Source organism: Longimicrobiaceae bacterium, from assembly GCA_036375715.1.
GTDB lineage: Bacteria > Gemmatimonadota > Gemmatimonadetes > Longimicrobiales > Longimicrobiaceae > DASVBS01.
Map to the genome: position 1 here is coordinate 1 of DASVBS010000064.1, position 57,420 is coordinate 57,420.

54 protein-coding genes (1 of these 54 only partly in view) are annotated in these 57,420 nt (G+C 67.7%); 16 read left to right on the forward strand and 38 right to left on the reverse strand.

The annotated features are described in order from the left end of the window. From ald to infB, 8 genes are all read right to left on the reverse strand, one after another. Window positions 1-1,019, reverse strand: a 1,019-nt coding sequence (ald, locus tag VF167_13080) for an alanine dehydrogenase (protein ID HEX6926347.1), incomplete at its 3' end; no start/stop codon positions are given. Between the two features lie 226 nt (window positions 1,020-1,245). Further along, a complete protein-coding gene (locus VF167_13085; protein HEX6926348.1) occupies window positions 1,246-3,342 on the reverse strand; it encodes a polyribonucleotide nucleotidyltransferase in 2,097 nt (698 codons plus the stop codon). Between the two features lie 136 nt (window positions 3,343-3,478). Then, window positions 3,479-3,742 (reverse strand): 30S ribosomal protein S15, encoded by a 264-nt coding sequence (gene rpsO, locus VF167_13090; protein ID HEX6926349.1) that lies wholly within the window; start codon window positions 3,740-3,742, stop codon window positions 3,479-3,481. Between the two features lie 106 nt (window positions 3,743-3,848). Beyond that, window positions 3,849-4,811, reverse strand: a complete 963-nt coding sequence (locus tag VF167_13095) for a bifunctional riboflavin kinase/FAD synthetase (GenBank protein ID HEX6926350.1) — start codon at window positions 4,809-4,811, stop codon at window positions 3,849-3,851. Next, window positions 4,808-5,686: a tRNA pseudouridine(55) synthase TruB gene (truB, locus tag VF167_13100; protein HEX6926351.1), complete on the reverse strand. Its 879-nt coding sequence runs from the start codon at window positions 5,684-5,686 to the stop codon at window positions 4,808-4,810. Before truB ends, VF167_13095 begins: the two co-directional genes overlap by 4 nt. Further along, the gene (gene rbfA, locus VF167_13105; protein HEX6926352.1) at window positions 5,683-6,072 is read right to left on the reverse strand and encodes a 30S ribosome-binding factor RbfA; all 390 of its coding nucleotides are present in this window, start codon (window positions 6,070-6,072) and stop codon (window positions 5,683-5,685) included. The genes truB and rbfA overlap by 4 nt, the downstream gene beginning before the upstream one ends. Window positions 6,073-6,206: 134 nt before the next feature. Then, window positions 6,207-6,488, reverse strand: a complete 282-nt coding sequence (locus VF167_13110; protein ID HEX6926353.1) for a DUF503 domain-containing protein — start codon at window positions 6,486-6,488, stop codon at window positions 6,207-6,209. Between the two features lie 13 nt (window positions 6,489-6,501). Next, the gene (gene infB / locus VF167_13115) at window positions 6,502-9,219 is read right to left on the reverse strand and encodes a translation initiation factor IF-2 (protein HEX6926354.1); all 2,718 of its coding nucleotides are present in this window, start codon (window positions 9,217-9,219) and stop codon (window positions 6,502-6,504) included. 187 nt (window positions 9,220-9,406) lie between these two features. On the opposite strand from infB, the gene VF167_13120 reads away from it, so the two are divergent. After that, complete coding sequence (locus VF167_13120) at window positions 9,407-9,619, forward strand: hypothetical protein (GenBank protein HEX6926355.1); 213 nt, start codon at window positions 9,407-9,409, stop codon at window positions 9,617-9,619. A gap of 15 nt (window positions 9,620-9,634) precedes the next feature. Here VF167_13120 and nusA read toward each other — a convergent pair whose 3' ends face one another. The 5 genes from nusA to murA form a co-directional block, all read right to left on the reverse strand. Further along, entirely contained in the window at window positions 9,635-11,002 is a 1,368-nt protein-coding gene (gene nusA, locus VF167_13125; protein HEX6926356.1) for a transcription termination factor NusA, read from the reverse strand. A 43-nt stretch (window positions 11,003-11,045) separates the two neighbouring features. Continuing rightward, window positions 11,046-11,552 (reverse strand): ribosome maturation factor RimP, encoded by a 507-nt coding sequence (rimP, locus tag VF167_13130; protein HEX6926357.1) that lies wholly within the window; start codon window positions 11,550-11,552, stop codon window positions 11,046-11,048. 215 nt (window positions 11,553-11,767) lie between these two features. Then, on the reverse strand, window positions 11,768-12,544 hold the full coding sequence (locus VF167_13135) for a polyphenol oxidase family protein (protein HEX6926358.1): 777 nt from the start codon (window positions 12,542-12,544) through the stop codon (window positions 11,768-11,770). Next, window positions 12,541-12,873, reverse strand: a complete 333-nt coding sequence (locus tag VF167_13140) for a hypothetical protein (GenBank protein ID HEX6926359.1) — start codon at window positions 12,871-12,873, stop codon at window positions 12,541-12,543. The genes VF167_13135 and VF167_13140 overlap by 4 nt, the downstream gene beginning before the upstream one ends. A gap of 208 nt (window positions 12,874-13,081) precedes the next feature. Then, window positions 13,082-14,377 carry a UDP-N-acetylglucosamine 1-carboxyvinyltransferase gene (murA, locus tag VF167_13145; protein HEX6926360.1) on the reverse strand — a complete coding sequence of 432 codons (1,296 nt, stop codon included), beginning with the start codon at window positions 14,375-14,377 and terminating at the stop codon, window positions 13,082-13,084. 223 nt (window positions 14,378-14,600) lie between these two features. On the opposite strand from murA, the gene VF167_13150 reads away from it, so the two are divergent. From VF167_13150 to VF167_13160, 3 genes are all read left to right on the forward strand, one after another. Then, a complete protein-coding gene (locus VF167_13150) occupies window positions 14,601-14,987 on the forward strand; it encodes a P-II family nitrogen regulator (GenBank protein ID HEX6926361.1) in 387 nt (128 codons plus the stop codon). A 101-nt stretch (window positions 14,988-15,088) separates the two neighbouring features. Further along, the gene (locus VF167_13155; GenBank protein HEX6926362.1) at window positions 15,089-15,460 is read left to right on the forward strand and encodes a hypothetical protein; all 372 of its coding nucleotides are present in this window, start codon (window positions 15,089-15,091) and stop codon (window positions 15,458-15,460) included. Between the two features lie 4 nt (window positions 15,461-15,464). Further along, window positions 15,465-16,409: a zinc dependent phospholipase C family protein gene (locus VF167_13160; GenBank protein HEX6926363.1), complete on the forward strand. Its 945-nt coding sequence runs from the start codon at window positions 15,465-15,467 to the stop codon at window positions 16,407-16,409. 15 nt (window positions 16,410-16,424) lie between these two features. Here the strand turns inward: VF167_13160 and VF167_13165 are convergent, their stop codons facing one another. From VF167_13165 to VF167_13180, 4 genes are read right to left on the reverse strand one after another with little or no spacing between them, the layout of a single operon-like run. Next, window positions 16,425-18,716 carry a UvrD-helicase domain-containing protein gene (locus VF167_13165; GenBank protein ID HEX6926364.1) on the reverse strand — a complete coding sequence of 764 codons (2,292 nt, stop codon included), beginning with the start codon at window positions 18,714-18,716 and terminating at the stop codon, window positions 16,425-16,427. A 7-nt stretch (window positions 18,717-18,723) separates the two neighbouring features. Continuing rightward, the gene (locus tag VF167_13170) at window positions 18,724-19,959 is read right to left on the reverse strand and encodes a HAMP domain-containing sensor histidine kinase (GenBank protein HEX6926365.1); all 1,236 of its coding nucleotides are present in this window, start codon (window positions 19,957-19,959) and stop codon (window positions 18,724-18,726) included. Between the two features lie 9 nt (window positions 19,960-19,968). Then, window positions 19,969-21,255: a serine--tRNA ligase gene (serS, locus tag VF167_13175; protein HEX6926366.1), complete on the reverse strand. Its 1,287-nt coding sequence runs from the start codon at window positions 21,253-21,255 to the stop codon at window positions 19,969-19,971. Next, complete coding sequence (locus VF167_13180) at window positions 21,255-21,833, reverse strand: hypothetical protein (GenBank protein HEX6926367.1); 579 nt, start codon at window positions 21,831-21,833, stop codon at window positions 21,255-21,257. The genes serS and VF167_13180 overlap by 1 nt, the downstream gene beginning before the upstream one ends. A gap of 162 nt (window positions 21,834-21,995) precedes the next feature. Here VF167_13180 and VF167_13185 point away from each other — a divergent pair, with 162 nt between their 5' ends. Genes VF167_13185 through VF167_13205 form a run of 5 tightly spaced genes read left to right on the forward strand, consistent with a single transcriptional unit; the run spans window position 21,996 to window position 25,933 of the window. Next, window positions 21,996-22,352, forward strand: a complete 357-nt coding sequence (locus VF167_13185; protein ID HEX6926368.1) for a roadblock/LC7 domain-containing protein — start codon at window positions 21,996-21,998, stop codon at window positions 22,350-22,352. 24 nt (window positions 22,353-22,376) lie between these two features. Further along, the gene (locus VF167_13190) at window positions 22,377-22,781 is read left to right on the forward strand and encodes a response regulator (protein HEX6926369.1); all 405 of its coding nucleotides are present in this window, start codon (window positions 22,377-22,379) and stop codon (window positions 22,779-22,781) included. Continuing rightward, window positions 22,753-23,847, forward strand: coding sequence for a sugar phosphate nucleotidyltransferase (locus tag VF167_13195; GenBank protein ID HEX6926370.1), 1,095 nt, complete (start codon window positions 22,753-22,755; stop codon window positions 23,845-23,847). Before VF167_13190 ends, VF167_13195 begins: the two co-directional genes overlap by 29 nt. Window positions 23,848-23,852: 5 nt before the next feature. Next, window positions 23,853-25,115, forward strand: coding sequence for a putative sugar nucleotidyl transferase (locus tag VF167_13200; protein HEX6926371.1), 1,263 nt, complete (start codon window positions 23,853-23,855; stop codon window positions 25,113-25,115). After that, window positions 25,112-25,933: an MBL fold metallo-hydrolase gene (locus VF167_13205; GenBank protein ID HEX6926372.1), complete on the forward strand. Its 822-nt coding sequence runs from the start codon at window positions 25,112-25,114 to the stop codon at window positions 25,931-25,933. Before VF167_13200 ends, VF167_13205 begins: the two co-directional genes overlap by 4 nt. A 60-nt stretch (window positions 25,934-25,993) precedes the next feature. Here VF167_13205 and VF167_13210 read toward each other — a convergent pair whose 3' ends face one another. The 18 genes from VF167_13210 to VF167_13295 all read right to left on the reverse strand — a co-directional run bounded on the left by VF167_13210 (window position 25,994) and on the right by VF167_13295 (window position 42,876). Next, entirely contained in the window at window positions 25,994-26,377 is a 384-nt protein-coding gene (locus VF167_13210; protein ID HEX6926373.1) for a TraR/DksA C4-type zinc finger protein, read from the reverse strand. Window positions 26,378-26,501: 124 nt separating this feature from the next. Next, window positions 26,502-27,848 carry an RIP metalloprotease RseP gene (rseP, locus tag VF167_13215; GenBank protein ID HEX6926374.1) on the reverse strand — a complete coding sequence of 449 codons (1,347 nt, stop codon included), beginning with the start codon at window positions 27,846-27,848 and terminating at the stop codon, window positions 26,502-26,504. After that, a complete protein-coding gene (gene dxr, locus VF167_13220; protein HEX6926375.1) occupies window positions 27,842-28,993 on the reverse strand; it encodes a 1-deoxy-D-xylulose-5-phosphate reductoisomerase in 1,152 nt (383 codons plus the stop codon). Before dxr ends, rseP begins: the two co-directional genes overlap by 7 nt. Next, window positions 28,990-29,847 (reverse strand): phosphatidate cytidylyltransferase, encoded by an 858-nt coding sequence (locus tag VF167_13225; GenBank protein HEX6926376.1) that lies wholly within the window; start codon window positions 29,845-29,847, stop codon window positions 28,990-28,992. Before VF167_13225 ends, dxr begins: the two co-directional genes overlap by 4 nt. A gap of 10 nt (window positions 29,848-29,857) precedes the next feature. Further along, window positions 29,858-30,601, reverse strand: a complete 744-nt coding sequence (locus VF167_13230) for an isoprenyl transferase (GenBank protein ID HEX6926377.1) — start codon at window positions 30,599-30,601, stop codon at window positions 29,858-29,860. A 2-nt stretch (window positions 30,602-30,603) separates the two neighbouring features. Continuing rightward, entirely contained in the window at window positions 30,604-31,155 is a 552-nt protein-coding gene (frr, locus tag VF167_13235; protein HEX6926378.1) for a ribosome recycling factor, read from the reverse strand. Between the two features lie 14 nt (window positions 31,156-31,169). Further along, window positions 31,170-31,901 carry a UMP kinase gene (pyrH, locus tag VF167_13240; protein ID HEX6926379.1) on the reverse strand — a complete coding sequence of 244 codons (732 nt, stop codon included), beginning with the start codon at window positions 31,899-31,901 and terminating at the stop codon, window positions 31,170-31,172. Continuing rightward, window positions 31,901-32,494 (reverse strand): translation elongation factor Ts, encoded by a 594-nt coding sequence (tsf, locus tag VF167_13245; GenBank protein HEX6926380.1) that lies wholly within the window; start codon window positions 32,492-32,494, stop codon window positions 31,901-31,903. The genes pyrH and tsf overlap by 1 nt, the downstream gene beginning before the upstream one ends. Window positions 32,495-32,638: 144 nt before the next feature. Continuing rightward, window positions 32,639-33,514, reverse strand: coding sequence for a 30S ribosomal protein S2 (rpsB, locus tag VF167_13250; GenBank protein HEX6926381.1), 876 nt, complete (start codon window positions 33,512-33,514; stop codon window positions 32,639-32,641). A gap of 223 nt (window positions 33,515-33,737) precedes the next feature. Further along, window positions 33,738-34,163, reverse strand: coding sequence for a 30S ribosomal protein S9 (rpsI, locus tag VF167_13255; protein ID HEX6926382.1), 426 nt, complete (start codon window positions 34,161-34,163; stop codon window positions 33,738-33,740). Between the two features lie 177 nt (window positions 34,164-34,340). Then, window positions 34,341-34,769, reverse strand: coding sequence for a 50S ribosomal protein L13 (rplM, locus tag VF167_13260; GenBank protein ID HEX6926383.1), 429 nt, complete (start codon window positions 34,767-34,769; stop codon window positions 34,341-34,343). A gap of 424 nt (window positions 34,770-35,193) precedes the next feature. Continuing rightward, window positions 35,194-36,036 (reverse strand): RNA polymerase sigma factor RpoD/SigA, encoded by an 843-nt coding sequence (locus VF167_13265; GenBank protein HEX6926384.1) that lies wholly within the window; start codon window positions 36,034-36,036, stop codon window positions 35,194-35,196. A 206-nt stretch (window positions 36,037-36,242) separates the two neighbouring features. Next, window positions 36,243-37,079 (reverse strand): signal peptidase I, encoded by an 837-nt coding sequence (lepB, locus tag VF167_13270; protein ID HEX6926385.1) that lies wholly within the window; start codon window positions 37,077-37,079, stop codon window positions 36,243-36,245. A 211-nt stretch (window positions 37,080-37,290) separates the two neighbouring features. After that, the gene (locus VF167_13275) at window positions 37,291-38,826 is read right to left on the reverse strand and encodes an aldehyde dehydrogenase family protein (GenBank protein ID HEX6926386.1); all 1,536 of its coding nucleotides are present in this window, start codon (window positions 38,824-38,826) and stop codon (window positions 37,291-37,293) included. A gap of 152 nt (window positions 38,827-38,978) precedes the next feature. Continuing rightward, window positions 38,979-40,340 carry a sigma-54 dependent transcriptional regulator gene (locus tag VF167_13280; GenBank protein HEX6926387.1) on the reverse strand — a complete coding sequence of 454 codons (1,362 nt, stop codon included), beginning with the start codon at window positions 40,338-40,340 and terminating at the stop codon, window positions 38,979-38,981. Window positions 40,341-40,346: 6 nt separating this feature from the next. Continuing rightward, the gene (locus VF167_13285) at window positions 40,347-40,943 is read right to left on the reverse strand and encodes a hypothetical protein (protein ID HEX6926388.1); all 597 of its coding nucleotides are present in this window, start codon (window positions 40,941-40,943) and stop codon (window positions 40,347-40,349) included. A 13-nt stretch (window positions 40,944-40,956) separates the two neighbouring features. Further along, window positions 40,957-42,114, reverse strand: coding sequence for an aminotransferase class V-fold PLP-dependent enzyme (locus tag VF167_13290; GenBank protein ID HEX6926389.1), 1,158 nt, complete (start codon window positions 42,112-42,114; stop codon window positions 40,957-40,959). Window positions 42,115-42,213: 99 nt separating this feature from the next. Beyond that, entirely contained in the window at window positions 42,214-42,876 is a 663-nt protein-coding gene (locus tag VF167_13295) for a signal peptidase II (protein HEX6926390.1), read from the reverse strand. Between the two features lie 411 nt (window positions 42,877-43,287). Between VF167_13295 and VF167_13300 the strand changes: the two genes are divergently transcribed. From VF167_13300 to VF167_13310, 3 genes are read left to right on the forward strand one after another with little or no spacing between them, the layout of a single operon-like run. Next, window positions 43,288-44,646: a tetratricopeptide repeat protein gene (locus tag VF167_13300; GenBank protein HEX6926391.1), complete on the forward strand. Its 1,359-nt coding sequence runs from the start codon at window positions 43,288-43,290 to the stop codon at window positions 44,644-44,646. After that, window positions 44,646-45,860: a hypothetical protein gene (locus VF167_13305; protein ID HEX6926392.1), complete on the forward strand. Its 1,215-nt coding sequence runs from the start codon at window positions 44,646-44,648 to the stop codon at window positions 45,858-45,860. The genes VF167_13300 and VF167_13305 overlap by 1 nt, the downstream gene beginning before the upstream one ends. Beyond that, the gene (locus VF167_13310; protein ID HEX6926393.1) at window positions 45,857-47,752 is read left to right on the forward strand and encodes an Ig-like domain-containing protein; all 1,896 of its coding nucleotides are present in this window, start codon (window positions 45,857-45,859) and stop codon (window positions 47,750-47,752) included. The genes VF167_13305 and VF167_13310 overlap by 4 nt, the downstream gene beginning before the upstream one ends. Before the next feature lie 16 nt (window positions 47,753-47,768). Here the strand turns inward: VF167_13310 and VF167_13315 are convergent, their stop codons facing one another. The 3 genes from VF167_13315 to VF167_13325 form a co-directional block, all read right to left on the reverse strand. Further along, window positions 47,769-49,304, reverse strand: coding sequence for a YifB family Mg chelatase-like AAA ATPase (locus tag VF167_13315; protein HEX6926394.1), 1,536 nt, complete (start codon window positions 49,302-49,304; stop codon window positions 47,769-47,771). 174 nt (window positions 49,305-49,478) lie between these two features. Continuing rightward, window positions 49,479-50,354: a hypothetical protein gene (locus VF167_13320; protein ID HEX6926395.1), complete on the reverse strand. Its 876-nt coding sequence runs from the start codon at window positions 50,352-50,354 to the stop codon at window positions 49,479-49,481. A gap of 215 nt (window positions 50,355-50,569) precedes the next feature. Further along, complete coding sequence (locus VF167_13325) at window positions 50,570-54,814, reverse strand: ATP-binding protein (GenBank protein ID HEX6926396.1); 4,245 nt, start codon at window positions 54,812-54,814, stop codon at window positions 50,570-50,572. On the opposite strand from VF167_13325, the gene VF167_13330 reads away from it, so the two are divergent. The 4 genes from VF167_13330 to VF167_13345 all read left to right on the forward strand — a co-directional run. Beyond that, the gene (locus VF167_13330) at window positions 54,813-55,547 is read left to right on the forward strand and encodes a creatininase family protein (GenBank protein ID HEX6926397.1); all 735 of its coding nucleotides are present in this window, start codon (window positions 54,813-54,815) and stop codon (window positions 55,545-55,547) included. The two genes, VF167_13325 and VF167_13330, sit on opposite strands and share 2 nt — an antisense overlap. A gap of 57 nt (window positions 55,548-55,604) precedes the next feature. Next, window positions 55,605-56,306 (forward strand): hypothetical protein, encoded by a 702-nt coding sequence (locus tag VF167_13335; protein ID HEX6926398.1) that lies wholly within the window; start codon window positions 55,605-55,607, stop codon window positions 56,304-56,306. Further along, window positions 56,303-57,010, forward strand: coding sequence for a hypothetical protein (locus VF167_13340; GenBank protein HEX6926399.1), 708 nt, complete (start codon window positions 56,303-56,305; stop codon window positions 57,008-57,010). The genes VF167_13335 and VF167_13340 overlap by 4 nt, the downstream gene beginning before the upstream one ends. 171 nt (window positions 57,011-57,181) lie before the next feature. Further along, window positions 57,182-57,420 carry the 5' end (the start) of a TolC family protein gene (locus tag VF167_13345; protein ID HEX6926400.1) on the forward strand. Its footprint extends 1,279 nt past the window's final position, so the window shows 239 of its 1,518 coding nt (coding positions 1-239); its start codon is at window positions 57,182-57,184; its stop codon lies beyond the right edge, outside the window.

Sequence of the window (57,420 nt, forward strand, 5' to 3'; positions counted from 1 at the left end):
AGGAGGGCGCGGTCGCGGCGGCAGGCCTCCTCCCAGCCGATGCGCGCGAGCTGGGCGGCGTAGGGGAAGGTCGCGTTGGTCAGTGCCAGGGTGGAGGTGCGGGGCACTCCGCCCGGCATGTTGGCCACGCCGTAGTGAATCACCCCATCCACCTCGTAGATGGGATCCTCGTGCGTCGTCGGGCGGATGGTCTCCACGCAGCCGCCCTGGTCGACCGCCACGTCGACGATGACCGCACCCTTCTTCATCAGCTTCAGGTCCTCGGCGCGGACCAGCTTGGGCGCCTTCGCGCCGGGCAGGAGCACTGCGCCGATCAGCAGATCGGCGTGGGCGAGCTGCTCGAGGAGGTTGTGGCGGTTTGAGTAGATGAGATCGACGTTGGAGGGCATGACATCGGCGAGATACCTCAGGCGCTCGAGCGAGATGTCCAGCAGGCGCACGTGCGCGCCGAAGCCGGCCGCGATGCGGGCCGCGTTCGCCCCCACCACGCCTCCGCCCAGGATCACCACGTCGGCCGGCGGCACCCCGGGGACCCCGCCGAGGAGCAGCCCCCGCCCCCCGTGGAACCGCTCGAGGTACTTCGCCCCTGCCTGCACCGCCATCCGCCCGGCCACCTCGCTCATTGGCGTGAGCAGCGGGAGGTCGCCGGAATCGAGCTGGACCGTTTCGTAGGCGATCGCCACCGCGCCGGAATCCATGATGGCGCGGGTGAGGCGCTCGTCCGCGGCGAAGTGGAAGTAGGTGAAGATCAGCTGCCCCGGGCGGATGAAGGGCCATTCCTCGGGGGTGGGCTCCTTCACCTTCAGGATCATCTCCGACCGCGTCCAGACCTCCTCGGCGCTGTCCACGATCTCCGCGCCCGCGGCCCGGTACTGCTCGTCGTCGAAGCCGCTTCCCACACCGGCGCCGCGCTCGAGCAGCACCTCGCTCCCCCGCTGCACCAACACCTCGGCCCCGGCCGGCACCAGCGCCACCCGGTTCTCCGCGACCTTGACCTCTTTGGGAACGCCGATCTTCATGCTCGGGCGCGTGGTGGAAGAGAGGTTCTGGGAAATTACGAATTACGAATTACGAATTACGATTCCGGACCGCGTTTCCCAATATCCTGTAGGGGCGCCCCTGCGGAGCCAACTCAAAATCAGGACGTTCCAGTAATTCGTAATTCATAATTCGTAATTCGTGCAAAAAGCGGGCGGACCTACTCGGCCCACCCGCCCTTTTCATACCGCCTGCCGCCGCCCGGCCTCAGACCTCCGCGGCCATCTCCGCGAGCGCGGCCTTGCGGGAGAGGCGCAGCCGGCCCTTCTCGTCGATGGACAGCAGCTTGACGTGGGTGATGTCTCCCTTCTTGACGACATCCTCCGTCTTCTCCGTCCGACCCTCCTGGAGCTCCGAGATGTGGACCAGCCCCTCGGTTCCCGGCAGGATCTCCACGAAGGCGCCGAAGCTGGTGGTGCTCTTCACCACTCCCTCGTAGATCCGACCGACCTCCGGCTCCTCGGTGATCGCGGCGATCATCTTCCGCGCCCGCTCGCCGCCCTCGCCGCCCGGCGAGGAGATCGTCACCGTGCCGTCGTCCTCCACGTTGATGGTCGCGCCGGTGGCCTCCTGAATCCCGCGGATGGTCTTGCCCTTCGGACCGATCACCTCGCCGATCTTGGCGGGATTGATCTTGATGGTGATGATGCGAGGGGCGTACTTCGAGAGCTCCTGGCGCGCCTCCTTGATCGCCTTCTCCATCTCGTCGAGGATGTGCATGCGCGCGCGGTGGGCCCGCTCGAGCGCCTCACGCATGATCTCGACGGTGAGCCCTTCGATCTTGATGTCCATCTGGATCGAAGTGACTCCTTCGCGCGTGCCCGCCACCTTGAAGTCCATATCCCCGAGCGCATCCTCCAGCCCGAGGATGTCGGTGAGCACCGCCACCCGATCTCCCTCCTTGATGAGGCCCATCGCCACGCCGGCGCAGGCGGCCCGGATCGGCACCCCCGCGTCCATCAGGGCGAGGCTGCCCGAGCAGACGGTGGCCATGGAGGAGGAGCCATTCGACTCCAGGATGTCGGAGACCACCCGGATGGTGTACGGGAAGTCCTCGTAGGCGGGCAGAACGGCCGCCAGCGCACGCTCCGCCAGCGCGCCGTGCCCGATCTCCCGCCGGCTGGTTCCCCGCACCGGCTTCGCCTCCCCCGTCGAGAAGGGAGGGAAGTTGTAGTGGAGCATGAAGCTCTTCGTCTGCTCCGTGGGGTAGTCGATCGACTCCAGCCGCTGCTCGTCCTGCGGGGTACCGAGCGTCACCACACCGAGCGACTGCGTCTGCCCGCGGGTGAAGAGCGCCGAGCCGTGCGCGCGCGGTAGGATACCGAGCTCGATGGAGATCGGCCGCACCTCGTCCAGCCCACGACCGTCGGCGCGGATACCCTGGGAGAGGATCATCTCCCGCATCTCGCGCTTCTCGATCTCCTTCATCAGCGGCGCGACGGCGACCTCCTGTTCCGGCACCTCGAGCGCGACCTGCGCCGCGACCTCGGTGCGGATCACCTCCAGCAGCGCGTTCCGCTGCGCCTTGTCGCCCACCTGCATCGCGTCCTTCACGCGCGGCGAGGCGAGCCGCGTCACCAGCTCCCGCAGCGTCTCGTCGGCGGCTACCGGCGACCACTCCATCTCCGGCGGACGCTCCACCTGCTCGATCAGCTCGCGCTGAATGCGGACGAGCTCCCGAATCCCCTCGTGCGCCACCAGCAACCCTTCGGCGATCTCCTCCTCCGGCACCTCCAGCGCGCCACCCTCCACCATGGTGATGGCCTTCTCGGTGCCCGCCACCACGATGTCCACGTCGGAGTAGTCGAGCTGCTGAAAGGTCGGGTTCAGCACCCACTGCCCCTGGATCCGGCCCACGCGCACCGCGGCGACCGGCTCATTGAAGGGGATGCGGCTCAGGTTCAGCGCCACCGAAGCACCGGTCAGCGCGATCACGTCCGCATCGTTCTCCTGGTCGGCAGAGATCACGTACGCAAAGATCTGCGTCTCGTGCAGGAAGCCGTCCGGGAAGAGCGGCCGCAGCGGCCGATCGATCAGGCGCGCGGACAGGATCTCCTTGTCCGAAGGCCGCCCCTCGCGCTTGATGTAGCCGCCGGGGATCTTCCCCGCGGCATACGTCTTCTCGCGATACTCCACCGTGAGGGGGAAGAAGGGAAGGTGCGTCGGCGTGTCCTGCGCCGTCGCGGTGCAGAGCACCATCGTCTCCCCGAACTGCACCACGCACGACCCGTCCGCCTGCCGCGCCATCTTCCCCGTCTCGATGATCAGGGGCCGTCCTGCGAATTGCCGCTCGATCTTTGCCATTTCTCGTCCGCTTTTCCGCTTTGCAGGGTGGGGGATTCAGGATGTCTGCCGGGCGCGTCCCCCGAACACGGCCGCATACGTAAAAATGAAAAAATCGCCGCACAGCCCGTGCCGTGCGGCGACGTTTTCTGTCCGTCTAGTGCCGTAGCCCGAGCTCCGCAATCAGCGCACGATACTGCTCGAGGTCCGTCCTCTTCAGATACTCAAGAAGGCGCCGTCGCTGCCCCACCATCTTCAGCAGCCCTCGCCGCGAATGATGATCCTTGTGATGGGTACGGAAATGATCGGTCAGGTAGTTGATCCGCTCGGTCAACAGGGCGATCTGCACCCGGGCCGAACCCCGATCCTTCTCGTGTAGCTGGTACTTCTTGATAATGGCTTCGCGGTCGATCTGCGCCATTCAATGCCTCCTCAAGAGTCTACGCTGCTTGCGAAGCAGACTACAGCCCCGGAATTGTGTTCCCGGTTGGACTGATGATAGCCGATAAGTATAGCTCTGGCACGGATCAGGCACAAGCGCTCTGAGAGCCTGCCCCGCTCAGCAGGGCGCGGCCCGCCTCGGCGTCGCGGTGCATCTGGTCGACCAGCGCCTCGACCGAGTCGAACGCCACGATCTCCCGCAGCCAGCCGCAGAACTCGACACGCAGATCGTGCCCGTAGAGGTCTCCGGACCAGTCGAGCAGGTGGATCTCGACGCTCGGACCGAGTCCGGCAAAGGTCGGTCGCGGACCGAGGTGAATGAGCCCCGGAAGCCGGATCTCGCCCACGCTGCCGTAACCGGCGTAGATCCCCCCGCGCGGGAGCATCTTGTCCGCGCCCGCCACGCGTACGTTGGCGGTCGGAAAGCCGAGCCGGCGGCCCTGGTGCGCGCCTGCCTCGACGATGCCGTGCAGCGAATACGGCCGGGCCAGGAGCCGGCCCGCCTCCGCCACGCGCCCCTCCGATAAGAGCCCTCTCACCCGTGAGGACGAGACGGGCTCCCCGTCGACCACTACCGCGTCGACCACATCCACCTCGAAACCGAGCTCCCCGCCGATCTCGCGCATGGTGTCCGGCGAGCCCTCCCGACCCCTGCCGAAGCCGTGGTCGTAGCCCATCACCAGCTCGCGCATTCCCACCAGCTCCAGGAGCACGTCCGTGGCGAAGCGTCGGGCGGAGTACGCCCGCAGCGTGGGCGTGAAGGGCAGCACGCAGAGGTAGTCGATGCCGGTTTGCTCGAGGAGGGGGATCTTCTCCTCGAGTGTGGTCAGCAGCGGCGGCGCCTGTTCCGGACGGATCACCTTGAGCGGATGCGGGTCGAAGGTGACCAGAACGCTGTTGCGCCCGCTGGACCGGGATCGCTGGACGATTTCCGCCAGGACCTTGCGATGCCCGAGGTGCACCCCGTCGAAGGTCCCCACCGTGACCACTGCACCCGCCGGCCCGAGCTCCAGGGGAGGACCTTCGAGCCGCATCTCCACCACTTTCACGCGAACACCTTTCTCGGACGGATCTTCGCTCCGCTCCGCTCTGCCACCGCGACCAGCTCACGCTGGCCGGAGAGTAGCACCAGGGGGCCGGTGGACGGAACCGATTCGGGCGCTGCCACCGCGCGACCATGCAGCACGGCGCTCGTCTCCACTTCGTTCAGGGTCACCGCCGGCAGATGGGAGAGCGCTTCGGCGGGAGCGAGCAGTGCCGCGCGAACGGCCTGCTCGTCACCGAGCGCTTCCATTGCCAGGGCAGAACCCACCTCGAAGCGACCCACACGCGTGCGTCGTAGCGCGGTCAGATGCGCACCCACGCCCAGCGCTTCGCCGAGATCACGGGCGATCGCGCGAATGTATGTACCACTGCCACAATCGATCTCCAGGTCCAGCTCCGGCAGCTCGAAACGAGTAATGCGAATCGAGTGGATCGTCACCGACACAGGTGTACGCTCCACCACTTCACCCCTCCGCGCAGCTGCATACATTCGTTCGCCGGCCACCTTTTTGGCAGAGTACGCCGGCGGGGTCTGCAGGATCGTGCCGGTCTGCGCCTCCAGGGCTTCCCTCACCTGTCCTTCGGTGAGCTCGCGCCAACCTTCACTGACGCTCACCGGTTCGCCAGTGTGATCGTCCGTGTCGGTCGCGATCCCCAGGCGGACGGTGGCCGCGTAGCTCTTGTCCAGGGAGGTGAGGTACTCGGCGATACGGGTCGCCGGGCCGAGACAGAGTAGGAGCAACCCGGACGCGAACGGGTCGAGCGTTCCCGTGTGCCCGATCCTGCGCAGCTTCAGCGCGCGACGGGCAGTGGCCACCACGTCGTGCGACGTCGGGCCACTCGGCTTGTCGACCGGTAGAACCCCGTTCAGGCCACTCATTCCTCGGTCGAATCGGTGGCCTCGGTGTCGTCGCCTTCGTCGGCCGGCAGCGCCTCGCGCAGGAGCTGCTCGATTCGCGTGGCCTCCTCGAGCACCCGATCGTACTCGAAGTGAAGCTCCGGGACGCGGCGAATGTGGAGCCGTCGGCCGAGCTGCGTGCGCATGAACGCCGCCGCACTGTTCAATCCCTGCCGCACCTCCTCGCGCGCCTCCTCACCACCCAGGGTGGTGAAGTACACGCGGGCATGATCGAGCTCCGGTGAGGTCTCCACGGCCGTGATCGTGGCGAGTCCCACCCGGGGATCTCGAACCTCGGAGCGGAGCATCAGCGCGATCTCCTCCCGCAGGAGCTCGTTGATTCGATCCGTTCTGCGATAACGGGGCATGGTCTCGATTCAATCGCTGTCAGCCGCGCGCGGTTGCCGCAAATCGCAATCCCGGACGCGCGAACGAACCGTCGCGCGCCCGGGATCTTCGTTGCCACCGACGCACCTCCGCCAGCGGGCCGGGGGGCGGCGGCTCAATAGTAGGTCGTGTACGAATCGACGATCCTCGCCCGATACTCGCTCTCCACCAACCGATCGGCGGAGATCAGGACCGAATTGGCGTGCGGCTGGTCGGTTGCCACGACACAGGCGCACAGCTCACAACGCTGTATCTCGTCCTGCCGAGCCGTCTCCGCCACCGAGAGGTTGAACTCGTTGTGAAGCCTCTGCTTCAGGCTCTTCACCACGGACCTCTTCTCCTTCAGCGAAGAGCAGCCCGGCAGCACCAGCTGCCAGACTGCCAGGCCGATGATCATCTTGGTCGTGCGACTACTCGCTCACTCCGGTCAGCGAGCGGGCGACTTCCTCCACGCGATAGCACTCGATGATGTCACCGACCTTGAGGTCGTTGAAGTTGGCGATGTTGAGGCCGCACTCGAAGCCCTCGCGCACTTCGCGCACATCGTCCTTGAACCGCTTCAGGCTACCCAGCTCGCCCTCGTAGACCTGCACCCCGTCGCGAATCACACGGACCCGCCCGCGACGCTGGATCTCGCCCTGCGTGACCATGCAGCCGGCGACTGTGCCGACGCGTGGCACCTTGAAGAGCTGGCGCACCTCGGCCGTACCGAGCATCACCTCGCGCTCCTCCGGCGAGAGCATGCCCTCCATGGCCGCCCGCACCTCTTCGACCGCCTCGTAAATGATGTTGTACAGGCGGATGTCGACCCCTTCGCGCTCGGCCACCGCCCGCGCCTCGGCGGAGGGTCGCACGTGGAAGCCGATGACGATGGCGCCCGCAGTGGAGGCGAGGAGCACGTCGGACTCGTTGATCGCTCCCACGCCACGGTGGATCACCTCCACCCGCACCTCCGGGGTCGAGAGCTGCTCCAGCGAGTCCGAAAGGGCCTGCACGGACCCGTCCACGTCGCCCTTGATCACCAGGCTGAGCTGCTGCGTCTCGCCCTCGGCGAGGAGCTTCGAGATGTCGGTCAGCTTGACGCCGCGGCTCTTGATCCGCATCCGCTTCTCGCGCTCGAGGCGCTGCCGCGTCTGCGCGATCTCGGTCGCCCGCTCGGCATCCATGGCGAGCAGCTGGTCACCCGCCGCCGGCACCCCGGAGAGACCCAGCACCTGTACCGGCGTGGCCGGGCCCGCCTCGGTGACGGGGTTTCCACGCTCGTCCAGCATGGCACGGACGCGTCCGGCGTAGAGCCCGACCACCACGTGATCGCCGACGCGCAGCGTGCCGTTGGTGACCAGGATGGTGGCCACCGGCCCCTTCCCCACGTCGAGCTGCGCCTCGATGACGACACCGTGCGCCTCCCGGTTGGGATTGGCCTTCAGCTCCAGCACCTCCGCCTGCAGCAGCACCTTCTCCAGCAGGTCGTCCATGCCGATTCCGCGCTTCGCGGAGACCTCGGCCGACATCACGTCGCCACCGAACTCCTCGAGCACCACGCCGTGCTGCAGCAGGTCCTGCTTCACGCGCAGCGGGTTGGCGTCCGGAAGGTCGATCTTGTTGACCGCGACCACGATCGGCACGCCGGCGTTCTTGGCGTGGCTGATCGCCTCGATCGTCTGCGGCATCACCGAGTCGTCCGCGGCCACGACCAGGATCACCAGGTCGGTTACCTCCGCGCCGCGCGCACGCATGGCGGTGAAGGCCGCGTGCCCCGGCGTGTCGAGGAAAGTGATGGAACGGCCGTCATCCAGCTCGACGTGGTAGGCGCCGATGTGCTGGGTGATGCCGCCAGCCTCGCCCGCGATGACGTTGGTCTTGCGGATGTAGTCGAGCAGCGAGGTCTTGCCGTGGTCGACGTGGCCCATGACGGTGACCACCGGCGGCCGCGGCTGGAGATCTTCGGGGCGATCCTCCTCGCTCACCTCCTCCATCTCGGCGCCGTACTCTTCCTCGCGCACCGCCTTGTACCCGAACTCGTCGAGCAGCAGCTCGATCTGGTCGAAGTCGAGCCGCTGGTTGATGGTCACCATCAAGCCCAGGTTCTTGAAGGCGGAGGAGATGATCTGCGTGGGCGTCACGTCGATCAGCTCCGCGAGCTCGGCGACGGTCAGGAACTCGTTGACCCGTACCGTGGTCGCTTCCTCCTGACGGATCCGCTCCTGCTCCTCCTCGCGTCGCTCCTGCGCCGAGGGACCATGATCGCGACCCTTGCGCCGCCGGCGGCCGCCGGCGCCCTCCATCGCGGCCATGGTCTTCCGGAACATCTCGTCGACCGCCTCCTGGTCCACGCCACGGCGCTTCTTCCGATCCTTCTTGCGGCGCTTGCGACCGTCTGCCTCCGCGGCGGCAGGCCGCGCCCCGTGGCGAGCCGGCACCGGGGGTGCGGCAGCTCGCCGCACCGGGGTCGGCGGGCCGGCCACATCGGCGGCGCGAGCCGGACGCGGCGGGGTTTCGGCGCGAGCAGCAGGACGTGCGGCCTCCTCGCGTGACGGAGGAGGAGGCGCAGTGCGACGCTCCGGCGCGGGTGGCGGCGGCGCCGCGCGCTGTGCGGGCGCGGCGGGGGTTGGGGTGGCCGAAGCCGCGGGACGCTCCGGCTGCGCCGACGGCGGCGCCGCGGGGCGGGGCCCGGCCTCGGACACTGGCGCAGGCGTCGGGGCCTTCGGCTCGGCCGGTGCGGGCTTCTCCGCGGCAGGCTCAGCCTCGGCGACGACCGGCTTAGCTCGCTCCTCTGCAGCCTTTTCGGCCGCTTCCGCCGCGATGGCCTCGGCCGCATCGGCGGTCGGGGAGGCGGTGCTATCCGCGCTCGCCTCCACGGGTGCGCTGGCAGGCTCCTCTCGCTCCACGCGACGGCGGCGGCGCCGGCGCGCACCGGCGCCCGCGTCTTCGAGGGCGTGCTCGATCGCCTCCTCGGCGCTCTTGTGCCCGAGACGACGCTCGCGCTCCAGGACCGTCCGCAGCCTCGCGACGTGCTCTTCGGCGAGCATCGTCATGTGACTCCGAACGGGAATGTCCATCTCCCGCAGGAGGTGCACCAAGGCCTCGGAGGAAACGTTGAACTCCTGGGCCACTTCGTACACTCGCATCCGCCTTACATCCTCCTTGATCGAACCTGCAGAGATAGACGACTCACGATCCTGCCCGCGGGCCTGAGCTCGTAAGCGCCGAGACCAACTCACCGAGACGGCGCGCCAGATTTCTGTCGGTAACCCCCAGAGCGGAAACCGGGCCCCGACCTACGGCGGAGCCCAGTTCTACCCGCGAGAACAGAGTGTGAGAAGGCACCGCGCGGGCCTGGAGCAGCGGCAGAAGCTTCCGCCGCTGGCCGGGTGCCACATCCTCGGCGAGAATGACTCGGTGGACCCGCTCTTCGCGCACCGCCTGCCGGACTGCCTCCGTTCCCGTCACGAGCGCGCCTGCCCGGGCACAGAGGCCCAGTACTTCCAGCACGCGCCGGGCCGGCAGCCCCCCGGCGGGGGCGGCTAGAGTCATATACAGCGGTCAGGCTCGGAAGTTCTCCGCGTTCTCCTGAGCTGTCAACCCTCCTTCGGGGCTCTCGGCTTCGGCCTCCTCCTCCACCGTGAGTTCCTCGATCAGCGCCAGCACCTCCTCCGCCTCCTCCGGTCCGATGGCCGGAACTCGAAGCAGATCCTCGCGCTCCAGGTCGATCACGTCGAAGAAAGTAGTATAGCCGGCGGCTTCCAGGGCCGCCAGTGTGGCCGGCCGGAGGTTGAGCTCGCGAAGCGGGAAGTCCGCGCTCTCGTACTCGTCGCCCCCCTCGCCCTCGCCTCCACCGAAGAGCGCGGCGTGCGCGCCCCGCTCCAGCCACTCACGCGACCCGAAGAGGTTGATCTCCCAACCGATCAGCTGCGAAGCCAAACGGACGTTCTGGCCATTGCGCCCGATCGCCAGCGAGAGCTGATCCTCGTCCACGATCGCGGTGATCACGCGCGCGTCGTAGTCCGAGATCACCTTGGCCACCCGCGCCGGCGCAAGGGCGCGCTTGGCGAACACCTCGGGGTCCGGGTGCCAGGGCACGATGTCGATGCGCTCGCCGCCGAGCTCCTGCACCACGGCCCGCACGCGGGAGCCCTTGAGACCCACGCACGCGCCCACCGGGTCGATCGACTCGTCGCGCGACGACACCGCCAGCTTCGTGCGGCCGCCGACCTCGCGCGCCACCGCGCGGATCTCGACGATCCCCTGCTGGATTTCCGGAACCTCCAGCTTGAAGAGCGCGGCCACGAAGAGCGGGTCGGCGCGGGACAGGATGATGCGCGGTCCCTTGGGCGTCTCCTCGACCTTCTTCAGCACCGCCCGGATGGACTCACCCTGGCGGAAACGCTCGCGCGGGTTCTGCTCCTTCCAGGGGATGATCGCGTCCGCCTCGCGGGTCCGGTTCAGCATCACCACCACCTTGCCCCGCTCCACTTGCTGAACCTCGCCGGACAGGAGCTCGCCCACTCGGCCGGCGTACTCCTCCATGATCTTCTGACGCTCGCCCTCGCGGACGCGCTGCAGCATTCGCTGCTTGGCCGCCATCACGGCGTTGCGCCCGAAGTCGGCAAACTCGACCGGCACCTCCTGCACGTCCCCGATCTCGAACTCCGGATCGTCCCACCGCGCCTCCTCGAGGGAGACCTCGCGGGAGGGATCCTCGACCTCAGCCACCACCTCCTTCAGCACGGTGATGTCGATCCGTCCGGTCTCCTCGTCGATCTCGATCTCGGCTTCGACGTTGGGGCCGAACCGGCGTGCGAGGGCAGCGAGGATCCCGTCCTTGATCAGGTCGTGGAGCTCCTCGCGCGAAATGTTCTTGTTGAGCGCGAGCTCCCGGAAAGCCGCGAGTATCTGGCTAGCGTTGTTCATGACTGTCGATCCTCGTGTGAATCCGGGGACTTCGCCGCGGCCCTCAGGTGCGGCGCCCCTCGCTACCCCAGCGAAACACCAAATTGGCCCGCGTCAGCTCCCGTCGCGGGATGTCGAGTTCCTCGCCATCCGGAAGCCGCAAGCGGATGGTTTCTGCATCTCCCTCGCCCTCGATCCCGAGCAGCTCGCCCTGCAGCTTGCGCGACCGGCCGGCGAGGGGCTGCTTACCCTGCAGCACCACCTCCCGGCCGGCAAAGCGCTCGAAATCCCTTCGGCGCACCAGCGGACGCTCCACTCCCGGCGACGACACCTCCAGCACATACGTCGCGGGCACCCGCTCGCTCGCTTCGAGCCGAGCCTCCAGAGCGCGGCTCACGCGGGCACAATCGTCCAGCGAGACTCCGACGTCCTCCTCCCCCCCCGAGAGCCTGTCGATGCGAAGTCGGAGCACAGGCCGCCGGCTCGTTCCGCCCCGCTCGAGCTCCACCAGCTCGAACCCGAGCTCACCGAGACCAGCTTCGATCTCCTCCCTCAAATCCTGATCCGCCACGAGCCCCCTCTCAGCGGCACAACAAATAAAAAAAGTGGGGCACCTGCTCCCCCACTTCCTGACGGCGGACTCCTTCAACGGTGCCCGCATTGCTCGCCGCTCACCCTTAAAGATACCAAAATTCGGTAAAATGGGCAAGCCGGCTGGGCACCGCCGAATACCTGGCCCCGAATACCAGGGCACAAGGCCAGGGAGCTTCCTCCAGCGCGATCACGCTAGGCGCGAACACCCAACACCGCCATCTGCCGACCCGCGGAGCCACCTCGATGCGAGAAGAACGCCCCCGGGCCGCATCGTGTGCAGTGAGTGGATACACTCATCCGCCCCACGTCGATCCCCGCGGCAGCGGCGCGCTCGAGGACGACAGCCCGCAGATCGATCGGCTCCGGTCGGGACGGCGCCGGCTCGTTCGGGACGAGAGCCGCGTGTACTTCGGGCCCGACCTCGTAGCACTCGCCGCAGATGGATGGCCCGCAGTGCATCCAGAGCTCCGGCTCGCCCTCTCCCTGCCAGCGCCGCAACCGGTCGATCGCCCGCTCCACGACCCCCGCCGCAATCCCGCGCCACCCCGCGTGAACGAGTGCCACCGCCCGGATACGCACATCGACCAGGTAGACCGGCACACAATCGGCCACCGAGATGGTGAGCAGCACCCCGGGGGAACGGGTGAGGTGGCCGTCGTGTCCGTCGCCGATGAGCAGACCCGGCTCATCCGCTGGGCCGTGGGAACGTAGCTCCGCACCGTGCACCTGACGGGAATGGACCACGCGCCGCATCCCGGTGGCGCGGCGGAGCCGTGACCATCGAGCCACCACCGCTCCCACCGGAGCCGCTCCGAAAAGGCCCAGGTCGAAGGGCTCCGCCTCGTCCCCGCGGCCGGTGATCCCCTGCACCAGCCACGGCATCCGCTCCAGCCATTCCGGATGCTGCCAGAGAGGGAGGTCACCGGCGGCACGGACCTCCTCCACCCGAGACACCGACAGCCGGCTCACTCCGTGACGATGATGTCACTCGGGCGATCGTCGGAGCCGGACGACGCCCCTTCCAGGCGGCTGACACGCTCCCGCAGCTCGGCCACTTCCTCGCGCAGCGCCTCGAGCTCGCGTCGGCTCACCACCTCGAGGCGCTCCCGCGCCTCCTCCAGCCCCGCCTGCAACCGCTCCGCGGCCCGCTGGACCGCCTGCTTCGCTCGATCCGCCGAGAGATCCCCCCGCTCGACCGCCTCCTCCAGCGTCTCCTCCACCGCCTCCTTGAAGGCCGTCAGGATCCCGATGCCGGTACGGATACCTTCGCCAATGCCGCCGCGACGCTCAGTGCTCATATTCTCAGCCAAATTCTCCACCAAAGCGAAGGTCGTTTCGGGAATTACGAATTACGAATTACGAATTACTACCCTTTGTCATCCTGAGCGGAGCCCCGCAGGGGCGGAGCGAAGCATCGCACCAGGCACCGTCGCCCGACGTGGTCCTTCTCCGGGCACAGGCGACAAGGCCGGCAGGTAATTCGTAATCCGTAATTCGTAATTCGTATCACTCTTCCCGCGAATCCTGCCTCTCGATCACCGCCCCCAGCGACCGCAGGCGCTCATCGATCCGCTCGTAGCCCCGCTCGATCTGGCCGATGTTGTAGATCTCGCTGGTCCCTTCGGCGCCGAGGGCCGCGATGAGCAGCCCCATGCCCGCGCGGATGTCGGGGGACTCGACGGTGGCGCCGTGGAGGCGTGACGGCCCGACGATCACCACGCGGTGCGGATCGCACAGGATGAGACGGGCCCCCATGGCGACCAGCTTGTCGGTGAAGAACATTCGCGACTCGAACATCTTCTCGTGGATCAGGATCGTGCCGTCGCACTGGGTCGCGGTGACCAGCGCGATGGAGGTCAGATCCGCGGGAAATGCCGGCCAGGGGCCATCGTCGATCTTCGGAATGTAGCCGCCCAGGTCGGTCTTTACCTTCCGCTCCTGGTCGGCGGGGATGAAGAGGTCCTTCCCCCGCTTCTCCGCCCGCACCCCCAACCGCTCGAAGCCGATCAGAGTCGAGTCCAGGTGCTGGATCGCGGCGTCCTCGATCAGGATCTCTCCCTGGGTCACCGCGGCCAGACCGATGAAGGAGCCCACCTCGATGTGATCGGAGGTGATGCGGAAGGTCCCCCCGCGCAGGCGCTCCACCCCCTGGATCTCCAGCGTATTGGTGCCGATCCCTGAGATCTCGCACCCCATCCCCACCAGCATGTGGCAGAGGTCCTGGACGTGCGGCTCCGCGGCAGCGTTCCGCAGCCGCGTCGTCCCCTGCGCCAGCGCCGCCGCCATGATGGCGTTTTCGGTGCCGGTCACGCTCGGCTCGTCGAGGAAGATGTCCGCCCCCTTCAGTCGCCCGCGCGAACGCAGGCCAAACACCTGGCGTTCAAACCCCATTTCGGCGCCCAGGGCGCCGAGCGCCAGGAAGTGCGTGTCCATGCGACGGCGGCCGATCACGTCGCCGCCCGGCGGCGGCAGGTGCATCTGTCCGGTGCGCGCCACCATCGGACCGACCAGGAGGATCGACGCCCGGATGCGCGAGGCCTGGGCGGCCGCCAGCTGGGCCTGCCCCACGTTGCGGGCATGAATGCGCACCCGGTGATCGCCGATCCACTCCGTCTCCGCCCCGAGCGTCTGTATCAGCTCCAGCAGCGTCCGGACGTCGCGAATGTCCGGCACGTTCTCCAGGATCACCTCCTCCTCGGTCAGGAGGGCTGCGGCGATCATGGGTAGCGCGGCGTTCTTGTTACCCGCCGGGCGCACCGTTCCCCTCAATGGGCGTCCACCCTCCACAACGAACTTCGGCACCGGGTTCTCCTCTTCCTCGAATACGGTCGCTGGGGCCGGCGGGCTGCACCTATGGCGCCCTCCGGGAGGTTCAGAATGAGTAGGCGACGGGAGCAAGGATCGTGCAAGCCTCCGGCGCGAATCGTCCGCACCGCGGCTTGACACTGTTTCCTCGCGCCGGGTAATTTCGGGAGCATTCCCCGACCTCCTACCCGGGATTCGTGTACGACTTCGAGAGGCTCGCGTGCAACTCCTGATCGCCGTCATCAACCAGGAAGAGAAGCTCGACGAGATCCTCTCCGGACTGGTAGAGCTGGGCGTCACCGGTGCCACCATCATCAATAGCGAGGGCATGGGCCGGGTCCTCTCGCACGACATCCCGATATTCGCCGGCCTGGAAAACCTCGCCTCTTTCTCACGCCCGCAAAACCAGACGATTTTCAGCGTGATCCGCGAAGACGAGAAGGTCGACGCGGTCATCTCCCTGCTGCAGGAGATCTGCGGGAACCTCGAGGATCCCGCGACGGGTATCGTAGTGACGGTGCCAGTCAATCGGGTCGTTGGCCTGGCTCCGGAGCTCGGCCACGACGCCGCGGCGGAAGACCAGTCACGACTGCCCGCGGACGGCTGAAAAGCAGTGGTCAGCCGGGTCGCACCGGGCATGCGACATGCGCGACCAGGGGCGGACGAACGCACCCAGGGTGCACGGCAACCATCTTCGGAGGATGAAACATGGCGCGCCAGGACACGGTAGACTTTTTGACGGCTTTCGCGGTAGGAACCGTACTCGGAATCGGCGCCACCTTGCTTCTGACTCCGGAGCGCACGCCCAAGCAGAGGATCATTCGCCAGCTCAAGCCGTACCGGAAGCAGATGCGCAAGAGCTACGTCCGGGCGCGCGACGCGGTGCGGGAGGGATCACAGGCGACAGGCGATCTGACCGCCGAGGTGGTGAGCGCCGGCAAGGAGCTTCTGGGTGAGTTCCGCCACGAGGTCGCCGGCATCCTCGACGATGCCCGGAAGGAACTGCGGGAGATGGTGCAGGAGCAGGTGAAGGAAATGTCACGCGGCCGCAAGCGCGCGCGGCGCAAGCTCGGGATGTAACCCTGTGGCGCTGGCGATCGCGCTCACTTTCCTCGCTCTCATCCTTCTCCCTGACGTGGCCTACGCCTGGGGGCCCGCCACGCACGTCTATCTCGGTCAGGGAGTACTCGAGTCGCTGCACCTGCTGCCGCAGGCGGTGCGAGCGCTGCTCGGGGCCTACCCCTACGACTTCCTCTACGGCTCCATGGCGGCGGACATCTCGCTCGCCAAGAAGTACGTTCCCGAGGGACGGCACTGCCACCACTGGCACGTCGGCGAGGAAATCTACGAGACGGCGGATACCGACCGGCTGCGTGCCGTCGCGCTCGGCTACCTCGCCCACCTCGCCGGGGACACCATCGCCCACAACTTCTTCGTGCCGCGGCAGCTCCTGCTCACCTCCAGCAGCAAGGCGCTGGGGCATTCGTACTGGGAGCACCGCATGGACTACCAGTTGGGTGAGGGATACATGCGCCTCGCCCGCGAGGTGGTCATGGACCACGATCACTCGGCCGCGGACGCCCTCTTCGACCGGGTCCTATCGGCGACCCTCTTTTCCTTCCATACCAACCGGCGGATCTTCCGAGGGATGATCCGCTTCCAGGACAACGATCGCTGGCAGTCGGTCTTCTCCACCCTGCTGCAGAACTCGCGCTGGACCCTGACGCACGAGGAGATCGACGCCTACATCGTCCGCTCGTTCGACTACATCATCGACTACCTGACACGTCGGGGCGAGGCGGTGGCGGCGTCCCTCGATCCTATCGGCGACGAGAACCTCGCCCTCTCCAAGAAGATCCGCCGCATGGCGCTGAGGGAGAGAGCGACTCAGGATCGGGCGACCCTGCTCAGTATGGCGGACGACTTCTTCCCTCTGCCCCCGGTGCTCTTTGGTCACTGGAAAAGCAGCGGGAAGCCGCTGCGCCCGCCGACCGAGGTCTACGAGCACCGCAACGGGGTCGAGGTGTAAGCCGGGCGCAGCTCCTCAGTCCCAATCCGGCTGCAGGTTTGCGTAGCGCACCACCACCGTCTTACGGCCGGCCTCGTCGAAGTCGATGGTGGCCCGCACGTCGTTCCGGAATCCCGACAGCTCCACAACGGTCCCCCCTCCGAACTGCGGGTGGCGCACCCGCGCGCCCCGAATGAGCCGCGGCTGGTCCTGCGACTCGGAGTAGTCCACGGTGCGTCCTGCGGACTCGGCCTCCGCCGAGAGCCCGAGGCGCACCCGGCGACGCGGGCTCGCCTGCGGCACTCCCACTCGCCACGGCCGGCTGGGGGCGTACAGGTCCCGGGCGCGCCGCGACTGCCGGGTATCGAGCAGCTCCTTCGGGATGGCTTCCAGAAAGCGCGAAGGGATCGAGTCGATCCACTCCCCGCCGCGGCGTCGGCGCCGCGCGTAGGTCAGGTAGAGCTTCTCCTCGGCGCGGGTCATCCCCACGTAGAAGAGGCGCCGCTCCTCCTCCAGCTCGTCCGGCTCGGCGAGCACCCGGGACAGAGGGAAGAGCCCCTCCTCCATACCGGTCACGAAGACCACGGGGAACTCCAGCCCCTTCGCGTTGTGCAGCGTCATCAGGCTGATGGCGTCGGCGTTGGGGTCGTGCTGGTCGATGTCGGTCACCAGCGCCACGTGCGCGAGAAACAGATCGATCGGGCGCATCGACTCGACGCTCTCCAGCTCCTGCAGCAGCGCCTCATCCCCTTCGTCGAGCCGCATCTGGAGGTCCGCGGCGCCCGCGATCAGCTCCTCCACGTTCGCCAGGCGATCTTCTCCCTCCGCGCCTTCGTTGAGCAGCGCATCGGCCAGGCCGGTCTCCGCGACCACCATACGCAGCAGCTCGTCGAGCCGGACCTGGCCGTCGGAGACGGCCGATAGCTTCTGGAGCAACCCCGCCATCTCCTGCAGGGAACCGGTGGCCCCGCCACGCAGCGAGTCGATCTCGTCGGCCCGGGCCGCGGCGAGCAGCAGCGGCACCTTCTGCTCGCGCGCCCACTCGGCCACACGCGCCAGAGTGACCTCGCCGATCCCGCGCCGCGGGACGTTGACGATGCGGAGGAACGCTTCGTCATCCGCCGGGTTGGCGACGAGCCGCAGGTAGGCGAGGGTGTCCTTGACCTCCCGCCGTTCGTAGAAGCGCTGCCCGCCCACGATCCGGTAGGGAAGCCCTTCCCTGCGCAGCGCCTCCTCCATGGCTCGAGACTGCGCGTTGGTGCGGTACAGGATCACGAAGTCCCTGGGTGAGCGCTCTGGCACGTCGGAAAGGGTGCGCCGGATCTCCTGGGTCACCCATTCCGCCTCGTCGGCCTCGTCCTGCATCTCCACCAACGTGAGGGGGTCCCCCTCGGAGTTGGCTGTGCGCAGGGTCTTGCCCTTTCTCCGCACGTTCTCCGCGATCACCCGGTTGGCCGCCGCCAGGATCCGTTGGGTGGAGCGGTAGTTCTGCTCCAGGCGGATGAGTCGGGCGTTGGGGAAATCCTGCTCGAAGTCGAGGATGTTGCGGATGTTGGCGCCCCGCCAACCGTAAATGGACTGGTCGTCGTCGCCCACCACGAAGAGATTCCCCTTCTCCCCCACCATCAGGCCCAGGAAGACGTACTGCGCCCGGTTCGTGTCCTGGTACTCGTCCACGAGCACGAAGTGGAAGCGATCCTGGTAGCGACGCAGGACGTCCGGGTGAGCCTTCAGCAGCTCCACCGGCTTGACCAGGAGGTCGTCGAAGTCGAAGGCGTTGGCGTCGCGGAGCGCGCGCTGGTAACGCTCGTAGACCTGCGCAACGGTGCGGGCGAAGAAGTCGCTGGCGAGCGCCGCGTACTCCTCCACCCCAAGCAGCTCGTTCTTGGCCGACGAGATCGCGCCGCGCACGGCGCGAGGGCTCCACTTCTTGGGGTCGAGGCGCAGCTCCTCTTTGAGGATGCGCTTGACCAGCCGCTCCGAGTCCTCCGCGTCGTAGATGAGGAAGTTCGGCGTCCACCCGAGCCGGCCGGCGTCCCGACGCAGCATGCGCGCGCCGATCGCGTGGAAGGTCCCGATCCACATGCCCGCGGGCTCGCGACCCAGCAGCGCGCGCACACGCTCGCGCATCTCCCCCGCCGCCTTGTTGGTGAAGGTGAGGGCGAGGATGGAGTCGGGGGCCACGCCGTACTCGTCGATGAGATGGGCGATGCGCGCGGTCAGCACGGACGTCTTTCCGGAGCCGGCGCCCGCTAGAACCAGCAAGGGCCCCTCGAAATGACGCGCCGCTTCCGCCTGCTCGGGATTCAGTCTATCCAGATACGACAACTTGCGTTCAGTTGGCTGTGGTGGTCGGCTGCGCGGCCGGTTTGGGACGCGCCGGAGTCTCGGCCTTCTCCAGCGCAGGGAGCGTAGCCACGAACAGCGCGCCCCGCTCCGTGGGCACCAGCTCGAGCTTGCCGTGGTGCACGTCCTCAACGATGCGACGAGTCAGTGACAACCCCACCCCCCAGCCACCTTTCTTGGTGGTCACCCCCGGATCGAAGAGACTCGTCCGCACCGACGGCGCGACACCCGGGCCGTCGTCGGCAACCTCGATCGCCACCCGTCGCGGCGAGACACGCTCTGCCCGGATCTGGATATTACCCCCGGAGCCGGCGAGCGCATCCAACGCGTTTTTGACCAGGTTCTCGAGCGCCCATTCCAGCAGGACCGCGTTACCGTGGACTGGTGGCAGCCCCTCGGGCACCTCCAACTCCAGCTCTACCCCCTGCGAGAGCTGTGGCATGCGGACGCGCACGTAGCGCTCCAGAGTACGCAGCAGCGTCCGTACTTCCACCGCCTCGAAACGCACCGGGCGGCCGATCCACTCGAAGCGGTGGGCGACCTTCTCCAGCCGGTCGATGTCCGCTTCCATCTCGGCGGCCACGGCCTCCACCGTTGCCATCTCGTCGCGTTCCTCGGGCGGGAGGCGCAGGATCTCGACCCAGCCCGCCAGCGAGGATAGCGGCGTGGCCATCTGATGTGCCGATTCGCGAGCCATGGTGGCCCAGATTCGCTCACGCTCGACCCGCTGGTTGTGGCGCACCAGCAGCCAGGCCGCGAGCACGAGGCCTCCAAGCGCCCCCACCAGCAGCCAGGGGATCCATCGCATCCGCTCGAGCACCGGCGGGTTGCCGAAATAGAAGGTGCCGAGCTCGGTGTGCAACGGCTCGTGGATCTGCGCCAGGTGCCGCGCGTACGCGTAAAGCCGCGGGTGATCGCTCGGGTTGTTGGGATCGGCTTCAAAGGGGAGGTTACTGACGTGGGCGGGAATGCCGTCCGGATCCGTCATGATGATCGGGAAGTCCAGCGACCGGATATAGTCGCTGAGCTCCAACAGCGCACCCTCCGCGGCTCCCTCGGTCGGATCCGGATCTGTGAGCGCGCTGAAGATCCGGCTGTAGATCTGGTAGTGCACGAGGGCGTCGCGCTGCATCTCCCGCAGCAGGAGCTGCGAGTAGAGCAGATACCAGCCGAGTACGACCGCGGCCAGCAGACCCAGGGCCGTCGGCCAGTAGCGACGTGGCAAGGGACCTCCCTAGGGAATGAACCGATCCGTGCCGACGTAGGGGCGCAGGACTTCGGGGACGACGACGGATCCGTCGGGCTGCTGGTAGTTCTCGATGAGGGCGACGATGGTGCGCGGGAGGGCGACCCCTGATCCGTTGAGCGTGTGTACGTACTCGGGCTTTTCGCCCGGTGCCGGCCGGAAGCGGATCTCCGCTCGCCGCGCCTGGTAGTCGCCGCAGTTCGAGCAGCTCGACACCTCGAGCCACTTTCCTACGCCTGCAGCCCAGACCTCCAGATCGTAAGTACGCCGGGAGGAGAAGCCGAGGTCCCCGGCGGCGAGCAGCACCACCCGGTAGGGAAGCCCCAGGAGCTGGAGCACGCGCTCGGCGTGCGCCGTGAGCTTCTCCAGCGCCTCCGCCGAGTCCTCGGGCCGCTCGAAGCGGACGAGCTCCACCTTGTCGAACTGGTGGACTCGGAGCAGGCCGCGCGTGTCCTTGCCCGCGGCCCCCGCCTCGCGCCGGAAACAGGGAGAGTAGGCCACGTAGGAGAGGGGGAGTCGACTACCGTCGAGCAGCTCCTCGCGGTGGAAGTTCGTGATCGGCACTTCGGCGGTCGGGATCAGGTAGAGACCGTCCGAGGGGATCTCGTAGGCGTCCCCGTCCTCCACGAACTTCGGGTACTGCCCCGTCCCCTGCATCGTCTGCTGGTTCACGAGGTACGGGGGCGAGGCCTCGGTGTACCCGTGCTCCTCGCGATGGAGGTCGAGCATCCAGTTGATGAGCGCTCGCTGCAGCCGCGCGCCGGCTCCGGTGTAGGCGACGAACCCGCTGCCGGTCACGCGGGCACCGGTGGACAGGTCGATCAACCCCAGCGAGGCGCCCAGCTCCCAGTGGGGCTTGGGCTCGAAGTCAAGCTCGACCGGCCTGCCCCACTCGCGCACCACCTGGTTGCTTTCCTCGCCGCCGAGCGGCAGATCCGGATCGGGTACGTTGGGGAGGCGCAGGAGCGTATGTTCCACCTCCTGCTCCACCTCGCGCAGACGCCCGTCGATCTCGCGGATGCGGTCGGCCACGGCGCGCATCTCCGCGATCACGTCCTCCGACGGGTCACCCGCCCGCTTGCGCTCGCTGATCTCGCGCGTAACGACGTTGCGCCGCGCCTTCAGCGCCTCGCCCTCGGCGATCAACGCCCGCCGCTCCTCGTCGAGCCTCACCAGCCCGTCCACCGCCGCGTCCGTGCGCTCCGGCGCGCCGCGCATCGCCAACCGCGCCCGGACCTCCTCCGCGTCGCGCCGGATCCACTTGAGGTCGAGCATCAGTCGTCCTCGACCAGGCGCGGGTCGTTGCAGCGGGCGTTGCCGGCTACGCGGAGCTTCACCGTGCCGGCCACCGGATCCACGCTGAGTGGCTGCACCTTTGCGTAATTCTCACAGCCTCCGAACGACACCGGAGTGCGGCGCGAGCGGACCACGTAAACCCGACCGGTGAGGATCGCGATCGTCGTGTCCGAGCGGAAAGCCCCGGCGGTCGGCGCCTCGATGACCTCCTCGAAGGCTCGCTCCATCGGCAGGGTGAGGGCCGCTCGCGACGTCCCCCCCGTGGGATTCTGGAAGCCGAAGGTGGCGGCCGGGACAAAGACAAGGGTTCCGTCTTCCGCGCGAATCGCCAGGTCCCACTGCTCCGCGTCGACGACCAGCTCCGGGAACCGCCCCCGGATCGGGCTCACCGCGTAAGCGACATCCAGGGCACTGGGAAGCTCGAGCTCCGTCGTCGGGAGCCCGAGGTCCACCGTGTCTTCACGGATGATGGGATCGAAGAAGCCATCGTTCGGATCGTCGCACGCCGCCAGAGCCAGCGCGAGCAGCGCAACACCACCCAGGGCCTGTATTCGCAAGCGGAAAACTCCTTTGGAGCCGGAAGTCTCAGAGAGGCATAACCATAGAACCCACAAGCCGATGGCGTCAAGGCGAGAGAGAGCCCGGCCTTGACGCATTCGACAGGGCAGGTCTAGCTTGCGGCCGTTCGCAGGGAGCACCTGTTTTCACCGCCATTGCCCATGAACCAGCTCGACGAAGCCCTGCTCAACCTGAGAACGCACGAAGGCGTCGAGCACGTGCTTCTCGTCGGCGTGGACGGATTGCTCGTGCGTCATTCCGGTGAGGAATCGGATCTCGATCCCGATCGAGTCTCCGCGATGGTGCCAGGGCTGATTTCAGCGGTTGACGCGCTGGGCGAGGCGGTGGGTGGCGGAGCCTGCGCTACCGCGGTGCTGGAGCTCGAGCGGGGCGTGGCCATCGTGATGCCACTGTCCCCGGAGCTGCTCCTCGCGGTCGTCCTTCGGTCGGGAGTGCCCTTCTCTAAGCTCCTGCGCGAGGTGCGCCGCGATCGCAGCCATATCGCCGCGCTGGTCTGAAGCGTGTCCGCAGACGAACTGCCGATGACGGAGAACGAAGCGACCCCCACGGAGCGACACATCCTGGTGGTCGACGACGAGCCGCACATCGGGCGCATCATTCAGATGAAGCTCGAGCGAGGGCCATACCGGGTCTCTCTCGCCTCCGACGGGCGCCGCGCGCTCGAGGTGCTCCGCAGCGACGAACCGGTGGACCTGGTTCTCCTGGACATCATGATGCCGTACGTGAGCGGCTTCGACGTGCTGCAGGAGATTCGCTCCTATCCGCATCGCGAGAACACGCCGGTGATCATGCTCACCGCCAAGGGTCAGGTAACCGACCGCACGCGGGCCTATGAGCTGGGGGCCACGGACTTCCTGACCAAGCCCTTCAGCCCCAACAAGCTCCTGGGACGTATCGATGAGCTCTTTGCCGGCCGGGATGGTTGAGACCGAGATCGACCGCCACCTCTGGACCGTCATCCTGGCAGGCGGAGTCGGGTCCAGGTTCTGGCCTGCCAGCACTCCTTCGCACCCCAAGCAGCTCCTCCCGCTCGCTGGGCCTCGCCCGCTGATCCGGGAGACCGTCGAGCGGATCCTGCCGCTGGTTCCGCAGGAGCGCCTCCGCATCCTTACCGGGCGACACCTGGCCGACCCGATCTGCGCGGCCCTTCCCGAGCTCGAGCCGGGGAACCTCTTCCTCGAGCCGCGCGCAGCGGGAACCGCTCCGGTGCTCGCCTGGGCGGCCGCGGAGATCGAGCGGCGCGACCCCGACGCGGTGATGATCTCGCTCCACGCGGATCACGTGATCGACCCCGCGGACGCCTTCCGCGACCGACTGCGCCTGGCGGCCGAGCTGGCCGTGCGGGACCGCCGCCTCTTCACCCTGGGGGCGCAGCCGGACCGCCCCGAGATCGGGTACGGTTACATTCGCGTGGGCGAAGTGATCGAGACTGGCGGCCCGGAGAATGCCGCGCACATTGTCGAGGCGTTCGTGGAGAAGCCCGACCGCGCCACCGCTACCCGCTACCTGGAAGAGGGCGGCTACCTGTGGAACACCGGCCTCTTCGTGTGGCGGGTGGCCGACCTTCTCGATCAGCTCGAGCGCTTCACGCCCGAGCTCTCATCGCTGATCCCGATCCTGCGCGAAGGGGGAACCGAGGAGTTCTTCCGACAGGCGCCCACCCTGTCCATCGACAACGGGCTGCTCGAGCGCTCGGATCGAGTGGGCGTGGTCACGGCAAACTTCCACTGGGACGACGTTGGTGCCTGGGACGCCGTCTATCGAACCCACCCGCGGGACGAGAACGGCAACGTGTCCATCGGCGAGGTCTACTCGCTCGACGCACGCGGGTGCGCCCTCTACGCCGATGATGGTCCGCTCGTCGCCTTCGGGGTCGAGGACCTGGTGATCGTGCGGGCCTCCGGGGTCACCTTCGTCGCCCACAGGGACCGGGTCTCGGAGCTCAAGGACCTGCTCGCCACCCTGCCAGAAGAGCTGCGCACCCTCGGCTGAGCCCGATGGACAGCCTCGCCATCATCCTCTTCGACGACCGCGTCGCGCGGGATTGGGAACCGTTCGCGCTCACGCGGCCGGCCGGGGAGCTGCTCTTTGGTGCGCTCACCTTTCGCGAGCGCGCGGAACGGATCTTCGGAGGCCGCTGCACGGCTCACGTCGCGGCGGAGCACCTGCTCGGTTTCGAGGAGGAGGGCGCACCACCCGTCCAGGTGACCCCGGAGACGGACGTCAACCTGCCGCGGCTCTACCTGCTCTCTCGGGCGGTGCCGGCCTGGTCGGTGCGCGCGACCTGGAGTCTGCCACCGCGTTCGGGACCTGTTCTGATCGGTGAGGAGCCGGCCGGCTGGTACGCCGCGGCCGGGGATCCGCCGCCACCGGAGGAGCTCATCCTGGACCCGGGTGGATCTGCGTCCGGAGACGAGCCGGTTGCGAGCCTTCCGGGTACGGTGATCCAGCGGGTCTGGGACCTGATTCCGCGGAGCCACGAACAGGCAGCTCGGGACATCGAGGCGCTGCACCCCTCCGCGGAGAGCTCCTCACTCCCGCCGGGCGTCTTTCACTGGGGCGACCACCCGGTTTTACTCGGCGAGGGCGCCCGCCTGGAGCCGGGATGCGCGCTGGACACCACCGAGGGCCCGATCTGGCTCGACCGGGGCGTCACCGTCCGAGCCTTCACCCGTCTGGCCGGTCCGAGCTACATCGGCCCCGGCTCCGCCGTGCTGGGCGGAGCGGTGGGGCCGGTCAGCGTCGGGCCTGTCTGCCGCATCCGCGGCGAGATCGCCGAGAGCGTGTGCCTCGGGTACACCAACAAGCAGCACGACGGGCACATCGGTCACGCCTACCTGGGTCGATGGGTCAACCTCGGCGCGGAAACCACGAACAGCGACCTCAAGAACAACTACGGGACGGTCCGGCTCTGGACCCCGTCAGGCGAGCTGGACACGGGGCACATCAAGATGGGCTGTCTCCTCGGTGACCACGTGAAGACGGGCATCGACCTGCTGCTGAACACGGGAACCGTGGTCGGCGCGGGGAGCAACCTCTGGGGAGCGGTGCTGCCGCCGCGCTTCGTGCCTCCGTTCAGCTGGGGCAGCGGCTCCGACCTGACGGAATACCGCCTGGACCGCTTCCTCGAGACTGTGGAGCGAGCAATGGCCCGCCGCCAGGTTGCCCTGTCCGAGTCCATGCGCGCGCAGCTGCGCCGCGCCTGGGAGCGAAGCGCCATCTGGCGCCAGAACGTGGTCCGGCCCGGGAGCGCCGCGTGAGAGTCACCGTCCTCGGCAGCGGCAGCTCGGGGAACGCCATCCTCGTCGAGTCCGGGACCACCCGGCTTCTGGTTGACGCGGGCTTCAGCGGCGTCGACCTCGAGCGCCGCCTGGCCGCGGTCGAGGTGCACCCGGAATCCATCGACGCGCTGCTCATCACCCACGACCACACCGATCACACCCGGGGCATGGGGGTAATGGCCCGCCGCTGGGGGATTCCGCTCTACCTGACCGAGGCTACCCGCTTCGCCTGCCGAGGACTGCTGCGGGGAGACGAGCGCCTGACCGCGTACTCCTCGACGCAGCCGGTTCAGATCGGAGCACTCCAGGTCACCCCCTTCCTCACCGTTCACGACGCCGTCGACCCGGTCGCGGTGACCGTCACCGAAAGCCATACGGGTCAGAAGCTCGGCATCGCCACCGACCTCGGCCGTCCGACTGCCACCGTGCGCGCCGCGCTTCGCGGTTGCGACCTGCTCGTGCTGGAGTCGAATTACGACGACGTGCTCCTCCGCCGCTCGATCTATCCCTGGTCGGTGAAGGCGCGCATCGCCAGCAGCCACGGACACCTGTCGAATCGCGCCGCCGCGGAGCTCGCCACCGAGCTGTGCCACCCGGGGCTCGCCTGCGTGGTTCTGGCGCACCTGAGCGAGCGGGCCAACGACCCGCGCCTGGCGGAGGAGGTGGTGGGCGAGGCGCTGGAGCGGGCCCGCTTCCGCGGGACTACGCTCACCGGCCGCCAGGAGGCGCCGCTCGCCCCCATTGACGTGGACCGGTTGAAGCGCCGGCTGATGCCCGAGCAGTTGCCGCTGCTGTAGCGGCGGGAAAAAAAAGGGCCCGCCAACTGGCGGGCCAGAACTCGGGCAGGGAGCCGCGACTCAGGCAGCGGCCTCTTCTTCCTCCCGGAGCTTGCAGTCCAGGCAATAGCGCGCGTGCGGCAGCGCGTCCAGGCGCTCGAAGGGGATTTCCTTCTTGCAGTTGTGACAGATGCCGAAGTTCTCCGGTTCGGAATACAGTCGGCGCAGCGCGTCCTCGATGCGGTACAGGTACCGGCCTTCCTTGCTCGCGAAAAGGAAGGCCTTTTCGCGCTCCATGGCGTCCGTTCCCTGATCAGCCATGTGGAAGGAGTAGCTCGACAGATCCGAATCCGCCGAATCACGGGACAACTTGGACTGCTCCTGAAATCGCCCGAGCGACCTCAGGGCGCGCTCCCGCTCCCGCAAGAGGCGCTGCTCGATGTGTTCAATCTGGCTCCGGTCCATCAGCAATCTGCTCCTGGCTGGAACTGAACGCGGGGCACCACGGGCGCCCCAACCGGTGAGGCCGAAACCCCCGAGAAACTATCAACTTAGGCCAATCTCACGAGAAAAACAAGCTCCGACCCGTTCAGATCCCGAAGAGACGGAGGAAATCGTTGGTGATGGCCCAGACCATGATGCCCACCACGATGATCAGCCCCACGTGCGAGAGGCGCAGTCGCTGTTCGACGGAGAGCGGTCTTCCCCGCACCGCCTCGACGAACAGGAAGAGCAGCTGCCCGCCGTCCAGCACCGGGATCGGCAGGAGGTTCAGCACCGCGAGGTTCACGGAGAGGAGCGCCATCCACTGCAGCATCACCTCGAGCCCCGCCCGGGCCGTCTCGCCGGAGATCTGCCCGATGGTGAGCGGTCCCCCCAGGCTGCGAGGAGAGGCGTCTCCGGTAAACAGGTCACCCACCAGACGCACGATGGCCGTGCTGGTGCCCCAAGTCGTCTCCCAACCCTGCCGCAGCGCCTCCCCCAGCCCTACCCTCCGGTGGTCCAGCTCGAGCTGCTGGGAGACACCCAGCCGCCCGATCTCCAGTCGCTCACCCTCGGGAAGCTGCTCCTGCACCGGCTCCGGCGTGACCGTGATGGGGATCTCTTCCCCTCCCCGCTGGACGACCAGCGCGACCTCCTCGCCCGGGTGGGCGCGGATCACGTCGACGAACTCCGTCCAGGAGCGGATGGGCCGCCCATCCGCCTCGATCACCCGGTCTCCCTCCTCGATCCCTGCCACATCGGCAGGAGATCCGGTGTTCACGCCACCAATCAACGGCTCGGCAAAGGGCTGGATGCGTTGTAGCACCGAGACCCTGACCCTCTCCTCTTGGGGTAGGTCCAGAGTCACCGTCTGGCCGTCGGAAAAGCCGAGGGTGAGGGGACCCGGCCCCGCGTCCGCGAAGAGCTCCAGGACGTCGTTCCAGTTCTCCACCGGAACCTGGTTGATCGACTCCAGCTCCGCCCCGGTGGGGATCATCCCCAGAGGTGCTGCCGCGCCGGGGAGGCTGTCCTGCCGGGCGATGGCGACCCGCGTGGTGGGGTTGATCGACTCCCCGTAGACGAGCGCCACACCCGTCACCACGACGATGGCGAAGAGGAAGTTCATCAGCACACCGGCCGAGACGACCCAGATCCGCGCCCAGAGAGGCTTGGCGTCGAAGTCCCGGTCGGACGGCTCCTGGGCGAGCTCCTCCCCGCCTTCCAGCGCCGCGGTATCCTCCATCCCCGCCATGCGCACATAACCGCCCAGCGGCAGCGCCGAGATCACGTACTCCGTCTCTCCCCAGCGGAAGCCCGTTACACGGGGCCCGAAGCCGATGGAGAATCGGGGCACGGCGATGTCCACCGACTTGGCCGCGATCAGGTGCCCCAACTCGTGAACGAAGACCAGCACCCCGATGACGATCAGGAAGGCGATCAGTGTCGTCAGCAATGCACGTGTCCGTCGATGAAGGTTTCTGCCGTCCCTCTCGCCCACCGATCGGCGGCGATTACGTCTTCCACCGTGCGGATGTCCGCGCCCTGCCAGCGATCGAGGGTCTCCCCAATGGTCGCGGCAATGGCCGGATAGGAGATCCGTCCATTCAGAAAGGCCGCCACTGCCACCTCGTTCGCCGCGTTATAGACAACCGGGGCGCCGCGACCCGCTCGCCCCGCCTGCACTCCCAGCCCGAAGGCGGGGAAGAGCGTCTCATCCACCGGTTCGAAGGTGAGCGTTCCCGCCGCGACCGGATCGAAACGGCGCGTCCGGTACTCGATCCGCTCGGGATAGCCGAACGCGTGAGCGATCGGCAGCTCCATGGTCGGAAAGCCCATCTGCGCCATCACCGAGCCGTCGATGAACTCCACCATGGAGTGGATGATCGACTGCGGGTGGACCACCGCACCGATCCGCTCGTACCCGATCGAGAAGAGAAAGTGCGCTTCGATCACCTCCAGCGCCTTGTTCGCCAGAGTCGCTGAGTCGATGGTGACCTTCGCCCCCATGTCCCAGGTGGGATGGCGCAGCGCATCCACCGGCTTGACCCGCTCCAGCTCGGAGCGGCTGAAGCCCCGAAAAGGACCACCCGAGGCAGTCAGGATCAGCCGCGCCACTTCCTCTCGGCGACCGCAACGGAGGCACTGGTGGATGGCGCTGTGCTCGCTGTCGACGGGGATCAGCTCGCCTCCTCCGCTGGCCGCGGCCTCGAGCACCAGCTCCCCGCCGCATACCAGCGACTCCTTGTTGGCGAGCGCTACCCGCTTCCCGGCTCGCAAGGCCGCCAGCGTCGGCTCCAGCCCCGCGGCGCCCACCAGGGCGTTCAGCACGATGTCGTTGCGCGGGTCGGCCGCCACCTCCAGCAGCGCCTTGCGGCCGTACATCCAGGTCGTCCCCCCCTCGTGCCGGGGGGGCTGCTCCGCAGCGTCCGCCACCACGGCCAGCTCCGGCTTCCACTGGCGCACGAGCGCTTCCAGCGCTTCCACGTTGCTGTGGGCCGTCAGCACAGACGGGCGATAGCGATCAGGGTGCTGTGCAAGCACGGCCAGAGCGCTGGCTCCGATGGAGCCGGTCGCGCCGAGGATGGCGACCTTCTTCATCCCGCTACTCCCGTTCCAACCCAGAAGCGGAAGAAGAGATAGGCGAGGGGCAGCGTGAACAGCAGCGAGTCGAAGCGGTCCAGCGCGCCTCCGTGCCCGGGCAGGAGCTTCCCGGAGTCCTTGACCCCCGCATCTCGCTTGAGCAGTGACTCCACCAGGTCACCGATCTGCGCCACGATGGAGATCGCCAGGCCGAAGATCGCCCCCTCGAACATGGTCGGTCGGTAGGTGGGGAAAGCCTCGAGCACCCGGGTGTAGGCGATCGCCACCAGCACGCTCCCCACCACCGCGCCGATGGCTCCCTGTACGGTTTTGCCGGGGCTCACCCGCGGGATGAGCTTGGTGCGCCCCCAGCGGCGCCCGACGAAAAAGGCGAAGGTATCGCTCGTCCAGGTCAGCAGGACTGGCGCGAACACCAGGGCAGTGCCGTGAATGGCCCCCTCGACTCCGGGGAGGTGTCGCAAAAACAGACCGAAGCTCAGCAGGCCTCCGGTGTAGACGGCACCGGTGAGGGTGGTGGAGATGGAGAGAAGTGGTTGGCCCTCGACGCCTCGGGTCCAGATCGCCAGCGCGGTGACGACGAGAGTGGCGATGGTGATGACGAGGCCGAAGCTCACCGGTCCGGCCTGCGGGTTCGCCGCGGCCACCAACACGAAGGCGACGGCGAGCGGCAAACCGGCCGCGATGAGCGGGCGCGCCTGCCGATGCTCCGCCATGCGGTAGAACTCCAGGGACCCCGCCACCACGATCGCCGCGATCAGCAGTGCCAGAATCCAGCCCCCAGCGTATACCACCGCTACGGCAAGGGGGATTCCCACCGCGGCAACGGCTACCCGCTGGGTGGTCTCGGTCACGTGCCGCCCCTCAGCCGGCGACGACGCCGCCGAACCGACGCTCGCGACGCTGGTAGTCCAGCACCGCCGCGAACAGGTCCTCCCGCTTGAAATCGGGCCAGAGAATGGGGCTGATGTGCAGCTCCGTATAGGCGAGCTGCCACAGCATGAAATTCGAGATGCGCTGCTCGCCGGAAGTGCGGATGAGCAGGTCGGGATCGGGCGTTCCCGCGGTATAGAGGTGGTCGCCAACCAGCGCCTCGTCGATCTCCTCGGGCACCAGGGTGCCGCGAGCGACGCGCTCCGCCAGTGCCCGGGCAGCGTCAGCGATCTCCGCCCGCCCGCCGTAGCTGATGGCGAGGTTGAGCTGCAGGTTCGGACCGCCAGCCGTGCTCTCGATGATTCCCGCCAGCGCGGCGCGCGTGCGCGGACTGAGTCGCTCCAGGCGCCCCAACGCTCGCACCTCCACCCCTCGCGCCCGCAGCTCACGTGCTTCCTTCCGCACGTACAGCTCCAGCAGGCTCATCAGTGCCCGAACCTCTCCTCGGGGTCGCTTCCAGTTCTCCTGGGAGAAAGCGTAGAGGGTAAGCACGGGGATCCCAGCCTCGATGCACCCTTCCACCACCTCCCGCACGGCGACCATTCCTGCGCGGTGACCGAACTCGCGAGGCCGGCCGCGGGCCTTCGCCCAGCGGCCGTTGCCGTCCATGATGATCGCGACGTGCCGGGGTACGTCGCCGCTGATCCTGATCTGCGCGAGCCGGTCGGAGGGCATCCTCAGACCTCCATGACCTCGGCTTCCTTGTGCTTCAGGATCTCCTCCAACTGGTGGATGTAGCGATCCGTCAACTTCTGCACCTCGTCCTGCTCGCGGCGAGCGTCGTCTTCCGAGAGCTCGCCGTCCTTCTGCCGCCGCTTGATGTCGTCGTTGGCATCCTTGCGCGCCTGCCGTACGGCGACGCGTCCCTCTTCCGTCATCTTGTGGAGGAGCCGCACGTACTCCTTACGCCGCTCTTCGGTGAGGGGCGGAATGGGCACCCGGATGACCTTACCGTCGTTGGACGGATTGAGTCCCAGATCGGAGGTCTGAATCGCCTTTTCGATCGGCCCGATCATCCCGCGGTCCCACGGCTGGATGACCAGCAGCCGCGGCTCGGGTGCGCTCACGGTCGCCACCTGATTCAGTGGCACGTGCGAGCCGTACGCTTCCACGCGCACCGTATCGAGCAGCGCAGGCGTGGCTTTGCCGGTTCGGACGGACGCGAACTCGCGCCGCACCGCTTCGACGGCGCTCTCCATTCGACGCTTGGCTTCTTGCAGGCTGGGCATGGGGGATCGAGAGTTCAGGGACGAATCAGCGTCCCGACCCGCTCGCCGCTGATCGCGCGGGCCACCAGGCCGGGCTCCATCAAGTTCAGGATGATGATCGGGATCTCGTTCTCCTTACACAATGAGATCGCGGAAGCATCCATCACCTGGAGGTCGCGAGCCATGACATCTCTGAAGGAGATCTCCGGGATGAACTCAGCCGATGGGTCCTTCACCGGGTCGGCGGTATAGACCCCCTCCACCTTGGTCGCCTTGATGATGACGTCGGCCTCCATCTCGATCCCGCGCAGCACGGCGGCGGTATCGGTAGAGAAGTAGGGGTTGCCGGTTCCGCCGGCGAAGATCACCACCCGTCCCTTTTCCAGGTGACGCAGCGCTCGGCGACGAATATAGGGCTCGGCGAGCTGCTCCATGCGGATGGCGGTGAGCACCCGCGTCTCCACCCCTTTGCGCTCCAGGACGTCCTGTATCGCGAGGGCGTTGATGATCGTCGCCAGCATCCCCATGTAGTCGGCCGAGACGCGATCCATCCCCTGCTGGCTCGCGATGGTGCCGCGGACGATATTCCCACCCCCGATCACCAGCCCCAGGGCCACCCCCATCTCGTGGAGTTGCTTGATCTCTTCGGTGATCTTGTCGATGACGGGAGGTGAAATGCCAAACCCCTGCTCTCCGGCGAGCGCCTCGCCGGAGAGCTTCAGCAGGAGGCGGCGATAGACGAGATCCCGTCCGGGCTCGGCAGCCATTACTCGCCGAGAGCGAAGCGGGCGAACCGGCGGACGACGATGTTCTCCCCGGTCCGCGCGGAGGCCTGCGTGACCAGCTCGCCCACGGTGATGTCAGGGTTCTTGACGAAGGGCTGCTCCAGCAGAGCCGACTCCTGGAAGAACTTGTCGAGCTTCCCTTCGATGATCTTGTCCCAGATGTGCTCGGGCTTTCCCGACTCCTTCATCTGCTCGCGATAGACCGCCCGCTCCCGCTCGACGATCTCGGGGGAGATGTCCTCGCGCCGCACCGCCACCGGGTTGCTGGCGGCAATGTGCATGGCCACGTCGCGGACCAGCTGCTGGAACTCATCATTGCGAGCGACGAAGTCGGTCTCGCAGTTGACCTCCACCAGGACGCCGATCTTGCCGCCCATGTGGATGTAGCTGCCGACGGCACCCTCGGTCGCCTCTCGGGCGGAGCGCTTGGCCGCCTTGGCCGCGCCCTTGGCGCGCAGGATGTCGATCGCCTTCTCCATGTCGCCGCCGGCCTCCGTGAGCGCCGCCTTGCACTCCATCATCCCGGCGCCGGTGCGCTCGCGAAGTTCCTTGACGTCCTGTGCAGTAATGGCCATTGGCTGATCCCGGTATGAGTGATCTATTGAATCACCGCGCCACCCGCGCGGTCGTGATTGCAGCTCCGAGGTCCATGCACACGATGGGGCCACGCACGGTTTCCCGGTGGCCCCATCGCGCGGCTCCTGAACTCCGGCGCGGAACTACTCCTCTTCGCCCTCTTCCTCCGTTCCGCCACGCAGGTTGGCGATGACCTCCGGCTTCGGCCGACGCTTGCGGCGGGGCCGGCGCCGCTGGCCGCGACGATCGTCGTCCACGGGAGCGGTCTCGCCGGTCTCGGTGGAGTACGAGGTCGCTTCGACCTCCTCCGCCCGGCGACGCTCCTCCGCGGGCAGCGCGGCGCGCGCCTCGATGATCGCGTCAGCGATCGCCTTGCTGATCACGCTGACGGAGCGGATGGCGTCGTCGTTGCCGGCGATCGGCACCGTGATCAGATCCGGGTCGGCATTGGTGTCCGCGATGGCGATGACCGGAATTCCCAGCTTGTTCGCCTCGCTGACGGCGATGCGCTCCTTTTTGGCGTCAACGACGAAGATCGCGCCGGGGAGGCGCGCCATATCCTTCACCCCCGAGAGGTACTTGTCCAGCTTCTCCCGCTCGCGGTCGAGCATGAGGCGCTCCTTCTTCGTGTAGAAGTCGAAGGCGCCCTCCTCCTGACCGCGCTCGAGCTCGCGCAGCCGGCGGATCTGCTTCTTGATGGTGGAGAAGTTGGTCAGCATCCCCCCGAGCCAGCGCTCGGTGACGTGGAACGAGTTCGAGCGCTCGGCCTCGCTCTGGATCACCGGGCGAAGCTGCTTCTTGGTGCAGACGAAGAGAATCCGCTCCCCACGGGAGATGACCTGCCGGGCGAGCTCCTGGGCCAGCTCGATCTGCCGCTGGGTCTTGCGCAGGTCGATGATGTAGATGCCGTTGCGCTCCGCGAAGATGAATTTGCGCATCTTCGGGTTCCAGCGGCTGGTCTGGTGGCCGAAATGGACACCGGCTTCCAGGAGCTCCTGGATCTCGGGGACAGTCGACATGAAGGGAACTGCTCCTGTGGTGCGGGTCGCCGGGCGACCCATTGGGTTGATTCTTCCACCGCCGTCATCCGTTGCGCCGACCGCCCGCAGGCGGCACCCGACGCAGCGTCAGGCGAGTGTGATTGGTTGAAGGACGTTATCCGTTATCCGCTATCCGTTCGCTGAGGCTACTTCGCGGCAGACCGCGAAACGGATAACGTAAAACGGATAACGGATAACCCTCTTACCGCTTCGAGAACTGGAACCGCTTGCGCGCCTTGGGGCGGCCCGGCTTCTTGCGCTCCACCTCGCGCGGGTCGCGGGTGAGGAGCTCCTGGCTGCGCAGGCGCGAGCGGAAGTCCTCGTCGACCTTCAGCAGGGCCCGGGCGAGGCCGAGGCGAACCGCGTCCGCCTGTCCGCGCTGCCCACCGCCGCGCACGTTCACCTTCACGTCGAAGCGGTCCTGCGTCTCGGTAACGGTAAGGGGGAGCACGATGGACTGCCGGAGCACTGCGCGCGGGAAATACTCCTCCAGGCTGCGACCATTGACCGTCCAGCGCCCCTCGCCTGGACGCAGGAAGACGCGCGCGACCGAGCTCTTACGACGGCCGAGGCCGTGGTACTGCTCGCCCTGCGCGCCCGCGCCATCGGCGCTGCGACGACGCGCCACCGGCGTCGGCACGACCGGCGCCTCCGCGGCAGGAGCCGGCGCTGCCGCGGCCGGAGCGGGAGCAGCAGCGGCGGGAGCCGGCGGCACCGGCTGCGGCGCCGGGGTGGCCGTCTCGTTCGTCTCCTGCGGCTCCTCAGGGGAGACCACGTCCGAATTCTCGTTCGCCATACCGAAGAATCAGAAAGTGAGAGGTTCGGGGTTCTGCCCCTGATGCGGATGCTCCGAGCCCGCGTAGACGCGCAGCTTGCGCCGCATCTGCCGGCCCAGCGCGTTCTTCGGAAGCATTCCCTTCACCGCGAGCTCGATGACACGCTCCGGATGCTTCTCGTGCATCTGGCGGTAGGGGATGTGCTTCTCGCCGCCCATGTACCCGGAGTGGCGGAAGTACGTCTTCTGGTCCGCCTTGCGGCCCGTGACCTCGATCGCCTCGGCGTTGATCACCACCACGAAGTCACCCGTGTCCAGGTGCGGCGAGTAGATCGGCTTGTGCTTCCCCCGGAGAATGCGGGCCACCTCCGAGGCGAGGCGCCCGAGAACCTTCCCCCGGGCATCCACCACGTACCACTTCCGCTCGATTTCCCCGGCCTTCACGGAGTAAGTCTTCATCGGGATCTGAGGTCGTAAAGCCGCGCGCTGCTCGGAGATGCCCTCCGCGCCTGGCTCTCGCGCGTCGGTCCGAATGACACAAAAAAACGCCAATCCGCCCCCGAGCGGGAACAGATCTTCTGGCGAGAGACAGACGGGAATGATAGGGAAACGGCTGGAGAGTGTCAAGGCAACGGGGGAGGCGAGCGGCGGGCGGTGGGGGGTGGGGGCGGGGCGGTCAGGGAGACGAGGAGGGGTGACAAGGTGACAAGGTGAACGGGTGAGGAGCCATCCCGAGGCAAAGCAAAGGATCCGCACTTTCGCTCAGATGCCATGAAACGTGCGAATCCCTCTCGCTGATGCTCTGGCCGGATTGTCGGGCTGTCGGGACCGGGCGGTTTGACAACGGCGACGGCCTCACCTTGTCACCTTGTCACCTTGCGGCCTACTGGAGGAAAGTCTCGAGGAACCTCGCTCGCGACTGATGCCGCAGCCTCGCCAGCGCCCGCTCCTTGATCTGGCGCACGCGCTCGCGGGTGATGCCGAAGCGCTCGCCGATCTGCTCGAGCGTGAGCGGCTCGGTGTCGCCCAGGCCGAAGTAGAGCCGCAGGACCTTGGCTTCCCGCTCGCTGAGGGTGTTCAGGGCATCCTCGATGGAGCGCTGCAGCGCCTCGGTGTACAGCTCCTCGTCGGGGCCGGGGGAGAACTGGTCGGATACGTAGTCGAGGAGCTGCCCATCCTCGCCCGGAACCAGCGGCGCATCCAGCGACAGGTGCGTCTGCGCCATCGCCAGGGTGTGCTTGATCTCCTCCTCGGAGAGGTCGAGCTCCTCGGCAATCTCCTCCAGTGTCGGCTCGCGACCGAGCTCCTGGGTGAGCGAGGAGGAGCGCTTGCCGATCCGGTGCAGCGTTCCGGCCCGGCTCAGGGGCACCCGCACGATGCGCGACTGCTCCGCGAGGGCCTGCAGGATCGCCTGGCGGATCCACCACACCGCGTAGGAGATGAACTTGATCCCCTTGGTCTCGTCGAACTTCTGCGCGGCCCGCATCAACCCGATGTTCCCCTCGTTGATGAGGTCCGCCAGCGAGACACCCTGGTTCTGATACCGCTTCGCCACCGACACGACGAAGCGGAGGTTGGAGCGGACCAGCCGTTCCAGCGCGCCGGCCTCGTTGCGCCTGATACGGCGAGCAAGGTCGGCTTCTTGTTCGCGATCGATGAGGGGATAGGCACTGATCTCTCGGAGGTACTGGTCCAGCGACTCGGACTCGACGGAAATCTTCCGCATGGAGGGGATGGCACTCATGAAGACACCGTGCAGCCGTACGGAGAGGAGCGGGAGACTTTCACCGTCGGCGACTCCGCGGTTCGCCGATCGGCTCGCGCTTCCGCGGAGAGCGGAAGCTTGAGGATGGTACAATGGTCAGCGGTGCCGCTAACCCAAAGTGATTATGGAAAGGCGTCACAGGCACCGTCAAGCCCCCCTGGCGAGGGTCAATGGATCGGCTCCCCGATGCGGGCCCAGCGGATGTCCGTGAGCCACGACAACGGATGCAGAGGGTCACGCGCAAACGAGTAGTAGACGAACATCGGGCGGCCCCGGATCGACTCCGCGCTCAGGAACCCCCAGTAGCGGGAATCCTCCGAGTGATCCCGGTTGTCCCCCAGGGCGAAGTACTTCCCCGGAGGGACCACGATCGGTCCCCAGTTGTCTCGCGTGGGCCGATAGTCCTTACGACGAACCTTGCCCTCGACGAGGTAGTCGGCCTGCCAGCGCATCCGCGCGTCCGCCGGGTCCGTGAAGGGATCGCGATGACGCACGTACGGCTCGATCAGCGGCTCCCCGTTCACGAACAGGACCTTGTCCCGCATCTCCAGCGTGTCTCCCGGCAGCCCCACGATTCGCTTGACGTAGTTCTTGGTCGGATCGTGAGGGGGCAGGAAAACCACCACGTCCTGCCGCTTCGGCTCGGTGTACCCTGGAATTCGCGTGCCGGTGATCGGGATCTCCGCCCCGTAGGCCGCCTTGTTGACCAGCAGGAAATCACCCACCAGAAGGGTGTTCTCCATGGAGCCAGTGGGGATCTTGAACGCCTCGACGATGAAGGTGCGGATGATGAGGAACAGCAGAATCGCGGTGCTGACCGCCTTTATGCCCTCCCACATCCAGCGCCCACGCGACATCGTTCCCCGGCTCTCCCGGGCGGTGCGCAACCGCTCGCGCTGGTAGAGTTCGGCGGGAATGCGGCGGGCAGGAACCTCATCAACTTCGCCACCCGACTCCGGATCGTACTGGGGCCCCTCGGAGGAGAGACGGTCGTCACGGCTCATACAGACCTTCGATTCAAGAAGCAGGCCGAAACGGGCAGGAGGGTGCCGCGGGCACACCCAACGTGCTTACCCGCCGTCCACAACGAGCGTTCCGACCCGCGACTGCGGGGCCTCGACTTCGGGCCGCGGGTGCGGAGAATCGGCTCGGGGGGGTGGCGTCGCCTCCCTTCGCCCTAGCGAAGACCACGCCATACGGCGCGGGCAAGGCCGATCAGTACGGGGAGGAGGCGTAGTTGTCGATTTGCGCCCGCTGCAGCTTCCCGGAGAAATCGACGTAGCAGACCTTGGTCTCCGAGTAGAATTCGTAGACCTCCCACCCGCCTTCGCGGTGGCCGTTGCCGGTCTCCTTCACGCCACCAAAGGGAAGATGGGCCTCCGCCCCGATCGTGGGCGCGTTCACGTAGGTGATCCCGTTGTCGAGCTCCTCCAGCGCCCGGAAAGCGGAGCGCACGTCCCGTGTGTAGATCGAGCTCGACAATCCGTAGCGAACTTCGTTGTTCACCCGGATGGCCTCGTCCAGGTCACGCACGCGGATCACCGACAGCACGGGCCCGAAGATCTCTTCCGTGGCCAGCCTCGATCCGGGGCGCACATCCACGAAGATCGTGGGCTGGAAGAACCAACCATCATCCAGCCCGTCGCCGCTCGCCCGCTCACCACCCATCACCAATTCGGCCTCCTCCCGACCGATCTCCACGTAGCGTTCGACCTTCCGCAGCGCCTCTTCGTGGATCAGCGGGCCCACCTCCACTTCCGGCAGGAGACCGTCTCCCAACCGCAGCGTCCGGGCACGGTCGATGAGCCGCTCCAGGAACGAATCGTGGATCTCGTCCTGCAGGATCAGCCGCGACGTCGCCGTGCAGCGTTGCCCCGTGGTGCCGAAGGCTCCCCAGAGCACGCCGTCCAGGGCGAGATCCATGTCGGCGTCCGCCAGGACGATCTGCGCGTTCTTGCCGCCCATCTCGAGCGAGAGGCGTTTGTGCATCTCTCCGCAGACCCGTCCGATCGCTCGACCGGTCTCGGTCGAGCCGGTGAACGAGATCACCGGGATTCCGGGGTGGCTCACGATCGCGGCGCCGACCTCCTCGCCGAACCCGTGCACCAGGTTGACCACGCCCGGCGGGATGCCCGCCTCCTCCAGGATCTGCACGAGCAGGGTGCAGGTGTGGGGCACGTCCTCGGCGGGCTTCAGAATGACGGCGTTCCCGCAGAGGAGCGCCGGGAACATCTTCCAGGTGGGGATGGCGAGGGGAAAGTTGAAGGGGGTGATGAGCCCCGCGACCCCGATCGGCCGCCGATAACTCAGTGCCCACTTGTCACGTAGCTCCGACGGCACGGTACGCCCGAAGAGACGGCGCCCCTCCGTGCTCGCATAGTATGCTGTGTCGATCCCCTCCTGCACGTCGCCGCGCGTCTCCAGGAGCACCTTACCCATCTCCCGGGTGGCGGCGCGAGCGATCTCCTCCTTGCGCTCCACCAGCAGGTCCCCGACCCGCTTGAGCACCGCGCCCCGCTCCGGCGCCGGGGTGCGGCTCCACCTCTCGAAGCCCTCCCGCGCCGCCTCCACCGCCCGCTCCACATCCTCCGCCCCCGAGCGAGGCCAGAGTCCAATCACCTCGCTCCAGCGCGCCGGGTTGCGGTTCTCGAAGTACTCACCCGTGGCGGGCTCGACCCAGGAGCCGGCGATGAAATTTTTGAAGGTCGGTGGAGAATTGGTCGGGGCGGTCGGTTGCGCTTGGAGCATCATGCAGAATACGGACGAAGAGTAGTGAGGAAGCTAGAAGCTAGAAGGCTTAGAGCGCCGGGCTGTCGCGGCATAGCTGGGGATCCTTCCGAAAGTCGGAGAGCAGGAAGCCGAGAATTCTAGCTTCTCGCTCCTAGCTTCTAACTTCTCCCGTCTCACTCCTCCCTCACCAGCTCGTACTTCTCGATCTTCTTGTAGAGGTTCGAGCGAGGCATGTCGAGGATGCGCGCGGTCTCGGAGACGTTCCAGTCGTTCTCCCGCAGCCGATGCAGGATGAAGGCCTTCTCCGCCGCTTCCTTGAACTCACCGAAAGTGGTACAGGAGAGGAGGTCGGCGGACAGCCCGGAGTTCGACGAGCGCCCTCCCACGTAGAGATCCACCTCCCGCTCGGTCACGGTGGGGCCGGCGGTCAGGATCAGCAGGCGCTCCACGCTGTTGCGCAGCTCGCGCACGTTGCCCGACCATTCCATCTGCTGGAGCCGGGCAATCGCCTCGGGCGTGAACTGCTTCTGGCCCACCGCGGCCTCGCGCACGGCGAGCTCGGCGAAGTGCTGCACCAGCATGGGGATGTCTTCGCGACGCTCGCGCAGCGGCGGAACGTGCAGGGGGATCACGTTGAGGCGGTGGAAGAGATCCTCCCGGAAGCGCCCCTCCTTGATCTCGTTCGCCAGATCCTTGTTGGTGGCGGCCAGGACGCGCACGTCCACCTTCACCGGTCTCGCCCCACCCACCCGGGTGATCACTCCCTCCTGGAGCGCCCGCAAGACCTTCGCCTGCGCGGCGAGGCTCATGTCGCCCACCTCATCCAGGAAGAGCGTCCCACCGTCGGCGAGCTCGAACTTGCCGGTTCGATCCTCGTGGGCACCGGTGAAGGAGCCCTTCACGTGCCCGAACAGCTCCGACTCGATCAGTTCGGTGGGGATGGCGGCGCAGTTCACCTCCACGAAGGGCTTCGCGGCGCGGGAGGAAAGCCGATGGATTGCCCGGGCGACCAGTTCCTTGCCGGTACCGTTCTCCCCCGTGATCAGCACGCGAGCATCGGTGGGAGCCACCCGCTCTACTCGCTCCAGTACCTGCCGGATAGCGAAGCTCTTCCCCACGATCTCGTAGCGGCTCTCCACCTCGCCGCGCAGACGAGCGTTCTCCTCGAGCAGACCCCGTTGCTGCAGGGCATTACGCAGGAGAACCAGGATCCTGTCGGTGTCCAGCGGCTTCTCGAGGAAGTCGTAGGCGCCTCTGCGGGTGGCCTCCACCGCGGTCTCGATCGTCCCGTGACCGCTGATCATCACCACCAGCGCACCAGGATCGAGCTCTCGCAGCCGGGTGAGCGTCTCCAACCCGTCCATCCGCGCCATCTTCACGTCCAGAAAGGTGAGATGAGGACGGAATTCCGGGTACGCAGCGAGGCATTCGGCGGCGCCAGCGGCCGAACGCACCTCGTGCCCTTCGTACTCCAGCAACTGGCTGAGAACGCGACGGATTCCCTCTTCGTCGTCGACGACCAGAATTCGAGCCATTCCGCGTCAGGGTACCAGAATCAGATAACCTTCTTCGACCCGCACCTCGGACACTCCTTCGGGCAGCGTGAGCGCCATCTCGTCGGGTGCGAGACCCGGCTCGTCGCTGCGCCCCAGCCGCTCGAGCATGGGTGCGTAGTATCGCTCCGGGATCGGGATTCCCGCGAACTCCACCTGCTCCACGGCGAGCGCCACCCGGCCGTCGTCCAGCATGCGAAGGCTTCCCTCCAGCTCCACCCGACCGCTGTCCGGTAGTAGGCCACGGACCCGATCCAGGTCGGGATGCGAGGGGATACGCTCCGTCGGGATGGTCGCGGCGACCACCAGGGTGTCGCCGCTCATGCGGACATCGGGATCACGGATCACCGTCGGCGTCCATTCCGAGCCGCGGTAGCGCAACAGGCTGCTCACCTCGACGGAGTTGAGGCGGATCTCTTCGCCTTCGGAGCGGAGGCGTTCCAGCTTCTCAGCCGCCTGCTCGGCCGCCTCGGGGGAAACCTCGACGGGCTCGGAGTCGCCCAGGAACGGGAGGGAGTCGCGGTACAACCACGCCGCCCCGCCCACGAGCAGGAGCAGCACCAGCAGTGCGCCGACAAATCTCATATCGACTGTGCCGTTACAGGGGTTCGTGCAGTCGGGCTACGGCGGCGATCGCCCGCTCCACATCCTCTTGGGTGCTCGCCCACCCCAGGGAGAAGCGAACGGCACCCTCTTCCAGCGTGCCGAGCACCCGGTGCGCTTCGGGAGCGCAGTGCAATCCGGCACGACACTGGACCCCGTGCTCCCGCTCCAGGCGAGCGGCGAGGTCCGCGGCGGCCATCCGCTCGGAGGTGAAGGTCACGATGCCCACGCCCTCGGGATCCAGCGGCGATCGTACCCTGATCCCCGGAATTCGTGCGAGTCCGGCGTGGAGCCGTTGCTTCAGCGCCTGCTCCGACCGGTGGAGCGCCTCGATCCCTCGCCGCGAGAGCCACTCTACCCCCGCGAGCAGCCCGGCGATCCCCGGACCGTTGCCGCTCCCAGCTTCCAGGTGGTCGGGGTACGCCTCGGGCATCTCCTCCAGGAGCGAGTCCCCCCCGGTGCCTCCTCGCAGCAAGGGTCGAACGTCGATCCCTTCGCGGACCCAGAGCCCCCCGATCCCCTGCGGGCCGAGCAGGCCCTTGTGGCCGGTGAAGGCGAGTAGATCCACGCCCTCCCGCTCCACGTTCACCGGGAGGTGTCCCGCGCTCTGCGCCGCGTCGAGCACGACCACGGCGCCCACCTCGTGCGCCAGGTCCGCCAGCGCGCGAACCGGCAGCCGCTGGCCGAGCACGTTCGAGACGTGCGGAAGCGCCACCACGCGGGCGGGACGCGATCCGGCAATCAGGGCGCGGGCCTCGTCGAGATCGATCCGCCCATCCTCGTAACCGGCGAGCACCACCACCTCGACCCCGAATCGCGCGAGCGCTACAGCGGGCCGACGCACCGAGTTGTGGTCGTAGTGGGTGCGCACCAGGCGGTCGCCCGGAGAGAGGAGCCCGTGCAGGGCGGTGTTCAGGGCGTGGGTGGCGTTGAACTGGAAGGCGATCCGCCCGGGGTCGCCGGAAATGCCGAACAGCTCGGCGAGCGCCATGCGACAGCGCAGGGCGATGCGACCCGCCTCCACGGCGCGCGCGTGCCCTGAGCGTCCCGGAGTGGCCCCGACGTCGTGGAGGTAGCGCGTGACCGCCTCCACCACCTCGACGGGGCGGACGGCCGCGGTAGCCGCGAAGTCGAGGTAGACAGGCTCGCTCATGCGACGAAACCGCGCTCGGCCTGCAACCGCATCATCCTGCTCCTATCAGAATTGGGAGCAGCAAGATACGGCCGCCGGGCAGCGGATCGCCAGCGCGCTTCAGGTTTCGAGCGGAGCAGCGCGGGGAGCGCTCCCACCCCGCTCCTCGGTCTCACCGCACACGGCGACCGAGCGCCGCAGCGCGCGAGCCTCGAGCTCGAAGAACAGCACACCGAGCGCAAGAGGCAGGGAGAGCACGATGGCGAGGTCGGCGACGTTGCCGGGGGGGAGCCAGAGATCACCCCAGCGGAAGGAGAGAAAATCCGTCACCCGCCAGTGGAGCACCCGCTCTCCCAGGTTGCCCATCATTCCCCCGGCCACCATCCCCAGGAAGAGCCACGCCCACTTGCGGCGATGTGGCAACAATCGATGCCCTCGCGCAAGCACGCCGATGAGGAGGATGGCCGCGATGCTGGCGTAGATCGACAGCATCACCTTGCGGGCCCCCAGCGGAAGATCGCCGTGCAGACCGAGGATCAGCGCGGGGTTCTGAACGTGCCAGAGGGCCACCCGGTCGGACACGACGCGCAGCTGATCCAGGGGGACAGTCTCGGCCACCACCCACTTCATCGCCCAGTCGAGCAACGCGATCGGAAATGCGATCGCCATCACCCGCGCCCAACCCAGGTTCGGCTCGTAGTCGGTGCGGCGACGGCCGCCCCGACGCCTCCAGCGCCGCTCCCCGGTGACCGCCGCGACGAATTGTCTCACCAATCGAATCATGCGACCTCGTTCGGAACAGGCGCCCCCACCCCTGCGGGACTCCTGGTGTCGAGCGCAGCCTCAAGATGCGCGCCGGAGCCCGCGGACGCACCACCTCCGACCGCGGGAAGCATACCCCTCCTGTCGGATCCGTGCCACGGCATCGACGCCACAGAACGGCCCCCGCGCGTAGGCAAAGCGGCACAAGCGCGGAGATAGTTCGCAAACTTCCGTTCAGAGGGCGCTGAGGTGGGAGGGTATGCGACCTGCTTGAGCAGCGCGCTGGCTCAGCCGCCGCGGGTCGGCCGCGGGGCGAGCAGCTGCTACCTACCTCGCAGTACCCATTCGGCTCCAGGTCCACACGGCTCCAGGCCCTTCGACCGACTCGGCTCGAGTCGACGATTCCCTACCCCGATCGCTCCGAGGACTGCTTTGGCCGATCTCTCAAGGTTTCGACAGCGACCTACCTCCGCATTACTCCCGCTGGCCACCTGCCATTTCCTGATCGTCGTCCTTCTCTGCACCGGGTGCAGCGGGGCCCAGAGCGGGGTTCCCTCCCCCTCGCCCGAAGAGATTCCCTCGCTCGAGGCGGAGCTGGCGCGGAGACAGAACGAGGTTGCGACGAAGGTGCGGCTGGGCGCGGCGTACCGGGCGGCCGGTCGGCCCGATCGCGCGCTCGCGCTGCTGCAGGAGGCACAGAAGCAGGATCCGCAGAACGGCGGGGCGGTGCTCTTCCTCGGCCTGACCCTGGAAGACCTCGGCGAGTTTGCGCGGGCCCGCGAGCTCTACCAGGCGTACCTGGCGCTGGGCGATCCCTCGCCCCTTCGCGCCCGCGTGGAGCGACGCCTCCCGCTGCTGGCGCGGCGAGAGCTGCAGGCGGCGGTCGCGCGCGCGATCGCGGGTGAGGTAGCGCTCGCGGAGGCCCCTCCCCGGCCGGGAACCGTAGCGGTCTTCCCCTTCTACCTGGCGAGCTCCGACACGGCGCTGAGCCCGCTCTCCCTCGCCATGGCGGAGATGCTCATCACCGACCTCTCCCAGACGGAGCGGCTCATCGTGCTGGAGCGCACCAGGGTGCAGTTCCTCCTCGACGAGCTGGGTCTCGAGGGCGCCGGGCTGGTCGCCCCGGAGACCGCGGCTCGCGGCGGTCGCCTGCTCGGGGCGGAGCGGCTCGTTCAGGGGACGCTGGGGGGTGGCGGTGAAGCGGAGATCCGCTTCGACGCCGCCCTGGTGAGCGCAACGTCGGGGGAGGCTGGGATGGAGCAGGGACAGGGGCCGGCCTACGCGGCATCCGCGCCCGGCAATGTCGTGCACATCACCGAGGAGGACGCTCTCCCGCGCCTGTTCGACCTCGAGAAGCGGCTCGCCCTGCGGATCTTCGACGCCATGGGCATCGAGCTCACCCCGGCCGAGCGGGAGCGGGTGAACCGCCGTCCCACCGAGAACCTGCAGGCGCTGCTCGCCTACGGCCGGGGTCTGCGTGCGGCCGACGCCGGCGACTTCAGGGCCGCCGCCCTCCAATTCCGGGAGGCGCTGAGGCTGGACCCCAACTTCACAGCCGCCCGGATGCGGGCCGAGGAGGCGGAAAGACTCGCCATCGCCAGCCTGGAGACCACCAACGACCTGGCCGAAGCAGGCGCTTTCGAGACCCGGCTGCCGGTGGCCTTTGGACCTCTCGACCTGTTCGTCCCCGGCGTGGGTCCGCGCGACCCCGCCCAGGAGATCATGGGCACGGAAGGCTTCGAGCCCGCCACTGTCGTCGAGGTGATCATCAATCGGCCGGGAGGTCTCTGATGAGCAAGTTCGCGATCCGGCGGATCGGGACGCTTCTCAGCGCTGTCACGATAGTTGTCACGGCAGGGCTTCCGGGCGGGAACGTGGCCGCAGCTCAGCTCCCCTCGGCTGGAATCGACGCCGGGATCGGCGCGGGGATCAATTTCGAGAGCTACGACTTCTCCAGCGCCGAAGCGGTGGGCATGGAGCGGCTCTCGCTGCGCACCATCCCGCTCACTGCCGGGCTCCGTCCGGCCCGCTGGCTGACCCTGGAGGTAGCCGGCGCCCACGCGACCGGCGTGCTGCGCCGTGCGGATGGTAGCGACTCGGAGATCAGTGGCTTCACCGACACCGAGGTGCGCGCCACGGTGCCGTTCGGCTCGGGAAAGACCACCTTTTCGCTCACCGGGCTCGTGGTGCTCCCGACCGGAGTGGAGTCGCAGAGCCCGGACGAGGTGGCGGTCGCAGGGGTCGTCGCGGCCGACCTGCTCCCCCTGCGTATCTCCAGCTGGGGGGGCGGCGCGGGTTACGCCTTGAGCGCCGCAGCCGCGCGTTCGATCGGCGACTTCAACGTGGGGCTGAGCGCCGGCTACCGCGTCGCCAGCGAGTACGACCCGCTGGACGAAGGCTCGTTCACCTTCCGCCCCGGCAATGAGCTGCGCCTGCGCGCGGCGATCGATCGGAACGTCCGTGGCCAGTCCAAGGCTTCGCTCTACGCCACCCTGTTCACCTATGATCGCGATCGGCTGAACGGGGCGAACCTGTATGACTCCGGCAATCGCATTCAGGTCGTCGGATCGTACGCCTTCCCGCTGGGGATGGCCGGCTCCGCGATCGCCTATGCGGGGGTGATGCACCGCGCTCGGGGGAATGTCGTGGATCCCCTGCGCGTGGGAGCGATCACCACCACCGCCGATCTCCCCTCTCAGCAGCTCTACCTGCTTGGAGGCGGCAGCCGCCTTCCTCTCGGCCGGCACCGCCTTCTTCCATCCGTTGATATCCGGGTGTTCCGCCGCGAGGACGGCATCGGCCAGGGCTACGTCCTGGGTCTCGGGACTGCCGCCGAGCTGCGCCTGAGCGGGTTCAACTCCGAGGTGACGGCTTCGGTGGACCGGGGTGTCGTGCTGGTGCCGTCGATCACCTTTCGCTTCGGAGAGCTGATGCTGAGCGACGATCGGGACAGCCGTCTCACCGGGCTGCAGATCGGCATGGCGATCCGCGGAGGTGCCCGATGAGTCTCGGTTCTCGCCGGTGGTTGGTCACGGCGACGCTCTGCTTCGCGGCAATGGCCTGCGATTCCGGTCTGTTCGTCGAACCGGCCGAGGACGCACCCGCCATCCGGATCTCCTACTCGCTCTCCGAAGCAGCGCGCATCATTGCCGGGGGAGGAGCGGCGGCGTTCGAGGCAGCGGATGGCGTACGCATCCGTGTGCTGCGCGAGGAGGCGGCGGTGCTCGATACGCTGGTCTCCTTCACTCCGGCCGAGGAGACACGCATCGGGCTCCAGCTCCCCTCCTCGGCCGCAGGCCCAGCCGTCGTGGAGGTCGGGATCCTCAACGGGGAGGATCTTCTGTTTCACGGGACCGCTTCGGCGGATCTCGCCCGGGGAGCAACGACCCCGATCGAGATCAGCCTGGGGCCCGTGCCGCATCACGTCGAGATCGATCGCGCCGTCCAGCGGATCGAGCTCGGAGATACCCTGTTCCTCACGGGCTCTCCGGCCTTCGCCACCGGGCACGCGATCGCGGGCGAGCTGTCGTGGTCGGCGAATCCGGACGGCCTCGTGGAGCTCGACCGCACCTCCGGACGGCTGATCGCAAAGCAGGAGGGCGCGACCCGCATCACCGGCACCTTCGGGGGCCTCAGCGACACGATGACGATCACCATCCGGTCCGAGGTGGCGAGCGTGTCGCTGTCGGTCGCCCAAGAGATCGAGGTCGGCGAGACGACTCAGGCTGAGGTGGAGGTCTTCGACAAGCGCGGCAACCTACTTGACCGAACCGTCGAGTGGAGCAGCTCCAACACCGGGGTGGCCACCGTGGACGCAGCCGGCCTGGTTCGCGGGCTCTCCGCGGGCGAGACACGCCTCTCGGTGAGTGCCGAGGGCAAGAGCGACAGCGCGCCGCTTCGCGTGGTGGAGCCGTGCGTGCCCGCCCCTCCGCCGCTGGAAGAGAATGGATTCCGGGTCTCCGGCGTGGTCGCGCGGGCGGCGGGATTGCTGGTGGATGTCGTCCTGAACCCAATCCTGGTCGATGGCCGACCGGTGAGAGGGCTGACCGCGGAGAACTTCCAGGTATATGAGGACGAGTGCGTGCGGCCCTTCACGGTGACGACGTCGGAGGGTGCGGTGGGCGTGGACCTGGTTTTCATCCAGGACCTCTCCGGTTCGATGGGCGGGGCGATCACCGGTGTGCGCAACAGCGTGATCTCCTTCGCCGAGCAACTGGTCGAGCGGGGGCTGGATATCCGGATCGGGTCGGTGGGCTACTCCGGACCCTCCACCATCCCCAGCACGCCCGCGGGAAGTCCCGATGAGTTCCTCGGGCCGGTTCAGGACCTCACCACCCCCGAGGTCTTCCGCAAGCACGTCGAGGCCGAATGGGTGGCCACGGGCGGTGGAGATGCGCCGGAGAATGGGCTGGAGGCGATCGAGTACGCCCACCGGATGCTCTCCTGGAGGCCTGGCGCCACCCGGGTGATGATCCTGATCACGGACATCAGCCTTCACTGGAGCGGGTCGTTCTGCGGCTGTTCCGACCAGACCATCGAGAGCATCGCCGAGTTGATCGGAGAGAGCACCGTGGTGCACTCGGTTGCGCCCGCGATCGAGGAGATTCGTACTGCCGACGGAGGGGTCGATCCATGGGTGCTCGCCGACGCGACCGGCGGCGTGCGGCTCGTTCTCAACCCCAACGGCACGGTCGACCTGAACGCCCTCGACATCGAGTCGGTGCTGGCCGAGACGATCCGCCTGACCTTCGAGTCGGCCAGCGAGGCGAACGTGCCGCACGACTTGCGGGTGCGGGTGACGCTACCGGGCGGGGTTCAGTCCGAGTTCGTCGCGGACGGGGTGCGGTACGATCCGCTTGCGCCGGAACTGAAGACGGCACGGATACCGCGGCGGTAGGGTTGGAGTACCCGCCTCAACTTCGCATCAGCCGATCCAACGACCGGTACTGAATCGCCTCCGCCACATGATGGGGCCGGATGTCCGGCGTGCCCTCGAGATCAGCAATGGTCCGAGCGATCTTCAGGATCCGATGGTAGGCCCGCGCCGAGAAGCCTAGCCGGTTGATGGCGCCTCTCAGAAGCCTCTCACTCGCCTCACCGATGGGGCAGAACTCGCGGATCTCCCGCGGCCGCATGTGGGCATTCGCGAAGAGGCCCCGCCGGCCATTGAACCTCTGCCGCTGGATCTCCCGCGCGGCGGTCACCCGCGCCCGGACCGCCTCCGACGGCTCTCCCAGGCGCTGATCCGATAGATCCCGGTAGCGCACCGCCGGAACCTCGACGTGCAGGTCGATGCGGTCGAGCAGCGGCCCGGAGATGCGGGAGAGGTAGCGCTGCACCACCGGAGGAGGACACTTGCACGCCCGTGTCGCGTCGCCGTGAAAACCGCAGGGACAGGGATTCATCGCGGCGGCCAGCATGAAGCGCGCGGGATAGGTGAGGCTGAAGTTCGCCCGCACGATGGTCACCTCCGACTCCTCCAGCGGCTGCCGGAGCACCTCCAGCACGTTGCGGCGGAACTCCGGCAGTTCGTCCATGAACAGGACGCCGTGGTGCGCGAGCGACACCTCCCCGGGCTTGGGAATGGTCCCACCGCCGATCAGCCCCGCGTCGGAGATGGTGTGGTGCGGCGCGCGGAAGGGGCGGAGCTGGACCAGCGGACAGGCGGGCTCGAGCAGGCCGGCGACGGAGTGGATCTTGGTGGTCTCGAGCGCCTCCTCCAGCGTCAGCGGCGGGAGGATCGTCGGGATGCGGCGCGCGAGCAGGGTCTTGCCCGACCCGGGCGGCCCGACCATCAGGACATTGTGCCCTCCAGCCGCCGCCATCTCCAGCGCCCGCTTGACGTGCTCTTGCCCCTTCACGTCCGCGAAGTCCACCGGGAAGACCGGAGGTGCGCTCGTGTACCGCGCGGCGGAGCCCGCCACGGTGGCAAGGTCTCCGCTACCGTCCAGGAAGCGGGCTACCTCGAGCAGGGTTCCGGCGCTCCGCACCTCGATCCCGTCCACCACCGCCGCCTCGGCCACGTTCTCCGCGGGCAGGACCAGCCCGCGCAACCCGGCCTCGCGCGTGGCCACCGCCACCGGCAGCGCACCGCGCACCGGTCTCAGCCGCCCGTCGAGCCCCAACTCTCCCAGGAGCACATACTCCCGCAGACGTAAACCGGAGATCTGGCGCGTCCCCGCCACGATGCCGATGGCGATCGGCAGGTCGAAGGCGCTCCCCTCCTTGCGCACGTCCGCGGGCGCCAGGTTGACCGTGATCCGCCGCGGGGGCAGGAGGAAACCGCTGTTCTTGATGGCCGCCACCACCCGGTCCTTTCCCTCTCGCACCGCCCCCTGCGCCAGGCCGACGGTGGCAAAGTTCGGCAGCCCGTTGGCCACATCGGCCTCGACGCTGACGATGTAAGCGTCGATCCCCAGAACGGCGCCGGACAGAGCGCGTGCAAGCACAACCGGGCGGGTGCGAGACTGGACTTCGATGCCCCGAACGGAGCGGTGGTCGAACCTTATACCACCATACCGACCCCGAATGGAGCGATGGAAGCCGTCGTTTCCCGCCCAACGAATCAGGGGGCGCGATGACACAAACGTCGCGCCCCCTGAAAGCAGCTTCGCCGCACCCCCCTACATCACCGTGAACTGCAGCATCATCCCCTTGTAGGTGTGGGGCTCGCCGTCCGCCCCGGGAACGGGACAGAGGATCGCGTACTCTCCGGGCGTGAAGTCGACGGTGAAGGTGCCACTCTGCCCCGGCGCGATCGCCGAAATGCCGCCCAGGAACTCAGCCGGCGGCGGCCCCTGCATGTTGTGGATCCAATTGTTGACGTCCTGCACCGTTTTCCCGGGAGCGAGGCGAGCGACCACCACCTCGTGCGGTTCCGTGGACGTGGTCTCGTTGACCGCCCGGATGGTATGCTTGCCGGCAGTGACCTCCCGATTCATCTGGAAGGCATAGTCGCGCAGCGTGACTTCGACGTCGGCGGCAGGCTCGGCTCCGGCGCTGGGACCGTCGCGCACCGTGATCTCTTTCACCATCCCCTTGAACACGTGCGGAACGCCGTCCGGCGAGGGCACGAGGCAGATCAGCGCATACTCACCCGGAGTGAGCTGCACGGTCGCGTTCGACGACGCTCCGGGCATGGGGGCATTCGGGCCTCCGGCCCACGTGGCAATGCCGTCGATCGGCCGCCCATCACGCAGTGCGGCCACCAGCTCCGTCACCGTCCTTCCCTCCTCCAGCCGGAGCAGGGTCAGGTGATGCGCTTCCGCCCCGTGGTTCGCAAGGTGGAAGGTGACCCAGCCGGGATCCAGCTCATCGGGCGATTCGAAGGAGTAGTCGACGGCGCCGACCTCTACTACCTGCGGCTCGGATGCGGACGCGGAGCTGGCGCTCGCGGCGGATGTATCTTCCGCGGAGCCACCCGCGGAGTCGGCCTGGCCACAAGCACAGACGAGCACCGGCACGGCCAGCAGAACGGCGAAGCGGGAGGTTCGGGACATGGCGGGATCGCGGAGAGAGGTGATGGAATTGGCCAGCGCAGGCCAGCGAGAGCAGTAGCAGCCTCCCCGGAGCGGCCTGCACGCGCAGGCGAGCGGCCTCGCCTGCGCGGTCAGGGAGTGCCGCCGTGGGGCCCGGAGCACAACACCTTCGACGTGGCCAATAGTGGCCGGCTACACGCCCATCAGGCAAGAACTTCGATTGCCCCGGGCCACCCTCACTCTATCGTATCTTCTCGCTCGCTCGTATCCCCCTCCACACCCGCGGCATCCTCTTCACCTCCGACATCCACCGCCTCACCCAGGGCATCCTCCGCCTTCAAGGCCTCCTCCGCACCCACTGCATCCTCCTCACCCCCCACGTCCCTGGGAATCAACACGCGCACCCGCGTCCCCCGCCCCGCGACAGACTCCGCCACCACTTCCCCACCCCACGACTCCACCATCCGCCGAACGATCGCCAGGCCCAGGCCGGTTCCGCTGGTGCGGGTAGAGAAATGCGGCTCGAAGACCCGGGTGAGCAGCTCGGGAGGAATCCCCTCGCCGGTATCGGCCACGGCGATCTCCACCCGATCGTGCTCCGCCCCGTTGACGGAAACGCGGATCTCGCCGCTCTCCCCCACCGCCTCGCGGGCATTCTCCAGCAGGTTGACGAGCACCTCCTTCAGCTCGCCCCGGCGGGCGATCCCCCGCACCCTGTGCGAGGCATCCACCTCCAGGGAGTACTGGATCCCCTCCCCCGCCCCGCGATAGAGGGTGAGCGTTTCCTCCACCACGCTCGCCACGTCGATCGACTCCAGCCGATCCGCCGTGCTGTCCGGTGTCCCGAAGCGCGAGAAGGCGCGGGCGATCTCCCCCAGTCGATCGATCTCCATCAGGATCGATTCGACGTTGCGATCCAGGATCTCGTCGTAGTCCGGGCGCCGGTCGCGGTACGCGCGACGCAGGTGCTGCACCGCCAGCTTGATCGGCGTCAGCGGGTTCTTGATCTCGTGCGCCACCTGCCGCGCCATCTCTCCCCAGGCCAGCACGCGCGCGCTGCGGATCTCCCCGGTCACGTCCTCGAGCGCCACCACCGCGCCGCCCGGTCCGTCTCCGGAGGTCAGCCGCCGCATACGCAGCCGCAGGATGCGCCCCTCGACCTCGAGCTCCACCGCCTCCTCCGTCTCCTGCGAGCGCCAGAAGCGGTCGAGCGCCTCCCCCACCGCCCGCAGAGGAGCCGAGGTGCGCGGCAGAGGCTGGCCGACTTCGAGCGGTGCGCCCAGGATCTCGGCCGCCCTCGGGTTGACCATCTCCACATCGGCATCGGCGTCCAGCGCGAGCACACCTGTCGCCGCTTCGGCGACGATCGTCTCGGTTCGCCGCGTCTCGCGAATCAGAGCCGCTCGAGCGCTGCGGAGACGCGTCGCCATGCGGTTGAACGAGCGGTAGACGCTGCCGAACTCGTCGGGGCGGCTCTCCGGCAGCTGCACTTGGAGGTTGCCCGAACCGATGGTGGCCGCCGCCTGACTGAGCTCGTCGATGGGTCGGGTGAGCGCCCGCCCCACGAGCAGGGAGAGGAACACTGAGAGCGCCGCGCCCACCAGCGACAGCAGCAGCGCGATGTCGCGGAACTGGGTCTGGCGCCGCGCGATGTCATCACGCGCAAGCGCGATGGGCGCCGCCAGCACGACGTCACCTTCCAGGCGACGGTAGCCCACCAGGTACTCGTTCTGACCCAGCCGGCGGCGGTCGACCTCCTCGAGGTCGTCGCCTCCCGCGAACGCCAGGTAGACCGAGGGCGGCAGCCAGGTGTCGAAGAGCCCCAGCTCGAGGATCTCCGGCGCCGGGGCCACCTCCAGCGTGCCGCGACGATACAGAAGGAGGTCCGCACCCACCTCCTCCACCACGTTCCACAGCGGAGTCCCCGGGGAGATCTCGTCGACCGTCTGCTCCAGGGTGCTGCGCGCGAACGCTTCGGCGGAGAGGATCACCTCCCGCGCCACCGCGCTGTACGCCACAGCGCTGAAGATTCCCGCGGGAAGCAGGAAGAAGGCGAACAGCGTGAGCGTGAGACGGCTGCGGAAGGAGCGCAGCCGCTCGGGCCGCAGAACGGGAAGGTCTCCCAGGTCGCGGGATATCAGGCGCGCGGTCAGCCACATCAGGAAGAGCACGCCGAGCAGCGCGGTGGTCAGGAGCACACCGCGGATCAGGAGCATCGGCAGGGAGGAGGTCCGCACTACCAGGTGCGCGTGCATCCAGCCCGACGGGTACCGCGCGGGGGCCTCGCTCCGCCACCCGTTCTCGGTCGGATGCCACTCGACCCGCCTTCGCGAAGCATCCTCGGCCACGAGGCTGTCGGCGGCAGGGGTGTCGCTCGGGACCAGATACAGCGACGAAACCGCCGCGCCGGGCTCGCTGCCTCCCTCCTGGTGGAGGAACCGCGCAAGCGCCGTCGCCCCGGCAAGCCGGCTGCGCGGGGGCACCGCCACGGACAGCGTCCGCCCGCCGGGGAGCGGAACGAGGAGGAGGTAATGCAGCCCCTCCACGCGGGTGTGCAGCTGAACGACGGGGGCATCCAACCCACGGTGGCGCTCCACCATCATGCGCACCACGGAGGGCAGGGTGTCGGTGAGTTGCGTCAGCCGCAGCTCGTTCAGGGCCGTCCCATTCTGCCAGATGGTGAGGCGCGCCTCGTACCCCTCTTCCGCCAGCCGGCTTTCGATCCAGCTGTGATAGAGAAGATTGACCCCCGTTTCTCCTTCCGCCGCGAAGTCCTGTGCCTTCTCCGCGAAAACGCGGAGCCGGAAATCGAGATACGGGTTGGCCTCGGTGCCGAGTCGGGAGAGCTCGCGCTCCTCCGCGTTGCGGAGCTTGGCCTCCACGTGCCAGGTCCAGAGCGTCGGCAGCACGCAACTCGACGCGACCAGTCCAGCCACAAGCCACGCCCTGAGAGGGCGATAGCGCGCAGACAGGTGTGGCAGAGCGAGGGCGAACGCGACGTAGGGTAGTGCCCAGAGCGAGCTCCACAGGGCGGATGGGCTCTGCGGCCCTGCCCGGAGCGCCAGCACGACCGCGAGTGCCGCGCATGCAGCAACTCCAGCGATCAGCAGCGTCGCGGGACGCACCCTGGAGAGATGTCGCCTGCGTGAATGCAGGAGCAGCAGGAAGAGCGGCAGGGAGGTCAGCAGGACCCCGGCGAGCTGCAGATAGAAACCGCCGGCGGGTCGCGCGGCGAGGATCGCGCCGGTCGAAACGCGCAGAAGCCGAAGCACGGCGGGCAGGAGGATCGCTACCGCAATGGCCTGACCCCACCAGGGGATCCGGAAGCGCCTGAAGCGGCCTCCGCCCGCGCGTGTCAGCAACCAGATCGAGCCGCTCGTGAGGACCAGCAGCAGCACTCCCAGGCTGACGTCCCAGGGGAGCCGCGGCAGCACGAACTGGGAGGGAGAGAAAAGCGTCTCCGTCCGCGACATCGGCCCCAGCGGCATCATCAGCAGCGCCACCGTGATCAGGCCTACCGGCAGGCCGGGATACGGCATGCGCCGACGGTACCAGCGCAGCGCGAGCAGGCCCATGGCGAGCAGGAGGAAACCCGCAACCTCCCAGCGCCCCCGCTCCTGCACTCTGCTCCACCAGTAGGACTGCGAGAGGGCGGTGAAGCAGGCGCTGAGGATGGCCCGATCGAGCGACCAGTCCCAGATGGACGGACACACCGCCCGGTTCGGGTAGGTGAACACGGGCAGGACGCCGTGGCGTTCCTCGAAGCGAGCAGCGAAGGGGGTCTCGCCCCCCTCGGTCTCGAGGCTCGCCTCGAGCAGCACCGCGGCCACCGCCGTTCCACCGTCCCGGAGCGGGTAGACGAAGTAGAGGTAGCTGAACAGCGGCCCCTCGTAGAAGACGTAGGGGCTGCTGCCGCGCTGCACGGCGACGGGAATCTGTCCGCGGTGTTCTCCCGCCCAGGCGACCGATACCCCGCGACGATCGAAGATGGCCAGTGCCGAGAGGTTCTCCGCGCGCCGGATCAGCTCCAGGCGGCTGAACAGCCGGGTAGAGTCCGCGATCTCTCCAGCCTGGAGCTCGCGCGACAGTGCGGCCACCGCCCGGTCGCCGTGGGTGACGAGCCCGTCCAGCTCCATGTTGAGCGCCCGCGCGGCGCGGGCCTCGATCTCCCGCTGCAGCTCTGGCCAGCGTGTGGCTACCTCGCGCAGGCGCAGGTGCACCGAGAAGCCGACCACGGTTGCGAGCCACAGCGCCGCCACGATGATCCAGCGGCGACGCCCTTCGCCGCGCACCGACCAGGTCCAGGCCGCCGCCCCGAGCGCACCTGCCAGCAGGGCGAACAGCGATAGCTGCGAAAGCCAGAAGGAAACCGCGAGGACACACCCCCACCCGCCGATCCAGCCGAGAATCTCACGTGGATTCGGATGGCCCGTAGCTTGCGCCCGGGCGGCTGCGTCTCCTCCACCCAGACGGGTCGTCATGGTTCGCTCACCAAATCCATTCCTGCTGACGGAGCTCTCGTGGAAGGAGGTGGAGAGGCACCTCCAGCGCGACCGCCGTCTGCTGGTACCGATCGGCGTGTGCGACCAGTATGGACCTCACCTCCCCATCGGCGCGAGCACGATCGTCGCCGAGGCCGTCACCGGCGAGCTGTCCCGCGAATTCGGCATCCTCCTGGCTCCCACCTTCCCCGTGGGCGTGAACCTCGCCGCCGACCGCCCCTTCCCGGGCACTGCCGGAGCGCAGGAAAAGACCCTGCACCGCCTCCTGAACGACGTGCTGGCCGCGTGGGAAGACAGCGGATTCGAAGAATTCATCCTGGTCACCGCGCACGATTACGATCCCCATATCGAAGCGCTGGCCAGCGTGTCGGGAACGCGCGCCCGCGTTCGCGTGATCGAAGTCCTGGGAATCGACTTTTCGGAGTTCCTGGATGGGCGCGTGGAACCACAGCACGGCGGGGAAGTGCTCACTTCTCTGATGCTCTACCTTCGTCCCGACAAAGTCAACCTCGCGCAGGCACAGGACTTCGATCCCCCGAATCCGCACGGCGAGCCGTGGCGGATCGACCATCTCCCCCCGAGCAGCTCCGGCTCGGTCGGTTATCCCTCGCGCGCCACGGCGGAAAAGGGCCGGCTGATCTTCGAGCACATTCTCTCCCGGATCCGGACCAAGGTCCTCCTCGGCGAAACGATTTCCGAGTCCGGGCGCTGAAACCCCGCCCCTGGAGCGGGGTACCCTGACCGCACGAACCATCAAGCGGAAAGGACCATGCAGCTCGGCGCGAAGCTCTGTGCGCTGCTCGTCGCGGGCTCGACGCTCGCGGCATCGACAGCGTCTGCCCAGGTCGGGGCGAACGACTCCGGCTCCTTCGAAGTCCAGGTCGGCGGTCGCACGGTAGGAACGGAGGAGTTCGAAATCCGGCAATCCGGCGCGGGCAGCGGTGCCGAGATCATTGCGACCGGTCGCGTGAACCTCACCCTGCCCACCGGGACCCTCGATCTCACGACCCGCCTGGAGACCTCGGGGTTCCAGGCGCAGCCCGTCTCTTACGAAGTCACCGTCGGCGGAAGCTCTCCTCGCAAGGTCGTCGGCACCATCGGCGGCGGCCGGGTCAGCGCTCGCATCGCCACCCCCTCGGGGGAGCAGATGAGAGAATATGTGGCCAGCTCGGGCGCGATCGTGCTCGATGACGCGGTGGCGCATCACTATTACTTCCTCGCTCGACGCGTGCGTAGCGGGAAGGTCCCCATCATCGTCCCGCGTGATAACCGCCAGGTGATGGCGACGGTGCAGGATGTCGGCGCGGAGAGCGTCGAGATCAACGGGGTCACCGTTCCCCTCTATCATCTCGAGATCCAGCCGGACGGCGCAGAGGTGAGACACGTCTGGGTCGATGACCTGGGCAGGGTGATCCGGGTGGAGATTCCTTCCACCGGCTACGTCGCCGTTCGGACGGAGCTACCGGCGTGAGCGAGCTCATGGCCTCCGTTCCTCCAGAGGAGGCAACCGCCTCGGCTCCCCTTCTGGCGCGCGTCCGCGCTACGTTCGTCGCTCCGCGGCGTCTCTTCAGCACCTTCTCCGACCGGCCTCCGTGGGTGGATGCGCTCGGCCTGGCAACCTTCGTGGCGGCGGTGGCGGCCGCCGCGGAGCCGGCCGAGTACTATCTCGGTCAGATGGAGAACCCCGTCGACCGCCGCGGGGTCCCGGTCGAGATCACCTCCTCGCCGCAGCAGATCGTCCTGTGGGGCCGCGTGATGGCGATGCTGAGCGCGATTGCCGGTCACCCGATGCTGGCCCTCGCGGGCGGCGGGGTGCTGCTCCTGCTCTTCGGGGTTCTCGCCCGGGGAGGGGGATCGTTCCGCCAGTACCTGGCCGTGGCATCACATGCGCTGCTCATCCTTTCGGCGGGCATGCTCGTCACGAATGTGGTGCGTCTCGCCCTCGACGCACCCACCTTGCTTCCCAATGTCGGCGTGCTGCTCGGTCTTCCGGCTTCCGGGCTCGCCGGGGCAACCCTGCAGGGAGTCAATCTCTTCACGTTGTGGATGTTCGGAGTCATGGGCGCGGGCGCCGCGGCGATCGGCGGCCGGGTCACGACTCTCAGCGCCACGGCGTTGTTGTGGGCGGCCTATCTGCTCCTGAACGTGATCAGAGCGCTCGTCTTCGGCGCCTGAAGGCGATACCGCAGACGACTATTGCAGGGCAATCCGATAATTGTGAGATTGGACTGTTTCGCCCGCGCGGTCGCGCCCGCCTGAAACCTTTGTCCGGCGGTACCCGTAGTCGGTGCCGACACCGGAGCCCTTCTCTTCCTCGCAGTCCCGTTGCACACATAGGAGCGAACCGTGAACGGATCCCTGGCCCGCCGGCCTCTGTCGGCGTCCCTCTTGGTCGTTCTCGCAGCGATGGCCTGGCTCGGCCTTCCCGCAGAAGGCGCCGCGCAACAGCCCGCGCCTACCGAGCTATCGCTGGATCAGGCGATCCGGATCGCTCGTGAGAACAACCCGACCTTCCTGCAGCAGACGAACGACGTCGCGGTGGCGCGCTCCTCGGTTCGAGCCGCCTACGGAGAGCTGCTCCCCAG

Excerpts from the sequence above, each read along its gene's own strand:
- VF167_13085 (HEX6926348.1), bottom strand. The coding sequence starts at position 3,342 with ATGGCAAAGATCGAGCGGCAATTCGCAGGACGGCCCCTGATCATCGAG.
- rpsO (HEX6926349.1), bottom strand. The coding sequence starts at position 3,742 with ATGGCGCAGATCGACCGCGAAGCCATTATCAAGAAGTACCAGCTACAC.
- truB (HEX6926351.1), bottom strand. The coding sequence starts at position 5,686 with ATGAGTGGCCTGAACGGGGTTCTACCGGTCGACAAGCCGAGTGGCCCG.
- rbfA (HEX6926352.1), bottom strand. The coding sequence starts at position 6,072 with ATGCCCCGTTATCGCAGAACGGATCGAATCAACGAGCTCCTGCGGGAG.
- VF167_13110 (HEX6926353.1), bottom strand. The coding sequence starts at position 6,488 with ATGATCATCGGCCTGGCAGTCTGGCAGCTGGTGCTGCCGGGCTGCTCT.
- infB (HEX6926354.1), bottom strand. The coding sequence starts at position 9,219 with ATGCGAGTGTACGAAGTGGCCCAGGAGTTCAACGTTTCCTCCGAGGCC.
- nusA (HEX6926356.1), bottom strand. The coding sequence starts at position 11,002 with ATGAACAACGCTAGCCAGATACTCGCGGCTTTCCGGGAGCTCGCGCTC.
- VF167_13140 (HEX6926359.1), bottom strand. The coding sequence starts at position 12,873 with ATGAGCACTGAGCGTCGCGGCGGCATTGGCGAAGGTATCCGTACCGGC.
- VF167_13155 (HEX6926362.1), top strand. The coding sequence starts at position 15,089 with ATGGCGCGCCAGGACACGGTAGACTTTTTGACGGCTTTCGCGGTAGGA.
- serS (HEX6926366.1), bottom strand. The coding sequence starts at position 21,255 with ATGCTCGACCTCAAGTGGATCCGGCGCGACGCGGAGGAGGTCCGGGCG.
- VF167_13185 (HEX6926368.1), top strand. The coding sequence starts at position 21,996 with ATGAACCAGCTCGACGAAGCCCTGCTCAACCTGAGAACGCACGAAGGC.
- VF167_13190 (HEX6926369.1), top strand. The coding sequence starts at position 22,377 with ATGACGGAGAACGAAGCGACCCCCACGGAGCGACACATCCTGGTGGTC.
- VF167_13195 (HEX6926370.1), top strand. The coding sequence starts at position 22,753 with ATGAGCTCTTTGCCGGCCGGGATGGTTGAGACCGAGATCGACCGCCAC.
- VF167_13200 (HEX6926371.1), top strand. The coding sequence starts at position 23,853 with ATGGACAGCCTCGCCATCATCCTCTTCGACGACCGCGTCGCGCGGGAT.
- VF167_13210 (HEX6926373.1), bottom strand. The coding sequence starts at position 26,377 with ATGGACCGGAGCCAGATTGAACACATCGAGCAGCGCCTCTTGCGGGAG.
- dxr (HEX6926375.1), bottom strand. The coding sequence starts at position 28,993 with ATGAAGAAGGTCGCCATCCTCGGCGCGACCGGCTCCATCGGAGCCAGC.
- VF167_13230 (HEX6926377.1), bottom strand. The coding sequence starts at position 30,601 with ATGCCCTCCGACCGGCTCGCGCAGATCAGGATCAGCGGCGACGTACCC.
- frr (HEX6926378.1), bottom strand. The coding sequence starts at position 31,155 with ATGCCCAGCCTGCAAGAAGCCAAGCGTCGAATGGAGAGCGCCGTCGAA.
- pyrH (HEX6926379.1), bottom strand. The coding sequence starts at position 31,901 with ATGGCTGCCGAGCCCGGACGGGATCTCGTCTATCGCCGCCTCCTGCTG.
- tsf (HEX6926380.1), bottom strand. The coding sequence starts at position 32,494 with ATGGCCATTACTGCACAGGACGTCAAGGAACTTCGCGAGCGCACCGGC.
- rpsB (HEX6926381.1), bottom strand. The coding sequence starts at position 33,514 with ATGTCGACTGTCCCCGAGATCCAGGAGCTCCTGGAAGCCGGTGTCCAT.
- rplM (HEX6926383.1), bottom strand. The coding sequence starts at position 34,769 with ATGAAGACTTACTCCGTGAAGGCCGGGGAAATCGAGCGGAAGTGGTAC.
- VF167_13265 (HEX6926384.1), bottom strand. The coding sequence starts at position 36,036 with ATGCGGAAGATTTCCGTCGAGTCCGAGTCGCTGGACCAGTACCTCCGA.
- lepB (HEX6926385.1), bottom strand. The coding sequence starts at position 37,079 with ATGAGCCGTGACGACCGTCTCTCCTCCGAGGGGCCCCAGTACGATCCG.
- VF167_13275 (HEX6926386.1), bottom strand. The coding sequence starts at position 38,826 with ATGATGCTCCAAGCGCAACCGACCGCCCCGACCAATTCTCCACCGACC.
- VF167_13280 (HEX6926387.1), bottom strand. The coding sequence starts at position 40,340 with ATGGCTCGAATTCTGGTCGTCGACGACGAAGAGGGAATCCGTCGCGTT.
- VF167_13285 (HEX6926388.1), bottom strand. The coding sequence starts at position 40,943 with ATGAGATTTGTCGGCGCACTGCTGGTGCTGCTCCTGCTCGTGGGCGGG.
- VF167_13290 (HEX6926389.1), bottom strand. The coding sequence starts at position 42,114 with ATGAGCGAGCCTGTCTACCTCGACTTCGCGGCTACCGCGGCCGTCCGC.
- VF167_13295 (HEX6926390.1), bottom strand. The coding sequence starts at position 42,876 with ATGATTCGATTGGTGAGACAATTCGTCGCGGCGGTCACCGGGGAGCGG.
- VF167_13305 (HEX6926392.1), top strand. The coding sequence starts at position 44,646 with ATGAGCAAGTTCGCGATCCGGCGGATCGGGACGCTTCTCAGCGCTGTC.
- VF167_13310 (HEX6926393.1), top strand. The coding sequence starts at position 45,857 with ATGAGTCTCGGTTCTCGCCGGTGGTTGGTCACGGCGACGCTCTGCTTC.
- VF167_13320 (HEX6926395.1), bottom strand. The coding sequence starts at position 50,354 with ATGTCCCGAACCTCCCGCTTCGCCGTTCTGCTGGCCGTGCCGGTGCTC.
- VF167_13330 (HEX6926397.1), top strand. The coding sequence starts at position 54,813 with ATGGTTCGCTCACCAAATCCATTCCTGCTGACGGAGCTCTCGTGGAAG.
- VF167_13325 (HEX6926396.1), bottom strand. The coding sequence starts at position 54,814 with ATGACGACCCGTCTGGGTGGAGGAGACGCAGCCGCCCGGGCGCAAGCT.
- VF167_13335 (HEX6926398.1), top strand. The coding sequence starts at position 55,605 with ATGCAGCTCGGCGCGAAGCTCTGTGCGCTGCTCGTCGCGGGCTCGACG.